At 69.3% G+C, this 56,230-nt stretch carries 54 protein-coding genes and 1 pseudogene (1 of these 55 cut by a window edge); 42 read left to right on the plus strand and 13 right to left on the minus strand.

Annotated elements, in window-relative coordinates:
- Nucleotides 1–99 precede the first annotated feature (99 nt).
- The 4 genes from BST14_RS06585 to BST14_RS06600 all read left to right on the plus strand — a co-directional run bounded on the left by BST14_RS06585 (nt 100) and on the right by BST14_RS06600 (nt 5,466).
- Nucleotides 100–1,563, plus strand: coding sequence for a flavin-containing monooxygenase (locus BST14_RS06585; protein ID WP_083063780.1), 1,464 nt, complete (start codon nt 100–102; stop codon nt 1,561–1,563).
- Between the two features lie 146 nt (nt 1,564–1,709).
- Nucleotides 1,710–2,621, plus strand: coding sequence for a metal-dependent hydrolase (locus BST14_RS06590; RefSeq protein WP_438502134.1), 912 nt, complete (start codon nt 1,710–1,712; stop codon nt 2,619–2,621).
- The gene (locus BST14_RS06595; RefSeq protein WP_083063781.1) at nt 2,621–4,378 is read left to right on the plus strand and encodes an SDR family oxidoreductase; all 1,758 of its coding nucleotides are present in this window, start codon (nt 2,621–2,623) and stop codon (nt 4,376–4,378) included. The genes BST14_RS06590 and BST14_RS06595 overlap by 1 nt, the downstream gene beginning before the upstream one ends.
- An 11-nt stretch (nt 4,379–4,389) precedes the next feature.
- Nucleotides 4,390–5,466: a PDR/VanB family oxidoreductase gene (locus tag BST14_RS06600; protein ID WP_083063782.1), complete on the plus strand. Its 1,077-nt coding sequence runs from the start codon at nt 4,390–4,392 to the stop codon at nt 5,464–5,466.
- Nucleotides 5,467–5,478: 12 nt separating this feature from the next.
- Here the strand turns inward: BST14_RS06600 and BST14_RS06605 are convergent, their stop codons facing one another.
- A complete protein-coding gene (locus tag BST14_RS06605) occupies nt 5,479–6,129 on the minus strand; it encodes a TetR/AcrR family transcriptional regulator (protein ID WP_083063783.1) in 651 nt (216 codons plus the stop codon).
- A 122-nt stretch (nt 6,130–6,251) separates the two neighbouring features.
- Between BST14_RS06605 and BST14_RS06610 the strand changes: the two genes are divergently transcribed.
- Nucleotides 6,252–7,271 (plus strand): aromatic ring-hydroxylating dioxygenase subunit alpha, encoded by a 1,020-nt coding sequence (locus tag BST14_RS06610; RefSeq protein ID WP_083063784.1) that lies wholly within the window; start codon nt 6,252–6,254, stop codon nt 7,269–7,271.
- A complete protein-coding gene (locus BST14_RS06615) occupies nt 7,268–8,350 on the plus strand; it encodes an NAD(P)H-dependent amine dehydrogenase family protein (protein WP_083063785.1) in 1,083 nt (360 codons plus the stop codon). The genes BST14_RS06610 and BST14_RS06615 overlap by 4 nt, the downstream gene beginning before the upstream one ends.
- Before the next feature lie 5 nt (nt 8,351–8,355).
- Here the strand turns inward: BST14_RS06615 and BST14_RS06620 are convergent, their stop codons facing one another.
- Nucleotides 8,356–9,714, minus strand: coding sequence for an HNH endonuclease signature motif containing protein (locus BST14_RS06620; protein WP_083063786.1), 1,359 nt, complete (start codon nt 9,712–9,714; stop codon nt 8,356–8,358).
- 150 nt (nt 9,715–9,864) lie between these two features.
- Between BST14_RS06620 and BST14_RS06625 the strand changes: the two genes are divergently transcribed.
- The 4 genes from BST14_RS06625 (at nt 9,865) to BST14_RS06640 (ending at nt 12,167) form a co-directional block, all read left to right on the plus strand.
- Nucleotides 9,865–10,425, plus strand: coding sequence for a hypothetical protein (locus BST14_RS06625; protein ID WP_083063787.1), 561 nt, complete (start codon nt 9,865–9,867; stop codon nt 10,423–10,425).
- Between the two features lie 36 nt (nt 10,426–10,461).
- Nucleotides 10,462–11,199 (plus strand): 4-hydroxy-tetrahydrodipicolinate reductase, encoded by a 738-nt coding sequence (gene dapB / locus BST14_RS06630; protein ID WP_083063884.1) that lies wholly within the window; start codon nt 10,462–10,464, stop codon nt 11,197–11,199.
- A 48-nt stretch (nt 11,200–11,247) separates the two neighbouring features.
- Nucleotides 11,248–11,703 (plus strand): hypothetical protein, encoded by a 456-nt coding sequence (locus BST14_RS06635; RefSeq protein WP_083063788.1) that lies wholly within the window; start codon nt 11,248–11,250, stop codon nt 11,701–11,703.
- Nucleotides 11,704–11,765: 62 nt separating this feature from the next.
- Nucleotides 11,766–12,167, plus strand: coding sequence for a flavodoxin family protein (locus BST14_RS06640; RefSeq protein WP_083063885.1), 402 nt, complete (start codon nt 11,766–11,768; stop codon nt 12,165–12,167).
- 7 nt (nt 12,168–12,174) lie between these two features.
- On the opposite strand, the gene BST14_RS06645 is transcribed toward BST14_RS06640, so the two are convergent.
- Entirely contained in the window at nt 12,175–13,008 is an 834-nt protein-coding gene (locus BST14_RS06645) for an acyl-CoA thioesterase domain-containing protein (protein WP_211280666.1), read from the minus strand.
- A gap of 38 nt (nt 13,009–13,046) precedes the next feature.
- On the opposite strand from BST14_RS06645, the gene BST14_RS06650 reads away from it, so the two are divergent.
- Both BST14_RS06650 and BST14_RS06655 read left to right on the plus strand, forming a co-directional pair.
- A complete protein-coding gene (locus BST14_RS06650; RefSeq protein WP_083063789.1) occupies nt 13,047–14,579 on the plus strand; it encodes a class I adenylate-forming enzyme family protein in 1,533 nt (510 codons plus the stop codon).
- Nucleotides 14,576–17,821, plus strand: a complete 3,246-nt coding sequence (locus BST14_RS06655) for an acetyl-CoA carboxylase family protein (RefSeq protein ID WP_083063790.1) — start codon at nt 14,576–14,578, stop codon at nt 17,819–17,821. Before BST14_RS06650 ends, BST14_RS06655 begins: the two co-directional genes overlap by 4 nt.
- Before the next feature lie 12 nt (nt 17,822–17,833).
- On the opposite strand, the gene BST14_RS06660 is transcribed toward BST14_RS06655, so the two are convergent.
- Nucleotides 17,834–18,157: a PE-PGRS family protein gene (locus BST14_RS06660; protein ID WP_083063791.1), complete on the minus strand. Its 324-nt coding sequence runs from the start codon at nt 18,155–18,157 to the stop codon at nt 17,834–17,836.
- Between the two features lie 134 nt (nt 18,158–18,291).
- On the opposite strand from BST14_RS06660, the gene BST14_RS06665 reads away from it, so the two are divergent.
- From BST14_RS06665 to BST14_RS06680, 4 genes and pseudogenes are all read left to right on the plus strand, one after another.
- Nucleotides 18,292–19,074, plus strand: coding sequence for an SDR family oxidoreductase (locus tag BST14_RS06665; RefSeq protein WP_083063792.1), 783 nt, complete (start codon nt 18,292–18,294; stop codon nt 19,072–19,074).
- Nucleotides 19,071–20,270: pseudogene (locus BST14_RS06670) on the plus strand (acyl-CoA dehydrogenase family protein). Before BST14_RS06665 ends, BST14_RS06670 begins: the two are co-directional and overlap by 4 nt.
- Nucleotides 20,267–21,370 carry an acyl-CoA dehydrogenase family protein gene (locus tag BST14_RS06675; protein WP_083063793.1) on the plus strand — a complete coding sequence of 368 codons (1,104 nt, stop codon included), beginning with the start codon at nt 20,267–20,269 and terminating at the stop codon, nt 21,368–21,370. The pseudogene BST14_RS06670 and the gene BST14_RS06675 overlap by 4 nt, the downstream one beginning before the upstream one ends.
- A gap of 91 nt (nt 21,371–21,461) precedes the next feature.
- The gene (locus BST14_RS06680) at nt 21,462–22,679 is read left to right on the plus strand and encodes a glycosyltransferase (RefSeq protein ID WP_083063794.1); all 1,218 of its coding nucleotides are present in this window, start codon (nt 21,462–21,464) and stop codon (nt 22,677–22,679) included.
- Here BST14_RS06680 and BST14_RS06685 read toward each other — a convergent pair.
- A complete protein-coding gene (locus tag BST14_RS06685; RefSeq protein WP_083063795.1) occupies nt 22,668–23,417 on the minus strand; it encodes a dienelactone hydrolase family protein in 750 nt (249 codons plus the stop codon). The two genes, BST14_RS06680 and BST14_RS06685, sit on opposite strands and share 12 nt — an antisense overlap.
- 152 nt (nt 23,418–23,569) lie before the next feature.
- Here BST14_RS06685 and BST14_RS06690 point away from each other — a divergent pair, with 152 nt between their 5' ends.
- From BST14_RS06690 to BST14_RS06720, 7 genes are all read left to right on the plus strand, one after another.
- Nucleotides 23,570–24,370, plus strand: coding sequence for a thymidylate synthase (locus BST14_RS06690; protein ID WP_083063887.1), 801 nt, complete (start codon nt 23,570–23,572; stop codon nt 24,368–24,370).
- 18 nt (nt 24,371–24,388) lie between these two features.
- Entirely contained in the window at nt 24,389–24,913 is a 525-nt protein-coding gene (locus BST14_RS06695) for a dihydrofolate reductase (protein WP_083063796.1), read from the plus strand.
- A 72-nt stretch (nt 24,914–24,985) separates the two neighbouring features.
- Nucleotides 24,986–25,720: a cell division protein DivIVA gene (locus BST14_RS06700; RefSeq protein ID WP_083063797.1), complete on the plus strand. Its 735-nt coding sequence runs from the start codon at nt 24,986–24,988 to the stop codon at nt 25,718–25,720.
- A gap of 54 nt (nt 25,721–25,774) precedes the next feature.
- On the plus strand, nt 25,775–26,998 hold the full coding sequence (locus BST14_RS06705) for a winged helix-turn-helix domain-containing protein (RefSeq protein WP_083063798.1): 1,224 nt from the start codon (nt 25,775–25,777) through the stop codon (nt 26,996–26,998).
- An 11-nt stretch (nt 26,999–27,009) separates the two neighbouring features.
- Nucleotides 27,010–27,762 (plus strand): FAD-dependent thymidylate synthase, encoded by a 753-nt coding sequence (gene thyX / locus BST14_RS06710; RefSeq protein ID WP_083063799.1) that lies wholly within the window; start codon nt 27,010–27,012, stop codon nt 27,760–27,762.
- Nucleotides 27,763–27,832: 70 nt separating this feature from the next.
- Complete coding sequence (gene dapA, locus BST14_RS06715; RefSeq protein WP_083063888.1) at nt 27,833–28,735, plus strand: 4-hydroxy-tetrahydrodipicolinate synthase; 903 nt, start codon at nt 27,833–27,835, stop codon at nt 28,733–28,735.
- Between the two features lie 20 nt (nt 28,736–28,755).
- The gene (locus tag BST14_RS06720; RefSeq protein WP_083063800.1) at nt 28,756–30,432 is read left to right on the plus strand and encodes a ribonuclease J; all 1,677 of its coding nucleotides are present in this window, start codon (nt 28,756–28,758) and stop codon (nt 30,430–30,432) included.
- Between the two features lie 96 nt (nt 30,433–30,528).
- Here the strand turns inward: BST14_RS06720 and BST14_RS06725 are convergent, their stop codons facing one another.
- From BST14_RS06725 to BST14_RS06735, 3 genes are read right to left on the minus strand one after another with little or no spacing between them, the layout of a single operon-like run.
- A complete protein-coding gene (locus BST14_RS06725; protein ID WP_083063801.1) occupies nt 30,529–31,401 on the minus strand; it encodes an SAM-dependent methyltransferase in 873 nt (290 codons plus the stop codon).
- A 5-nt stretch (nt 31,402–31,406) separates the two neighbouring features.
- The gene (locus BST14_RS06730; RefSeq protein WP_083063802.1) at nt 31,407–32,237 is read right to left on the minus strand and encodes a mycofactocin-coupled SDR family oxidoreductase; all 831 of its coding nucleotides are present in this window, start codon (nt 32,235–32,237) and stop codon (nt 31,407–31,409) included.
- On the minus strand, nt 32,237–32,551 hold the full coding sequence (locus BST14_RS06735; RefSeq protein ID WP_083063803.1) for a putative quinol monooxygenase: 315 nt from the start codon (nt 32,549–32,551) through the stop codon (nt 32,237–32,239). Before BST14_RS06735 ends, BST14_RS06730 begins: the two co-directional genes overlap by 1 nt.
- A gap of 168 nt (nt 32,552–32,719) precedes the next feature.
- Here BST14_RS06735 and BST14_RS06740 point away from each other — a divergent pair, with 168 nt between their 5' ends.
- Nucleotides 32,720–35,230, plus strand: a complete 2,511-nt coding sequence (locus BST14_RS06740) for an FtsK/SpoIIIE family DNA translocase (protein WP_211280667.1) — start codon at nt 32,720–32,722, stop codon at nt 35,228–35,230.
- 65 nt (nt 35,231–35,295) lie between these two features.
- Here the strand turns inward: BST14_RS06740 and BST14_RS06745 are convergent, their stop codons facing one another.
- Nucleotides 35,296–35,811 carry an amino-acid N-acetyltransferase gene (locus BST14_RS06745; RefSeq protein ID WP_083063804.1) on the minus strand — a complete coding sequence of 172 codons (516 nt, stop codon included), beginning with the start codon at nt 35,809–35,811 and terminating at the stop codon, nt 35,296–35,298.
- Between the two features lie 56 nt (nt 35,812–35,867).
- Between BST14_RS06745 and pgsA the strand changes: the two genes are divergently transcribed.
- From pgsA to pspM, 4 genes are all read left to right on the plus strand, one after another.
- A complete protein-coding gene (gene pgsA, locus BST14_RS06750) occupies nt 35,868–36,476 on the plus strand; it encodes a CDP-diacylglycerol--glycerol-3-phosphate 3-phosphatidyltransferase (RefSeq protein WP_083063890.1) in 609 nt (202 codons plus the stop codon).
- Between the two features lie 108 nt (nt 36,477–36,584).
- On the plus strand, nt 36,585–36,911 hold the full coding sequence (gene clgR, locus BST14_RS06755; protein ID WP_083063891.1) for a transcriptional regulator ClgR: 327 nt from the start codon (nt 36,585–36,587) through the stop codon (nt 36,909–36,911).
- Nucleotides 36,912–37,044: 133 nt separating this feature from the next.
- Nucleotides 37,045–37,863, plus strand: a complete 819-nt coding sequence (pspA, locus tag BST14_RS06760; protein WP_083063805.1) for a phage shock protein PspA — start codon at nt 37,045–37,047, stop codon at nt 37,861–37,863.
- A gap of 10 nt (nt 37,864–37,873) precedes the next feature.
- Entirely contained in the window at nt 37,874–38,683 is an 810-nt protein-coding gene (gene pspM / locus BST14_RS06765) for a phage shock envelope stress response protein PspM (RefSeq protein ID WP_083063806.1), read from the plus strand.
- A gap of 16 nt (nt 38,684–38,699) precedes the next feature.
- Here the strand turns inward: pspM and BST14_RS06770 are convergent, their stop codons facing one another.
- Complete coding sequence (locus tag BST14_RS06770) at nt 38,700–39,131, minus strand: limonene-1,2-epoxide hydrolase family protein (RefSeq protein ID WP_083063892.1); 432 nt, start codon at nt 39,129–39,131, stop codon at nt 38,700–38,702.
- Between the two features lie 51 nt (nt 39,132–39,182).
- Between BST14_RS06770 and BST14_RS06775 the strand changes: the two genes are divergently transcribed.
- From BST14_RS06775 to BST14_RS06785, 3 genes are read left to right on the plus strand one after another with little or no spacing between them, the layout of a single operon-like run.
- Nucleotides 39,183–40,349 (plus strand): glycosyltransferase, encoded by a 1,167-nt coding sequence (locus tag BST14_RS06775; protein WP_083063807.1) that lies wholly within the window; start codon nt 39,183–39,185, stop codon nt 40,347–40,349.
- Nucleotides 40,350–40,399: 50 nt separating this feature from the next.
- A complete protein-coding gene (locus BST14_RS06780) occupies nt 40,400–40,684 on the plus strand; it encodes a hypothetical protein (protein ID WP_169926056.1) in 285 nt (94 codons plus the stop codon).
- Between the two features lie 53 nt (nt 40,685–40,737).
- Nucleotides 40,738–40,932 (plus strand): DUF3046 domain-containing protein, encoded by a 195-nt coding sequence (locus BST14_RS06785; RefSeq protein ID WP_066860781.1) that lies wholly within the window; start codon nt 40,738–40,740, stop codon nt 40,930–40,932.
- Between the two features lie 25 nt (nt 40,933–40,957).
- On the opposite strand, the gene BST14_RS06790 is transcribed toward BST14_RS06785, so the two are convergent.
- Nucleotides 40,958–41,584 (minus strand): flavodoxin family protein, encoded by a 627-nt coding sequence (locus tag BST14_RS06790; protein ID WP_083063894.1) that lies wholly within the window; start codon nt 41,582–41,584, stop codon nt 40,958–40,960.
- A gap of 55 nt (nt 41,585–41,639) precedes the next feature.
- Complete coding sequence (locus tag BST14_RS06795) at nt 41,640–42,299, minus strand: (2Fe-2S)-binding protein (RefSeq protein WP_083063809.1); 660 nt, start codon at nt 42,297–42,299, stop codon at nt 41,640–41,642.
- 240 nt (nt 42,300–42,539) lie between these two features.
- Here BST14_RS06795 and recA point away from each other — a divergent pair, with 240 nt between their 5' ends.
- The 4 genes from recA to BST14_RS06815 are packed head-to-tail and all read left to right on the plus strand — an operon-like array spanning nt 42,540 to nt 46,234.
- Nucleotides 42,540–43,580, plus strand: a complete 1,041-nt coding sequence (recA, locus tag BST14_RS06800; RefSeq protein WP_083063810.1) for a recombinase RecA — start codon at nt 42,540–42,542, stop codon at nt 43,578–43,580.
- The gene (gene recX, locus BST14_RS06805; protein ID WP_083063811.1) at nt 43,546–44,067 is read left to right on the plus strand and encodes a recombination regulator RecX; all 522 of its coding nucleotides are present in this window, start codon (nt 43,546–43,548) and stop codon (nt 44,065–44,067) included. The genes recA and recX overlap by 35 nt, the downstream gene beginning before the upstream one ends.
- A gap of 59 nt (nt 44,068–44,126) precedes the next feature.
- Nucleotides 44,127–45,623 (plus strand): tRNA (N6-isopentenyl adenosine(37)-C2)-methylthiotransferase MiaB, encoded by a 1,497-nt coding sequence (gene miaB, locus BST14_RS06810; protein WP_211280669.1) that lies wholly within the window; start codon nt 44,127–44,129, stop codon nt 45,621–45,623.
- Nucleotides 45,620–46,234 (plus strand): Rv2732c family membrane protein, encoded by a 615-nt coding sequence (locus tag BST14_RS06815; RefSeq protein WP_083063812.1) that lies wholly within the window; start codon nt 45,620–45,622, stop codon nt 46,232–46,234. The genes miaB and BST14_RS06815 overlap by 4 nt, the downstream gene beginning before the upstream one ends.
- 6 nt (nt 46,235–46,240) lie before the next feature.
- On the opposite strand, the gene BST14_RS06820 is transcribed toward BST14_RS06815, so the two are convergent.
- Complete coding sequence (locus BST14_RS06820) at nt 46,241–47,569, minus strand: DUF349 domain-containing protein (protein ID WP_083063896.1); 1,329 nt, start codon at nt 47,567–47,569, stop codon at nt 46,241–46,243.
- Nucleotides 47,570–48,150: 581 nt separating this feature from the next.
- On the opposite strand from BST14_RS06820, the gene BST14_RS06825 reads away from it, so the two are divergent.
- From BST14_RS06825 to BST14_RS06855, 7 genes are all read left to right on the plus strand, one after another.
- Nucleotides 48,151–49,128, plus strand: coding sequence for a DMT family transporter (locus tag BST14_RS06825; RefSeq protein WP_083063813.1), 978 nt, complete (start codon nt 48,151–48,153; stop codon nt 49,126–49,128).
- A gap of 73 nt (nt 49,129–49,201) precedes the next feature.
- The gene (locus tag BST14_RS06830; protein ID WP_083063814.1) at nt 49,202–49,894 is read left to right on the plus strand and encodes a class III extradiol ring-cleavage dioxygenase family protein; all 693 of its coding nucleotides are present in this window, start codon (nt 49,202–49,204) and stop codon (nt 49,892–49,894) included.
- 5 nt (nt 49,895–49,899) lie between these two features.
- Complete coding sequence (gene miaA / locus BST14_RS06835) at nt 49,900–50,859, plus strand: tRNA (adenosine(37)-N6)-dimethylallyltransferase MiaA (protein ID WP_083063897.1); 960 nt, start codon at nt 49,900–49,902, stop codon at nt 50,857–50,859.
- Between the two features lie 4 nt (nt 50,860–50,863).
- On the plus strand, nt 50,864–51,736 hold the full coding sequence (gene dapF / locus BST14_RS06840; RefSeq protein WP_083063815.1) for a diaminopimelate epimerase: 873 nt from the start codon (nt 50,864–50,866) through the stop codon (nt 51,734–51,736).
- A 46-nt stretch (nt 51,737–51,782) separates the two neighbouring features.
- Nucleotides 51,783–53,222: a GTPase HflX gene (hflX, locus tag BST14_RS06845; RefSeq protein WP_083063819.1), complete on the plus strand. Its 1,440-nt coding sequence runs from the start codon at nt 51,783–51,785 to the stop codon at nt 53,220–53,222.
- A gap of 140 nt (nt 53,223–53,362) precedes the next feature.
- Nucleotides 53,363–54,523 (plus strand): acyl-CoA dehydrogenase family protein, encoded by a 1,161-nt coding sequence (locus tag BST14_RS06850; RefSeq protein WP_083063821.1) that lies wholly within the window; start codon nt 53,363–53,365, stop codon nt 54,521–54,523.
- A gap of 405 nt (nt 54,524–54,928) precedes the next feature.
- Nucleotides 54,929–56,230: the 5' portion of an LGFP repeat-containing protein gene (locus BST14_RS06855; RefSeq protein WP_083063823.1), read on the plus strand. Its footprint extends 900 nt past the window's final position; 1,302 of the gene's 2,202 nt are visible here — the first part of the coding sequence; it begins with the start codon at nt 54,929–54,931; the stop codon falls past the right edge of the window.

Raw genomic sequence — 56,230 nt, forward strand, 5'->3', positions numbered from 1 at the left:
GCCGTCGTCTACCGCGGCGCAGCAGTCCTACGCGCCATCACCCTCTGGCTACCCCATTTGTCAGACACGCCCTAGCCCTGCAACCACCGGAGTCTTTCGATGATGCGACGCGATCCGGCCGTAGCCGTCGTCGGAGCGGGCATGTCCGGGCTGTGTGTCGCAATCGCCTTGCTGCGCAACGGTATCAACGATGTGACCGTCTATGAGAAGGCCGAGGAGGTGGGCGGAACCTGGCGGGACAACACCTATCCGGGTCTGGTCTGCGACATCCCCTCGCGCATCTACCAATACAGCTTTGCCAGAAAGCCCGACTGGTCGCACCTGTTTTCGCCCGGTGGCGAAATCCAGGCCTATTTCCGCGACATCGCCGACCGTTACGGATTGCGGGAAAGGATACGGTTCGGCACCGAGATCACCCACGCGCGTTTCGACGACGGCAGGTGGGTTGTGCGCACCGAGGCAGGAGAGGAAACGACGGTCGACTTCTTGATCTCGGCCACCGGCGTGTTGCACCACCCGCGACTGCCCTCGATTCCGGGCTTGGATGAGTTCGGCGGCAACGTTTTTCACTCGGCGCGCTGGGACCACAACGTCGACGTGCGTGGGCGCCGGGTCGCGGTCGTCGGCAACGGGTCGACGGGCGTGCAGCTGGTGAGCGGGCTCGCCGGGGTGGCCGGCCACGTCACGCTGTTCCAGCGCACGGCGCAATGGGTGCTGCGGCTGGCCAATCCGCGCTACAGCGGCTTCACCGGGATCACCCGGCGCAAGATGCCGTGGCTCGACGGGTTGGCGTACCGCATCTACAGCCTGGGCTACGACTACTTCGCGGTCGGACTGACCAAGCCGGGCCTGCGTCGCAAGATCATGGCGGCGCTGTGCCGCGCCAGTCTCTTAGAAATTCGTGATCGGGAGTTGCGGCGAGCCCTGACCCCCGACTACACGCCGGCCTGCAAACGACTGGTGATGTCGAACGGCTTCTACCGGGCAATGCAGCGCGACGACGTCGAGCTGGTGACGGCGAGCATCGACCACGTAGAAGAACGCGGCATCGTCACCGGCGACGGGGTCCGCCATGAGGTGGACATCGTCGTGCTCGCAACCGGATTCGACACCCACGCGTTTTTCCGGCCGATGGAGCTGATCGGCCGCGACGGCATCCGCGCCAACGACGTCTGGCGCGACGGGCCGCGGGCCTACCAGACCGTGGCGCTGTCAGGCTTCCCCAACTTCTTCATGATGCTGGGCCCGCACAGCCCGGTGGGAAACCTGGCGCTGACGACAGTGGCCGAATCGCAGGCCGACCACATCGTGGGCTGGATCGAGCGCTGGCGCCGCCGCGAATTCGACACGGTCGAGCCGACGGCCGCGGCAACCGAGCGATTCAACGCGACGCTGCGCGCCGCGATGCCGGACACCGTGTGGACCACCGGTTGTAGCAGCTGGTACCTCAACAAGGACGGCGTGCCCGAGGCGTGGCCCCTCACGCCGGCCGAACACCGCCGGATGCTGGCGAACCCCGACCTCGGCGAGTACGACCTGCGTCGGCACGCCGCGGCCCACTGAAGACCCGCGCCAAAGAATCCAGTACCGGCGGTTTCGGATATCCGGGTCGCGTACTTATACTTGGGGCGCGTACTTGGGGCGCGCATGCAGGCGCGCGGCGTCCACCGCATGACCGTGATCGAGGGCTAAACGCCAAGGCAGGGGGCATGATGCTGACCGTCGACGACCAGGCAGCGGGTCCGCACGACACCTCGCTGGATCGCGAGCGACTGGTGCTCGAGGCGCGCGATGTGAACTTCGACTGGTCACAGCTGCCGTTCCACTACGTGCCGGGTGAGCCGTTCGCCACCCACGTCCTCAACGTGCTGCATCTGCTGTTGCCGGCCGGCGAAGAGTTCTTCGTCGAGGTGTTCAAGCAGACGCTGCCGCTGATCAAGGACGACCAGTTGCGGCTGGATGTGCAGGGCTTCATCGGCCAGGAGGCCGTGCATTCGCAGGCGCACGCGAACGTGCTCGCCCACTTCGCCGCGCGCGACATCGACGTGACGCCCTACACCGGCCAGATCAAGTGGCTGTTCGACAAGCTGCTGGGGCCCCGGCCCCGCTACAGCGAGCGCCGCCGGCAGAGCTGGCTGCTCGAGCAGGTGTCGCTCGTCTCGGCCATCGAGCACTACACCGCCATTCTGGGGGAGTGGATCCTCGACTCGCCCGCCCACGACGAGATCGGCACCGATCCGGTGATGCTGGACATGCTGCGCTGGCACGGCGCCGAAGAGGTCGAACACAAGGCGGTCGCCTTCGACACGATGAAGCACTTGCAGGCCGGTTATTGGCGGCGAGTGCGCGCCCAACTGGTCGTGACGCCCGCCATGCTGCTGTTGTGGATTCGCGGCGTGCGATTCATGTACTCGCTGGACCCCCAGCTGCCGGCGCGCACCAAGCCGCGGTGGCGGGACTACTTCGCCGCGGCGCGCCGTGGCCTGGTGCCGGGGCCGCTGCGCTTCGTCCGCGCCATCGGCAACTACTACCGGCCCGGCTTCCACCCCTCGCAGCTCGGTGGGCTGGAACGGGCCGTCGACTACCTGGCCGTCTCACCCGCCGCGCGCGCCTCGCACTGATGACCGTCACCTCAGCTGTCACCGCGAGTGACGGCGTCACGCTGGCCGTGCACCGGTACACTGACATCGACCCGGCGCGCCCAACCATCCTGGCAATTCACGGCTTTCCGGACAACCACCATGTCTGGGACGGCGTGGCCCACGAGCTGGCCGGCAAGCCCTACAACGTCGTGGCCTACGACGTGCGCGGGGCTGGCGAATCCACCCGTCCCGCAACGAGATCCGGTTATCTCTTCGCGCAACTGGTCTCCGACATCGGTGCGGTGATCGACAGCCTCGGCGTCGGGCCGGTGCACCTGCTGGCCCATGATTGGGGATCGATCCAAGCATGGGCGGCGGTCACCGACGACTCGGTAAGGGAAAAGGTCGCTTCCTTCACCTCGATCTCGGGGCCGCACCTGAACTATGCCGGCGCGTTCCTGCGCTCGGCGCGCACCCCGCGGGCGGTGGCCCGGGTCGTCCGGCAACTGATCTCGTCGGGCTACATCGGCTTCTTCTTGTGCCCGGGCGTGCCGGAACTGTTGTTTCGCTTCCGGGTCGGGGTGAAAGCCGTTGAGGCCCTTGAGCGCATCGGCCGGTCGAGCACGCGCAGCCGCCACTACGACACCATGCGTTCGATCACCGATTATGTGCACGGGCTCAACCTGTACCGGCAGAACATGCCGGCGCCGATGCTGGCGCCCGGTCGCCAACTCCCCAAGACCTCGGTCGCGGTCCAGACGTTGGTTCCGCGCCGGGACATCTTCGTCACTCCCGCGCTGCAACGGTTCACCGGCGCAATCCCCAACGGCGCCAGGGTGATCGAGATCGAGGGCGGGCACTGGGTGGTGACATCGCGGCCCGACGTCATCGCCCGGCTGACCGCCGAGTGGGTGGACCGCAAAGTTGCCGGCGCGCGCCTCACCGGCGCGGCCGAGGTGCGCGGCGATCGGCGCGAGGTGCGCGGCAAACTGGCCCTGGTCACCGGCGCCGGCGCCGGGATCGGCCGGGCCACGGCGGTGGAGCTGGCCCGCCACGGCGCCCGCAAGGTCGTGCTCGTCGATCGCGACCTGACCGCGGCCAACCAGACCGCCGACGCCGTGCGCGCCGCGTGCGCCGACGCCCCGGTATACCAGGTCGATGTCAGCGACGAGGCCGCCATGAACGACCTTGCGGCGCAGGTGCGCAACGAACACGGCGTGGTCGACATCCTGGCGAACAACGCCGGCATCGGCATGGCGGGCCGGTTCCTCGAGACGAGCTCGGCGAACTGGGAAGACATCATCGGCGTCAACCTCCGCGGCGTCATCTCGGGCAGCCGGGCGTTCGGGACGCAGATGGTCGAGCGTGGCGAGGGCGGAACGATCATCAACGTGGCATCGGCGGCGGCGTACCTGCCGTCGAAATCGATGGTCGCCTACAGCACCACCAAGGCAGCCGTGCTGGCGCTCAGCGAATCGCTGCGGGCCGACTTCGCCGACGAGGGGATCGGGGTCACGGCGGTGTGCCCAGGATTCGTCAACACCAACATCGCCAAGAACACGATCTACGCCGGGATGACCGCTGACCAGCAGGAGCGGGCGAGGGGGAAGGCCGATGCCGCCTACCGGCGTCGCAACTTCACCCCCGAGGCGACCGCCAAGGCGATCGTCAAAGCCATCAAGACCGGTCCGGCCGTGTTGCCGATCGCCGCGGAGTCGAGGATCGGCTATGCGATGCGGCGCATCAGCCCCGGGGCGATTCGGTTGTTCGCGCGCTTGGACATTCGGCAGAAGTGAGGATTGTTGCTGTGCCGGAAAGCATTTGGGCTAGCAGGCCCGCCGACCTGTACGGGCGGCGCGAGCACGACCGCTTCGGGTCGCTGCTGTGGGGCGTGCGGGCGGTGTTCGAAGGGTTCGCCTCGCTGTCCCGGTGGTCGCCGTCGCGGGTGCAGCCGGTGCGGCGCACGCTGACGGCGGTGGTGACCAAGCGCGAAGTCGCCGCGCCGGACGTCGTCGCGCTGACCCTGGCCGACCCCGACGGCGGGTTGCTCCCGTCCTGGACGCCCGGCGGACACATCGACGTTCTGCTGCCCTCGGGCCGGCGCCGGCAGTACTCGTTGTGCGGTCCTGCCGGCCGGCGCACCGATTACCGCATCGCCGTGCGCCGGATCGCCGACGGCGGGGGCGGATCCATCGAGATGCACGAGGCTTTCGACGTCGGCGACACGCTGTCTTTCGAAGGGCCGCGCAATGCGTTCTACCTCGGCACCGCCGAGAGCCAGGTGTTGTTCGTCATCGGCGGTATCGGGGTGACGCCCATCCTGCCGATGATTCAGGTGGTCGCGCATCGCGGAATCGATTGGCGAGCAGTCTATTCCGGACGAAGCCGTGAATACATGCCGCTGCTTGACGAGGTCGTGTCGATGGGGCCGGATCGCGTGACGGTGTGGGCCGACGACGAGCGCGGCCGCTTCGCCACCGTGGCGGAGCTGCTGGCCGGAGCGGGACCGGCGACCGCCGTCTACGTGTGCGGGCCGAGCGCCATGCTGGAGGCGGTTCGCATGGCCCGCAACGAGCATGCCGGTGCGCCACTGCATTACGAACGGTTCAGCCCCGCACCAGTCGTCGACGGGGCGCCGTTCGAATTGGAGCTTGCGCGATCGGGGCAGGTGCTCGCGGTGCCGGCGAATCGGACGGCACTTGACGTCATGCTGGATCGCGATCCGACGACGCCCTACTCGTGCCGGCAGGGGTTCTGCGGGACCTGCAGGGTCAAAGTGCTTGCCGGACAAGTGGATCACCGCGGTCGCGCCGCGGTGGGTGACGACGGCATGCTGGTGTGTATGTCGCGGGCCGACGGCGAGCGAATCGTCATCGACGCCTGACCCGGCGGTGCCTTACGGCCGGGACTGCTCGAGGTAGGCGGCCAGCGCGTTGGTCAGCCCCCGTCGCGCCATGTCGAGGTCGGCGTAGGAACCCAGCTGGCGCTCCGACACCAGGCCGCGCATGGCGCCGGGGATCAGGGCAGCCACCTCGCGGACCCGATCCGGTTCGACGGCGAGACCGGCGAACGCGTGCTGGCAAGTCTGAAGCCAGCTCTTGCCCCAGGAAAACAGCTCGGCGGCCGTGCGCGGGTAGAGCCGCTCGAGCTCGTCGGGATCACGCGGCAGCGCGGCCCGCAGGTTCTCGATCGCACGTGAATCCGGCGATGCCAGGCCGCGGTAAAGGGTCTCGATGATGGCGCCGACACGCTCGCGCAGCGGGGCGTCCGGCGAGATCGGTGTCGACAGGGTGGACAACGTCGCGGCGCGCCGTTCCGCGGTGCGGTGCAGCACCGCGGCCCAGAAGCCGTCGGTGTCGCCGAACTGATACTGCACCGCGCCCCAGGTGGCGCCGATGTCCTTGGCGATGCGGTTGGCCGATACCGAGCCGGGCTCACCGGAGGCCAGCGCGCGCAGCGCCGCCTCGAGCATGCTTTCGCGAGTCGCATGGCCCCGCCGATTCGGGCGCCGGCCCGCGACGCCGGCCGCGCTGCTCTGAGGGGTCATTCGCCGATCTTATCCACTGGCGCCGGGGCGGGCGGCAAGTTTCATAGAGGGTACTTTGATTTAGCGGACCGGCGCGGCTTATCATTCGTACGCGAGGAGGGCAACTGACATGGCAGGGCTCGATGGCTAAGCCACCGTTGTCGATGAAACCGACGGGCTGGTTCCAGGTCGCGTGGTCCGACGAGATCGGCGTCGGCGACGTGCACACAATGAAGTACTTCGACCAGGAGATGGTCGCCTGGCGCGCCGAATCCGGCGAGCTCACGGTGATGAACGCCTACTGCGAGCACCTGGGCGCGCACCTGGGGTATGGCGGCAAGGTCGTCGGCGAGGTGCTGCAGTGCCCGTTCCACGGGTGGCAGTGGAGCGCCGACGGCCGCAACGTCTGCATCCCGTACCAGTCCCGGCCCAACCGCGGCCGCCGCATTCGCACCTATCCGGTGGTGGAGCGCAACGCCTCGGTGTACATCTGGCACGACGTGGACCGCCGCGAACCCTACTTCGACGCACCGGACGTGTTCGCCGCGTTCGGCGACGGCAGCAGCGCGGACGACTACTACCCGCAGCAGCGGCTGTATCGCGAAGCCCTGGAACTGCACCCGCAGTACGTGCTGGAGAACGGGGTGGATTTCGCGCACTTCAAGTTCGTGCACCACACCCCGATCGTGCCGGTGTTCACCCGCCACGACTTCGCCGAGCCGGTGTCCTACGTCGACTTCACCATCACCTTCGAGGGCGACGACGGGCAGAAGATCGAGGACGTCAACAGCGGCGTGCAGGCCATCAACGGCGGGCTGGGCATCGCGGTGACCAAGAGCTGGGGCATGGTCGACAACCGCACCATCTCGGCGATCACGCCGATAGACGAGTTCACCTCGGATGTGCGCTTCATGGTCTACATCGGCCGCACGCCGGACAAGGAAGCCGCAGCGGGCGTGGAAAAGGCTCGAGCCAAGGCGACCGAATTCGGGCGCGAGGTCATCCGCCAGTTCACCCAGGACATCGAGATCTGGCGGCACCAGCGCTATTCGGATCCGCCCGCGCTCGCCGCCGACGAGTACGAGGGCTTCACCGCGATTCGCAGATGGGCCAAGCAGTTCTATCCCGAGGCGTTCGCAACGCAGGAAGGCTCCAGGCAATGAGCAGAGCACCGGTCCGCGTCTTTCAGGTCGGCAGCGGCAACGTCGGCACCGAGATGATCAAGCGGATCACCACCCAGCCCGACATCGAACTCATTGGCGTGCACTGCTATTCGCCGGAGAAGGTCGGCAAGGACACCGGCGAGTTCGCCGGTCTGGCGCCCAACGGGGTGGCCTTTACCGGGACGGTCGAGGAGATCATCGCCGCCAAGCCGGACGTGCTGACGTTCCACGGCGTGTTTCCCGACGAGGACCTCTACGTCAAGGTGCTCGAGGCCGGCATCAACATCGTCACCACCGCCGACTGGATCACCGGCTGGCACCGCGACAACAACCACCCGCACCCCTCGGGCAAGCCGGTGACGCAGCTGTTGGCGGAGGCCGCCCAGAAGGGCGGTGCGACTTTCTACGGCACCGGAATGAACCCCGGGATGAACCAGATCCTGGGCGTGGTGTGCTCGGCCGACGTCGCCGACATCGAGAACGTGACCACCATCGAGTCCGTCGACGTGTCATGCCACCACTCCAAGGACACGTGGATTGAGGTGGGTTACGGCCAGCCGGTCGACGACCCCGAAATCCCCTCGAAGCTCGAGAAGTACACCCGCGTCTTCGCCGACAGCGTGTACATGATGGCCGACTGTTTCGACCTGACCCTCGACGAGGTCACGTTCAGCTACGAGCTGGGCGCGTGCACCAAAGACGTGGACCTGGGCTGGTACACACTGCCCAAGGGTTCGCTGGGTGGTAACTACATCAAGTACCAGGGAATGGTCGACGGCGTGTCGCGGGTCGAGACGCACCTGGAATGGCAGATGACCCCGCACACCGACCCGAGCTGGAACATCAAGGGCTGCTACATCACTCAGATCAAGGGCGATCCCTGCATCTACAACAAGCACATGATCTTCCCCAAGCCCGGTGTCGACCTGTCCAACCCGGACAACTTCGCCTCGATCGGGATGACCGTCACCGGCATGCCCGCGCTGGCCTCGATCAATTCGGTGGTCGCGGCGCCGCCGGGGCTGATCACCAGCGCCGACCTGCCGCTGCGCGGTTTCGCCGGGCGGTTCAAGAAATAGGCCCGTCATGGCGACGCACCGTCTTCCGGGAAGCGTTCCGGATGGTGAAAGTCGTTGATGCGCGTGCCCCGGTCCAGCTGCGGCGGCGGGATCCACTGGGTACGGCCCCGGGGCGTTTTGCTTGTCCGCCAGCCTCTTCCGACCAGCTTGTGATGCGGCGCGCAGGCGAACGTGAGGTTGTTCGCGTCGGTCGCGCCGCCGGCGACCCACTCGTCGCAATGATGCACTTCGCACCAATAGCCGGGTGCGTCGCAGCCCGGGTGAGTGCAGCCGCGGTCGTGCGCGTACAAGACGATGCGCTGATCCGGTGTGGCGATGCGCCGCGACCGGCCGAGATACAGTGGGCGGCGGGAGTGCTCGTCGAAAACGGCGAGGTAATGGTAGGCGTGGCGGGCCATCCGGATCACGTCGCACATCGGTAGCAGAGTTCCGCCGCCGGTCACCGCGCGTCCGGCGGCCGACGTGAGTTCCTGCAGGGTGGTGGACACGATGACGGTCACCGGCAATCCGTTGTGCTGACCGAGTTTTGGATCACCCAGCTGGCCGCGCACCAGGGCGTTGAGTGCGTCGTGCTGGCGCTGCGCGGGACTGCGCACATCGCGCCGGGCGTGCTCGTCGTCGGGTTCACCTGCGACGCAAGGCGTTTCGTCGTCGGGGTTGCACATCCCGGGGGCCGCGAACCGGGACATCCAGGCGTCGAGGTTGGCCCGCAGCTCGGGCGAGGCGATCAGCTTCGCGACGCTCATCCCGTCGGGCCGTTGGCCGCACCAGGTGAAGCCACGCTGGCGCACGCGGTCGGCGTCGGAGAACTTCCCGTCGGGATTGATCCGCAGCGCGCACTGGTGTGCGATCTTCTGCAGTTGATCGGGCCGCAGCCGGATGGCCTGATCGGCCAGGAATCGTTCGGCGCTGTGCACCGTGGCAGCGGGGATGGAGTTCGGGAGATCCCGGACGAACGTTTGGATGACGCGGAGGTGCTGGCCGTCGAGCAGCCCGTCTCGCCACGCCGCGGCGGTGGCCGGCAGCTGCGGCGGCAGCTCCTGGCCGGTAAGGGTCAGGCGCGGCGACAACTCGGTGGCGTCGCGAAGCCGTCGGCACGCCTCGGCATAGCTGATCCGCAGCCAGTCGGCGAGCACTTTGTGCAGCGGGCCGCCGACGGCGGCGGGATCCTCTTTTGCCAACCCCGCGATCACGTCGTGGCTGAGCGCGATCTGTCGCCGGCGCGAGGCTTCCATTCGTTCGAGTACGCGCAGCCGAACGGCGGGGCTCAGCGCGTCGAAGTTCAGGCCGCGGATCGCCGCGTCGGCCGCGTCCTGGGCATCCAGCGCGGCGGACACCTCGGCCGGGACTTCGATCGAATGCATGTTCGAATGTTAGGCGGATCGCGGACCTTAAGCCACCTGCAAAGCGCCGCCTGTGGATGAACCGCGGACTGTGGACAACGCACCCCGGTGAGGCGGGCCTGACGACGGTCCCGCGTTTTGCGTGGCAGTGCTGCGGGGTAGCCACCAACGGTGCGCGCGAGATCTGTAGTTGCGGCCGCCGCGGTCGCCGTGGTCATCGCCGCATGCTCATGTCCCACCGGTTTGGCCGACACCATGCCGGACACTCCGCCGTTCCCGATCGGTCAGGTGGGTGTGCCCGTGCATGCGCGGGCGGCCAGCGGGGCGACGGCTGACATCACTGTCAACAGTGCAACGTGGTTTCCGCCGGGGTGCGCCTCTCATTTCGCGAATCCGACGCCTGACTCCGCATGCAACGTTGTAGAACTGACCATCACCGCGACGTCCCATCGATTCTTCAAGGTCGACCACTCCTACGTATTCGCCGGATACGGCGGCGGTAATCAGCCATGGACCCATCCCGACGATGCGCCCCAGCCCTCGACGCTAGCGGTCGACTACCGAAGGCTCGAGAAGATGCCGCCGCTGCAATCGGGCGGCCTTCACGACGGGCAGACTGCACACGGATTCGTCGGGTTCGTCATGCCGACCGCAGGCGAGGTGTACATCACGATCAACGATCCCGAGCAGCACGCCGCCTACACCGAAGCGGGCTTTATCGTCCACACCTGATCGGCCAGGTAAACGGCCCGGTCTAGGGTGAAGGCCATGCGGGTAGGAGTGCTGGGCGCCAAGGGCAAGGTGGGATCGGCGATGGTGGCCGGTGTGCAGGCCGCCGAGGATCTGAGCTTGTCCGCCGAAGTGGACGCCGGCGATCCGATGAGCCTGCTGACCGAGGGGGACACCGAGGTCGTCATCGACTTCACCCACCCCGACGTGGTGATGGACAACCTGAAGTTCGTCATCGACAACGGGATTCACGCCGTCGTGGGCACCACCGGCTTCACCGCCGAGCGGTTGGGACAGGTGCGGGATTGGCTGGCCGACAGCCCGGGCACGTCGGTGCTGATCGCGCCGAACTTCGCCATCGGGGCCGTGTTGTCGATGCACTTCGCCAAGCAGGCGGCGCGCTTCTTCGATTCGGCGGAGGTGATCGAGCTGCATCACCCGCACAAGGCCGACGCCCCGTCGGGAACCGCGACCCGCACCGCGAAACTGATCGCCGAATCGCGAAAAGGCTTGCCGCCCAACCCCGATGCCACCAGCACCAGCCTGCCCGGTGCGCGCGGCGCCGACGTCGACGGCATCCCGGTGCATTCGGTGCGGCTGGCCGGGCTCATCGCCCACCAGGAGATCCTGTTCGGCACCGAGGGAGAGACGCTGAGCATCCGCCACGACAGCATCGACCGGACCTCGTTCGTGCCGGGTGTGCTGCTGGCGGTGCGGCGGGTCAGGGACCACCCGGGCCTCACGGTGGGTCTCGAGGCCCTGCTCGATTTGCATTGATTCTCGAGTTGCAATGACCCCCGGATCTGCAATGACCCCCGATCTGCAATGACCAAAGCGCTGCGCACCCAATTGCTCGTCGCCTTCATGTGCGTCGCGCTGTTGGTGTACTTCGTGCTGTTGGGGCGGGTGGCCGTCGCGATGATCGGCTCCGGCCGGGCCGCCGCAGTCGGCCTCGGACTGGCGGTGTTGATCCTGCCCGCGATCGGGCTGTGGGCGATGGTCGCCACCCTGCGCGCGGGATTCGCGCACCAGAAGCTGGCCCGGCTGATCGCGGCCGACGGAATGGAACTGGACACCAGCGCGCTGCCGCGCCGGCCGTCGGGCCGCATCCGGCGCGACGCGGCCGACGAACTGTTCGCCGCGGTGCGCTGCGAAGTGCAGGACCATCCCGAGGACTGGCGACGCTGGTATCGGCTGGCCCGCGCCTACGACTACGCCGGGGATCGCCGCCGCGCGCGCGAGGCGATGAGGACCGCGGTCGACCTGCAGGGCCGCCAGTGAACGAAACACCGCGCAAGACGCTGCTGATCGTGCACCACACGCCGTCGCCGCACACCCACGAGATGTTCGAGGCGGTGGTCTCCGGTGCCACCGACCCCGACATCGAGGGCGTGGAGGTGTTGCGCCGCCCGGCGCTGACGGTCTCGCCGGCCGAGATGCTGGCCGCCGACGGTTACCTGCTGGGCACGCCCGCGAACCTGGGCTACATTTCGGGCGCGCTGAAGCACGCGTTCGACTGCGCCTACTATCAGCTGCTCGACTCCACTCGCGGGCGACCGTTCGGGCTCTACCTGCACGGCAACGAGGGCACCGAGGGCGCCGAGCGTGCCGTCGACACCATCACCACCGGGCTGGGCTGGTCCAAAGCCGCTGCGAACGTGGTGGTTTCGGGCAAGCCGAGCAAGGATGAGCTGCAAGCGTGCTGGGAGCTCGGGGCGACGGTCGCCGCGCAGTTGATGGAGTGAGGGTCGCCTAGGCGTGGGTTCCCTTGAACGCGCCGGCGGGCTGGGCCACCGCCAGTGCGGAGCTGGTGCCGAGCGGGCCGTGCTGGTCGAACAGCGTCGCGGCGCCGGTGGCGACCCCGGCCGTACCGTAGTGGCTCTGCGCGGCCAGGCCGACGAATTCGCCGTCGGGCAGCCGGCTCGCGGTGACGGTGTAGTCGGCGTTGATGTAACGCAATCCGCTTGTGCCCCAATGCGTGAGCGAGCTGGTGATGTCCCCGACGAACGCCAGGCGGGTGAACGGCGTCAGGGCGTAGTCGTGCACCATCGGGCGAAACACCCGCGCCCATGCGAACTTCTGGGCATGACACTGCTCCCACTCGCCGGCGGCGATGCCGGGGCTGCCCTCGCGCGTCGCCCCGTATCCCCAGATATGGAACGGCATGTCGGTCGGAAAACCGTCCTGGGAAGCGGGCAGCGGCGGCATCTCGACCGGAAGCGACCACACCTGGCCCTCGGGATGCTCACCGCGGCGCAAGAACAGCGCGCTGGCACGCGCGACGATGGTGTCGCGCTGCATCAAGGCGGCGTCGACCAGCCTGATCCGCCGGCCTTCCCGCTGGACCGAAGTCCGGATCTGCACCGGCAGCAGCAGGGCCGGCCGGATCAGGTCGACGGTCAGACGGGCGGGCTGAAAGTCGGGATCGATGCCCGATTGCTCTATTCCCCAAGCCAACAGCCCGCCGACGATCTGGCCGCCCATCGCCGCCCCCCACGGGCCTTGGGTCATCGCGCCCGGAACAAAGGAGTCGCCGTCTACCGTGAAAAACGCCTCGGGCATGATGGCGGAATCCTCGATCGTCACCGCTATCACGATAGGGCAGCGGGATAGTAAGGACCGGCATGCCTGTAGTCATCGAAATTCCGCGCGGCGCCAACCCGTTCCCGACGACCGGTGTGTCCCGCGGCCCCGACGGCATACCGCGCTACGACGAGCTCCCGGTCACCCTGCTCGACATGCTCGCCGAACACGTCGACGCCCGCCCGGACGCCGAAGCCCTGGTCGAGCTGGGCGGCGGCCGGCTGACGTACCGGCAGCTCTGGGACCGCGCGGCGCGAGTCGCCGGCGGCCTGCGCGCCGGCGGCCTGCGGCGGGGTGACCGCGTCGCGGTGCGTTACCCCGCCGGCATCGACTGGGCCCTGGCGTTCTGGGGCATCGTGATGGCCGGTGGCGTTGCGGTGGCGGTCAATACGCGCTCGGCGGGCCCGGAGGTCGAGTTCGTCCTTTCCGACTCCTGCGCGCGGGTGGACCTGGTGCCCGACGCGCCGCTGCCCGACGGCCGGCCGTACGTCACCGAGCAGCTTGGCCGCGCCGACACGGCCGCGCTGTTCTACACCTCGGGGACCACCGGCCACCCCAAGGGTGTGCCGACCACGCATGAGGCGTTCTTGACCAACACCGAGAACGCGATCCGCTGTCTGCAACAGCCGCGGGACCTTGGCGAGGCGATGCGCACGCTGATCTCGGTGCCGCTGTTTCACGTGACCGGTTGCAACACCCAGCTGCTGGCCGCGGCCCGGCTCGGGGGAGCGTCGGTGATCATGCCCGCGCTCAACCTGGACGCGCTGCTCGCCACGCTGACCGCCGAGCGCATCTCGGTCATGGTCACCGTTCCGGCGGTCTATTCATTGTTGTTGCGCGACAAGGGTTTTGCCGCACTCGACACGTCGGGAGTGCGGTGGGTGGGCTACGGCGGGGCCCCGATAGCCCCGTCGCTCGTGCGGTCGGTGAAGAACGCATTCGGCCACGCCACGGTGTTCAACGGCTACGGGATGACGGAGACGGCATCACTGATGACCGTGCTCCCCGACGCCGAGGCAATCGAGCACGCCGACTCCGTCGGGTACGCGGTGCCGTCGGTGGACCTGGGGGTGATCCCGCTCGGCCACGATCCCGGCGTGGGCGAGCTGGTGGCGCGGGGCGCCAACGTGACCGCCGGCTATTGGAACCGGCCCGAAGCCACCGCCACCACCTTCGCGGACGGCTGGCTGCACACGGGCGACGTGGTGCGCGTCGACGATGCGGGCCGGGTGCACATCGTCGACCGGCTCAAGGACATCATCAACCGCGGCGGCGAAAACGTCTCCAGCGTCGAGGTGGAGGCGGTGCTGCTGGCGGCGCCCCACGTGGCGGACGCTTGCGTGCTAGGGGTTTCCGACGAGGTCATGGGGGAGAAGGTGGGGGCGGTGCTGTTCGGCGGCGGCGAGGAGATCGACGTGCGGGCGGTACTCGACCACTGCCGCGGCCAGCTGGCCGATTTCAAAGTGCCGCAATACGTCACGGTGGTCGACACCGCGCTGCCGCGCAATGCCGGCGGCAAACTGCTCAAGGGCAAGCTCCGCGAGCAGGTGCAGTGGGGCGAGCCGCTGCGATGAGCGTGAGCGTGCTGGTCGCCAATCGCGGCGAGATCGCGCTGCGCATCATCCGCACCGCAACCGAATTGGGCATGCGCACCATCGCGGTCTATGCGCAAGACGATGCCGAGAGCCCGCACGTGCACGCGGCCGACGAGGCGATCGGCCTGCCGGGCACCGGCCCGCGAGCGTATCTGGACTCCTCCGCCATGCTGGCGGCGGCGAAGAGCTCCGGTGCAGAACTGATTCATCCCGGTTACGGATTCTTCAGTGAGAACGCCGAATTCGCCAACGCCTGCGCGGCCGGTGGCTACGCGTTTGTCGGTCCCGACGCCCGGGTGCTCGAGCTGCTCGGCAACAAGACCGCCGCCCGCGGCGCGGCCATCGCCGCCGGGGTGCCGGTGCTGCCCGCGACCGACGGCCCGAGCGGCGTCGAGGACATCAGGGCATTCTTCGCCACTCAAGGCGGTGGCATCATGATCAAGGCCCTCGCCGGCGGCGGAGGCCGCGGGATGCGCACGGTGCACAGCGCCGATCAGATCGACGACGCCTACCGGCGCTGCGCCGCCGAAGCGCAGCTGGGATTCGGCGATCCCGCGCTGTACGCCGAGGCGCTGCTCGCCGACGCCCGCCACATCGAGGTGCAGGTGGTCGCGGCGCCGGGGCGACACCAGACGCACGCACACGCGGTCGGCGACCGCGACTGCAGCATTCAGCGGCGCTATCAGAAGCTGGTCGAAATCGGCCCGGCCCAAGGGCTTTCGGATGACCTGCGCCGGGGCCTGCACCGGGCGGCGGTGCGGTTGTGCGCGCGCGTGGGGCTGCGCGGGCTGGCCACCGTCGAGTTCCTGGTCACCGGCGAAGGCTTCGTGTTTCTGGAGGTCAACCCGCGAATCCAGGTCGAGCACACGGTCACCGAGGAAACCACCGGGCTCGACCTGGTGGCCGTTCAACTTGCCATCGCGCAGGGCGCGTCCTTCTACCAGCTGGGGCTGCCAGCCGGAATCGCCTCCGACGGCCTGGAAGTGATCGGCGAGCCGGCCGCCCGCCACGGCATCGCCCTTCAGCTCAGGGTCAACACGGAGACCTTCGGGCCCGACTTCTCCGTCGTGCCCTCGGCGGGCACGCTCACGGTGTTCTGTCCGCCCAGCGGTCCCGGCGTGCGCGTCGACACCTATGGCCGGGCGGGATTGGCGATAGGCCCCCAATACGACTCGCTGTTGGCCAAGGTCATCGTCTCTGTGCATGGATCGTCCACAGTGCACGGGTCATCGTGGCGGGCCGCGGTGCGCAAGGCCCGCACCGCCCTGGCCGAGTTCAGCATCGAGGGTGTCCACACGAACATCGCCTTCCTGCGCGAGCTGTTGAGCGACGATCGCCTCGAATCCGGTTGGGTGAGCACCGGTTTCCTCGACGAGAAGCTTCCCGAGCTGGCCCACGCCGCACTGTCGCGCCAGCAAGAACCCAGAGCGGCGGCGATCGAGCTTTATCCCGGCGAGGACGTGCTGCGCGCTCAGCTGGCCGGCACCGTGGTCGAAGTGGCGTCCGAGGGTGCCGAGTACGCCGCGGGCAGCCAACTGGTTGTCCTGGAAGCGATGAAGATGCAGCACGTGCTTCCCGCGCCGGACGCGCTGCGGACCGTCCGGATCCTGGTGACACCCGGTCAGGTGGTCGGGACCGGAGATCCGCTGTTGGTCTTCACCCGCACCGCGAACGCCGATGACGGCGAATCTATCTCGGCGGCAATGGATCTCGACCGCCCGCGCGCGGACCTCGATGAGGTTGCGCACCGGCATTCGCTGACCCTCGACGCGGGCCGCGAGGCCGTCGTCGCCGAACGGCACCGGCGGGGCCGCCGCACCGCGCGGGAGAACATCGCCGATCTCATCGATCCCGACAGCTTCGTCGAATACGGTGCACTGACCATCGCGGCCCAGCGCAGCCGCCGCTCGGAAGAAGACCTGATCGTCAACACCCCGGCCGACGGGCTGGTCGCCGGGCTGGCCACCATCGGCGCGGACCGGTTCGGGCGCGCCGCGGCGCAGGCCGTCGTGGTGTCCTACGACTACACCGTGCTGGCCGGCACGCAGGGCATGCGCAATCACGCCAAAACCGACCGCGTGTTCGATCTCGCCGCGCGAAAGCGGTTGCCCGTCGTGCTGTTCGCCGAGGGCGGCGGCGGCCGGCCGGGCGACACCGACGTCGGCGGCGCCGCCGGTCTGGACGTGCCGACCTTCCGGATGCTCGCGGCGTTGAGTGGCAAGGTGCCGCTGGTCTCGATCGTCTCGGGCCGTTGCTTCGCCGGCAATGCGGCGCTGGCCGGGCTCTGCGACGTGATCATCGCGACCCCGGACGCGAATATCGGGATGGGCGGCCCGGCGATGATCGAGGGCGGCGGGCTGGGCGCGTATCCGCCCGAGGCGATCGGGCCGATCGGGGTGCAGCGCCGCAACGGAGTGGTCAGCCTGGTGGCTCGCGACGAATCTCACGCGGTCGCGCTGGCCAAGCAATACCTGTCGTACTTCCAGGGCGCGCTGAGCGACTGGACAGCACCCGATCCGCGGCTGGCCCGGCATGTGGTGCCGCAGAACCGGTTACGCGCGTACGACGTGCACCGCGCGATCGAATCGATCGTCGACGCCGGCTCGGTGCTTGCGCTGCGAACAGATGACGGCGTGGGAATTGTCACCGCCCTGGTTCGGGTCGAGGGAGTGCCCTACGGGTTGATCGCCAACAGCACCCACCACCTCGGTGGCGCAATCGATGCCGAGGCGGCCGACAAGGCCGGCGACTTCCTGGCTCTCTGCGAATCGTTTGGGTTGCCGGTGATCTCGCTGTGCGACACGCCCGGCTTCATGGTGGGGCCGGACGCGGAAAAGGACGCGGCGGTCCGCCGCTTCGGCCGGATGTTCGTCCTGGGCGCCCGGCTGACGGTGCCGCTGGGAATGATCATCCTGCGCAAGGGTTACGGGCTCGGTGCGATGGCGATGGCCGGCGGTTCGTTCCGGGCGCCGCAGTTCACCGTCGCCTGGCCGACCGGCGAAATCGGCGGCATGGGTCTGGAAGGCGCCGTGCGCCTCGGGTTCAGCAAGGAGCTGGCGGCCGCAGCCGATCCCACCGAGCGCCAAGCGCTGTTCGATCGGCTGGTGGCCGCGGCCTACGAGCACGGCAAGGCGCTGCGGGCGGCCACCACGTTCGAGTTGGACGACGTCATAGACCCGGCAACCTCCCGGGCCTGGATCACCAGGCTCCCGGGAGGCTGAGGGGTCAATCGATCAGGCGTGGCCGGAACCGCAGCCGACGCCCGGCAGGCATCCTTGCCCGCCGGGAATGCCGCCCGGGCCCGCGTTCTGCCCGCCCGAGCCGCAGCCGACGCCCGGGACGCAGCCCTGACCGCCCGGACCGCCACCCGGACCGTTGAACTGGCCGCCCGAGCCGCAGTTTCCGTTGGCGTCGCAGCCGCCGCCGCCCGGGTCGTCCTTGAAGGTGACGTGGGTCGGTGCGGGGGAGTTCGATCCGAAGATGTACACGTCAGCAGCCGCCGCGGGCGCGGCGGCGATGGCCGCAGCGACAGCACCGGCAATGACCAGCGGTTTCATCAGTGTCAATTTCGATAGCATGCGGCTGGCATACCACCTCAACACATCTCCAAAACATCGCGAATTAAATTCGACGGCAAACGAAGATTCTGCTGCCACCCGGCGGCGCCCACCGCGACGGAAGGCCCGACCACATGACCTTGCAAGATCTGACCGGCCGCACCGCCATCATCACCGGCGCGTCGCGTGGAATCGGGCTGTCGATCGCCCAGCAGCTGGCCGCCGCGGGGGCCAATGTGGTGCTCACCGCGCGCAAGCAGGGGGCCGCCGACGAGGCCGCCGCCCAGGTCGGGCAGGAGGCCCTCGGCGTCGGCGCGCACGCGGTGGACGAGGACACCGCGCGCCGCTGCGTGGAGCTCACGCTGGAGCGCTTCGGCAGTGTCGACATCCTGATCAACAACGCTGGAACCAACCCGGCCTACGGTCCGCTGATCGACCAGGATCACGCCCGCTTCACCAAGATCTTCGACGTCAACCTGTGGGCCCCGCTGTTGTGGACCTCGCTCGTCGTCAAGTCGTGGATGGGCGAGCACGGTGGGGCGATCGTCAACACCGCCTCCATCGGCGGCCTGCATCAATCGCCGGCGATGGGCATGTACAACGCCACCAAGGCGGCGCTGATCCATGTCACCAAGCAGCTGGCGCTGGAGCTCTCGCCGCGCGTCCGGGTCAACGCCATCGCGCCCGGAGTGGTGCGCACCCGGCTCGCCGAGGCCCTGTGGAAGGACCACGAGGACCCGCTGGCCGCGTCGATCGCGCTCGGGCGCATCGGTGAGCCCATAGACGTGGCCGCCGCGGTCGCCTTCCTGGTGTCCGACGCGGCGAGCTGGATCACCGGCGAGACCATGGTGATCGACGGCGGCCTGCTGCTCGGTGCCGCGCAGGGCTTCCAGTCCGCGCCGGGCGGCGGTCAATGACCCCCGCCGATACGGCAAACCTGGACGCACGGGTTCGGGCACTGCTCGACGAGCACGATCCGGCGGCCAGTGACCCGCGGGAATTCCTTGGCGCGCAATACGATGCGGGCCTGGCCTGGGTGTATCTGCCCGAGGGCTTCGGCGGGCTGGGCCTGCCGCGCACGGCTCAGGAGCGCGTCGACGCCCGGCTGGCCGCCGCCGGTGCGCCGGTGGGCGGCACCCCTAAGAATTACATCGGGATGGGCATGGCCGCGCCGACCATCGCCGCGTTCGGCACCGACGAACAGAAACGAAAGTTCCTGCGCCCCTTGTTCACCGGTGAACAAATCTACTGCCAACTGTTCAGCGAGCCGGGCGCGGGATCGGACCTCGCCGGGGTGTCCACTCGGGCGGTGCGCGACCCGCATAACCCCGAAGACTGGATTGTCAACGGGCAGAAGGTGTGGACGTCGCAGGCGCAGCACGCGCAGATGGCCATCCTGGTGGCCCGCACCGATCCGGACGTGCCCAAACACGCCGGCCTGACCTACTTCCTCTGCGACATGACGCAGCCCGGGGTCGAGATCCGGCCGTTGCGCCAGATCACCGGCGAGGCGGAATTCAACGAGGTGTTCCTCACCGACGTCCGGGTGCCCGACGCGAACCGGCTGGGCCCGGAGGGCGGCGGCTGGCGGGTCGCGACCACCACGCTCAACAACGAACGGGTGGCGATCGGCTCCCGCGCCGGGGCGCCGCGGGAAGGCGGCCACATCGGCAAGGTCACCGCCGCCTGGCGCGACGAGCCCGCCCTACGCAACCCCGCCATGCACGATTAGCTGATGCGGCTGTGGGTCGAGGCGGAGGTCCTTCGGCTCGCGGGCGAACGGCTGCGGCAGCAGGCCGCCACCGGTCAGCCGGGCCCGGAGGGCGCGGGCATGAAGGTGGCGTTCGCCAAGCTGGCGCAGGCGATTTCGGGTTTCGAGATCGAGCTGCATGGCGAATCCGGCCTCTACTACGACGACTGGACCATGCGCAGGCCCGAGACGGTCGACCTGACCGGTCGCGGGCCCGGATACCGCTACCTGCGGGCGCGCGGCAACTCGATCGAGGGCGGCACCTCAGAAATCCTGCGCAACACCATTTCCGAGCGGATCCTGGGCCTGCCGGGTGAACATCGCGTCGACAAGGACGTCGCCTGGAAGGACCTGCCCCGATGAGCGCGCACACCGCCGACCTGCTGTACTCCGACACCGAGGAGGCGTTGCGGACCGGCGTGCGCCAGCTGTTCGCGCAGCGGTGTCCGGCCGAAGAAGTGGTGCGCCTGTATGACGCAGAACCACAAGACTTTTCGAGTGTCTGGCGCACGCTGGCGACCGAACTGGGTGTGGCCGGCCTGCTGGTTCCGGAGTCGCTGGGCGGTGCCGGTGCGAGCGCCCGCGAGGCCGCCGTCGTCATGGAGGAGATCGGCCGGGCCGTCGCGCCGGTGCCGTATTTGTCCAGCGCGGTCCTGGCCACGATCGCGCTGCTGCGGGCCGGTGACACCGAGACGGTGTCGTCGCTGGCGCAGGGTGAGCTGACGGCGGCGCTGGTGGTGCCGCTGTCGAGCGCGCCGGGCGATCCGGTCCCGCTGGTCGGTGGCGACGCCGACGGCCTGAGCGGATCGGTCACCGGCGTGGCGGGCGCCGACGCCGCCGACGTGCTGGTGGTCCCGGTCGCAGCGCCCGGCGGGCTCGAGCTGCACACCGTCGCCCGCGCCGCGGCGGGCCTGCGGGTTTCCCCGCTGCTCGCGCTGGATATGACCAGGCCCCTTGCCACGGTGTCGTTTTCGGACACGCCGTCGTCGCGCGCCGGGGCGGGCGACGAGCCCGTCACCGACGCCATCCGGGCCGGGGCGGCGTTGCTGGCGTCCGAGCAGCTCGGGGTCGCCCAGTGGTGCTTCGAGACCACGCTGGAATACGTCCGGCAACGCCGGCAGTTCGGCCGCACGATCGGCTCCTACCAGGCGATCAAGCACCGGTTGGCGGACCTGTGGTTCGAGATCGGCGCGGCGACCGCCGCGGCCCGCTACGCCGCCGACACCACCGCCCGGGGCGGCGCGGACGCGGACGCCGCGGCCGCCATCGCCCAGGCCTACTGCAGCGACATCGCCGTGCATGCCGCCGAGGAGTGCATCCAGTTGCACGGCGGCATCGGCATGACCTGGGAATATCCCGCACACCTGTACCTCAAGCGAGCCAAGAGCGACCAGTTGGCCTTCGGCACCGCATACCGGCACCGCGCTCGCCTGGCCGAATTGGTGGACCTGCCGGCGTTCTGACGTTCAACCGTCACCCACGGCGCAGGCGCAACCGGACGGCCCGCCGAGGATAGAGTTTTGCGACCACCCGTGCGGAAGTGGGAACGGTGCGATGCGAGTGTTGCTGTCGGCGTACGACTCACGCGGAGGTGTCGAGCCGCTAGCCGCGCTCGCGGTGCAGCTGCGGGCGCTCGGCGTCGACGCGCGGGTGAGCGCCCCGCCGGACACGGAATTCGTCGAACTGCTGGCCCGGGCGGGCGTGCCGTTGCTGCCCTTCGGTGAATCACTGCGGGCGATGAAGACCGGGGCGCTGCCGTCGGAGGCGGACCTCCACCGGCACCTGAATGGGTTGATCGCCGTGCAATTCGACACCGTGGCCGCCGCGGCCGAAGGGTGCGATGCGCTTGTGGTGGCCGGTTTCCCGCCCGCCGCGGCCGCCGCCCGATCGGTGGCCGAAAGACTGGGGATCCACTACGTCTACGTCAGCTACCAACCCACCATTCTGCCGTCGCCGCACCACCCGCCGCCGACCTACAGCAACGGGCCCTTCCCGCCGGGCGTGGTCGACAACCGGGTGCTCTGGCAGCTGGATGGCCGGCACATGCAGGAGCTGTTCGGCGCGACGCTCAACGCGCACCGGGCGTCCATCGGACTGGCGCCGCTGGACAACCTGCGCGACTACGGGCTGACCGCGTCCCCATGGCTGGCCACGGATCCGGTTCTGGACCCCTGGCAACAGCCCAGCGACCTCGACGTGGTCCAAACCGGCGCGTGGCTGCTGCTCGACGAACGGCCCCTGCCGGCCGAGGTGGTGGCCTTCCTGGACGCGGGTGCGCCGCCGGTCTATGTGGGCTTCGGCAGCATGCCCATGCGCGCCTCACACGATGTCGCCCGGGTCGCCATCGAGGCGGTCCGCGCGCAGGGCCACCGCGTCCTGGTGTCCCGCGGCTGGGCCGAGCTGGGCCCGATCGACGGCGGGGACGATTGCCGTGCCGTCGGCGAGGTCAACCACCAGGCGCTGTTCGCGCGGGTCGCCGCCGTCGTGCACCACGGCGGGGCGGGAACCACCACGACGGCCGCGCGGGCCGGCGCGCCGCAGGTGGTGGTGCCGCAGGGGGCCGATCAGTCCTACTGGGCTCACCGGGTGCGCGACCTGGCCATCGGCGCCGCCCACGACGGTCCGGTTCCGACCATCGAGTCGCTGTCGACCGCGCTCAAGACGGTGCTGACCGACCGGACCCGCGCGCGGGCGCGCTCCGTGGCGGCGACGATCCGCACGAACGGGGCCGCCGTGGCCGCGACCGTGCTGCGGGCGGCGCTAACGGGGTAGCGCCGCGGCGAACACCGCCGTCATCGCGTCCCAATGCCGCTGGGCCGCGGCGGCGTCATAGGGCGCGTTGTCCGGGACCGCGAATCCGTGGCCGGCCGAATACCACTCGATGGTGTGCTCGACGCCGGCCGCCGTCAGCGCCTTATCGAGCCGCTCGGCGTGATCGGCGGTGAACGACGCGTCGTCCTGGGCGCCACCCACGTAGACGGTGGCGGTCATCCGGTCGGCGAGCAGGTGTGGGCTGTCCTCGGTGTCGGTCACCAGGCCGCCGCCGTGGAACGACGCCGCCGCCGCCACCCGCTCGGGCACGCGGCCGGCCACCACCAGCGACGTCCGGCCGCCCATGCAGTAGCCGCACACCCCGAACCGCTCGCCGAGCACCTCGGGGCGGGCGGACAGATAGTCGAAGAACGCGCTCGCGTCGGCGGTCGCCCGGTCCGGGGTGACGCTGCCGATCATCGAGAACAGGCGCCCCCGTTCCTCCTTGTCGCTGAAGACCGTCGCCATGTCGAACGGTGCCCAGTCCGCGGTGCGGTAGTAGACATCCGGCAGAAGCACGGCGTAACCGAACCCGGCCAGCTTGGCGGCCATCTGCTGGAACGTGTCGCGCACGCCGCCCGCGTCGGGATACATGACCACCCCGGGCCAGGGCACTTGCGATTCGGGGCCGTCGGGGGTGAACAGGTGCACCGTGCAGGTGCCATCGGGTGTGGTGACGACGTCGATGATGTTCGGCATGGCACCCGTTCTACTCCGCGTTGCGAAACCGAAAACATCCGCGTCGACCCGCCGCGCCCGGCTTCGCCGCGCTCGCGATCGCCGCGAAAACATCCGCGTCGACCCGCCGCGCCCGGCTTCGCCGCGCTCGCGATCGCCGCTATTCTGACGGCGTGCCGATCCCGACCCCCTACGAGGACTTGCTCCGCCTGGTGCTCGAGCGGGGAACGGCCAAATCCGACCGCACCGGCACCGGGACCCGCAGCCTGTTCGGTCAGCAGCTGCGCTACGACCTGTCGGCCGGCTTCCCGCTGCTCACCACCAAGAAGGTGCACCTGAAGTCGGTGGTCTACGAACTGCTGTGGTTCCTGCGCGGCGATTCCAACGTCGGCTGGCTACACGAGCACGGGGTCACCATCTGGGACGAATGGGCAAGCGACACAGGTGACCTCGGGCCGATCTACGGCGTGCAGTGGCGATCCTGGCCGACGCCCTCGGGTGAGCACATCGACCAGATCAGCGCCGCCCTGGATCTGCTGCGCACCGACCCGAACTCGCGGCGCAACATCGTCTCGGCGTGGAACGTCGGCGACATCCCGCAGATGGCGCTGCCGCCGTGTCACGCGTTCTTCCAGTTCTACGTGGCCGACGGGCGGTTGAGCTGCCAGCTCTACCAGCGCAGCGCCGACCTGTTCTTGGGCGTGCCGTTCAACATCGCCAGCTACGCGCTGTTGACGCACATGATGGCCGCCCAGGCCGGCCTGGCCGTCGGCGAGTTCGTGTGGACGGGCGGGGATTGCCACATCTACGACAACCATGTCGAACAGGTGCGCCTGCAGCTCGGCCGCGACCCTCGGCCCTACCCGGAACTTGTTCTGGCACAACGCGACTCGATCTTCGACTATGTCTACGAGGACGTCGTCGTCAAGAATTACGACCCGCACCCGGCGATCAAAGCTCCCGTCGCCGTATGACCGCCGTATGACCGCCGCATGACTGAAGTGGGTCTGGTGTGGGCTCAGTCGACCTCCGGCGTCATCGGGCGCGGTGGTGATATCCCCTGGGACGTGCCGGAAGACCTGCTGCGGTTCAAAGAGGTGACCATGGGTCACCCGGTGATCATGGGCCGGCGGACGTGGGAGTCGTTGCCGGCGAAGGTGCGCCCCCTGCCCGGGCGCCGCAACGTCGTCCTGTCCCGCGACGCCGGCTTCGTCGCCGACGGGGCGCGGGTGGTCGGGTCGCTGGAGGCGGCGCTGGCCCAGGGCGAGGGGGCGCCGCAGACGTGGGTCATCGGTGGCGAGCAGATCTACTTGCTGGCGCTGCCGCACGCCACCCGCTGCGAGGTCACCGAGATCGAAATCGATTTGCGCCGCGATGACGACGACGCCCTGGCGCCGACGCTGGACGACACCTGGGTCGGTCAGACGGGGGAGTGGCTGGCCAGCCGCTCGGGGCTGCGGTATCGCTTCCACAGCTACCGGCGGCCCGCCGCGCACCCGGTCGCGCCCGCGGGCTGACCTGACATACTCGACGGGGGGTCGGTCGCACAGGGTCAATTAGGCGTTCGAAGCGAGAAGGGGGAATTGGCAGTGATAACCGAACCCGTGAAGACGTTCTCTCGAAAATTCATGGGCTACGACGGGGCCGCGGTTGATGCCCACATCGAGATGCTGACTACCAAGCAGCAGCTGCTGCTCGACGACGTCGAGAGCCTACGAGCCCGGCTGCAGGAATCCGCCGACCAGACGGCCGCGCTGCGCAAGGAGGTGGCGGCGCTCACGGATACCTCGCCCGCGCCGCATGCGGTGCAGCAGCGGATGGCGAAAATGCTGAGCCGCGCGGTCGACGAGGTGGCCGAGATGCAGGCCGAGGCGCGGGCCGAAGCGGACGCGCTGATCGCGGCGGCCGAGGTCGAGGCCGAAGCGGCGGAGCGAAAGCGCGACGAGGTGCTCGCCGACCTGGCCGCGCAGCAAAAAACCCTGGAAGCCGAATACGCGGAGACCAAAAAGAAGCTCGACGCCGAACTGGCCGACATGCGCGCCGAGGCCGAATCGGCGATCAAGAAGGCGCGCCAGGAGGCCGAACGGGAGTGCGAGCAGCTCCTGGGCGACGCGAAGAAGGGCGCCGACCATTACCGGGAGAAGGCGCAGCGCGCGGTCAACGAGGCGGCGGAAAGGCGAATCAAGATCCTCGAGCAGCTGATGGGCGTGTACCGCGACCTCGACGGTGTGCCGAAGGCTCTCGAGGCGGCCTACGCCGAACAAAACGATTCGGGCGACGAAGCCGTCCTGAAACCGCTGGACCGCAAGGTTCGCGCGGGCTGAGTTCGCGCCCGCCTCGCCGTCAAGAGCCGCCGGACGGGCGGTAATGTCGGCGCCGTGTCGACCCGCAGGCTATCGGCCGCCCAAGCCCGCCGGATAGCCGTTGCGGCCCAAGGTTTTACCGAGCCCCGGCCCGGCGGTGAGATCACCCGGGCGCACCTGAAGCGGCTGATCTCCAGGATTCAGGTGCTGCAACTGGATTCGGTCTCGGTGGCGGTGCGGGCGCATTACGCGCCGGTGTTCAGCCGGCTCGGCCCCTACGACCGTGACGTGCTCGACCGCGCCGCCTGGGGCCCGCGTTCGTCGCGGCTGCTGGCGGAATACTGGGCCCACGAGGCCGCGCTGATGGCCGTCGAGGACTGGCCGCTGCTGCGCTGGCGGATGCGTCAGTACACACACGGCCGGTGGGGCACCCACATCGTCAAGGCCAACCCGCGGCTGGCCGATGAGATCGTCGCCGCCATCGCCGAGCTCGGGCCCAGCACGGCGGGGCAGATCGAGGAGCACCTGGCCGCCAAGTTACTGGCGCCGCGCCGGAAAAAGGGCACCTGGTGGACGCGCAGCGACACCAAATGGGTGGCCGAGGCGCTGTTCTCCGCCGGGGTGCTCACCACCGCCACCCGGGTGGGGTTCGCGCGCCACTACGACCTGGTAGAGCGGGTGCTGCCGGCCCGCGTGCTGGCCCGTGAGGTCGACGACGACGAGGCGATCCGCGAGCTCGCGCTGCGGGCCGCCACCGCGCTGGGCGTGGGCACCGAGGCCGACATCCGCGACTACTTCCGGCTGTCGGCCGCCCAGGTCAGGCCGGCGATCGCCGCGCTGGTGGCCGCCGGTGAGCTCGAGCCCGTCGACGTCGACGGCTGGTCGGCGCCGGCCTATCTGCGGGCGGGCCGCACGGTGCCCCGCACCGACCGCGGCACCGCGCTGCTGTGTCCGTTCGACCCGCTCATCTTCTTCCGACCGCGCGTCGAGCGCCTGTTCGAATTCCATTACCGCATAGAGATTTACACCCCGGCCGCCAAGCGCCAGTACGGCTATTACGTGTGGCCGCTGCTCATGGACGGGCGGTTGGTGGCGCGCGTCGACCTCAAGGCCGACCGGGCCGCCAACACGTTGCGGGTCCTCGGCGCATTCGGCGAGCCCGACGCGCCCAGGGCCCGCGTGGCCGCGGCACTGGCCGGCGAGCTTCGGTCGATGGCGTCCTGGCTGGGCCTGGGTGGGTTCAGCGTCGCCGGTAACGGTGATCTGTCCGGCGAGCTGCGCGCATCGTCGCCGGGCTAAGGTGATTGCCCGTGGCCGAGATCGCCCCGCTGCGCGTACAACTGATCGCCAAGACCGACTTCTTGGCGCCCCCGGACGTGCCGTGGGACACCGACGCCGACGGCGGGGCCGCGCTGACCGAATTCGCCGGCCGGGCCTGCTACCAGAGCTGGTCGAAACCCAACCCCAAGACCGCGACGAACGCCGGCTACATCAAGCACATCATCGACGTCGGGCACTTTTCGGTGCTCGAACACGCGAGCGTGTCCTTCTACGTCACCGGCATCTCGCGGTCGTGCACCCATGAGCTGATCCGGCACCGGCACTTCTCCTATTCGCAGTTGTCGCAGCGCTATGTCCCCGAGAAGGACTCGCGCGTCGTCGTCCCCCCTGGCCTCGAAGACGATCCGGAGCTGCAGCAGATCCTGGCCGCAGCCGCCGACGCCAGCCGGGCCACCTACGCCGATCTGCTGGCCAAGCTGGAGGCCAAGTTCGCGGATCAACCCAACGCGGTGTTGCGGCGCAAACAGGCCCGCCAGGCCGCCCGCGCCGTGCTGCCCAACGCGACCGAAACCCGCATCGTCGTGACCGGCAACTACCGGGCGTGGCGCCACTTCATCGCGATGCGCGCCAGCGAGCACGCCGACGTCGAGATTCGGCGGCTGGCCATCGAATGCCTGCGCCAACTGTCGGGCGTGGCGCCCGCGGTGTTCGCCGACTTCGAGATCTCCACCCTGGCCGACGGCACGGAGGTCGCAACCAGCCCACTGGCGACCGAGGCCTGACGCGAACTCGCTCGACGGCGCGTCTACGCGGGTGCTAAATACCTTGCCGGCGCCAGGTAACCTGAACACCGTGAGCACCGCCGGATTCGACGCCCCAGCGCGGTTGGGAACCGTGCTGACCGCGATGGTCACACCGTTTCGACCCGACGGCTCCGTCGACACCGCCACGGCCGCCCAACTGGCCAACCACCTGATCGATGCGGGCTGTGACGGCCTGGTGATCTCCGGAACCACCGGCGAGTCCCCGACCACCACCGACGACGAGAAGCGCGAGCTGTTGCGCGTCGTGCTCGAGGCCGTCGGCGACCGGGCCCGTGTCATCGCCGGCGCGGGCACCTACGACACCGCCCACAGCGTGCGGCTGGCCAAGGCCTGCGCGGCCGAGGGCGCCCACGGACTGCTGGTGGTCACGCCGTACTACTCCAAGCCACCCCAGAGCGGGTTGATCGCCCACTTCACCACCGTGGCCGACGCGACCGACCTGCCCGTGCTGCTCTACGACATTCCGCCACGCTCGGTGATCCCCATCCAGCCCGACACCATCTGCGCGCTGGCCGCCCACCCGAACATCGTCGGAATCAAGGACGCCAAGGCCGACCTGCACAGCGGGGGCCAGATCATCGCCGAGACCGGGCTGGCCTACTACTCCGGCGACGATGCGCTGAACCTGCCGTGGCTGGCCATGGGCGCCACCGGCTTCATCAGCGTGATCTCGCACGTGGCCGCGGGACAGCTGCGAGAAATGTTGTCCGCCTTCAACTCCGGCGATATCGCCACCGCCCGCAAGATCAACGCCACCGTCGCCCCGCTGTGCGACGCGATGGCCCGCCTGGGCGGGGTGACCATGTCCAAGGCCGGCCTGCGCCTGCAGGGCATCGACGTCGGCGATCCGCGGTTGCCCCAAATGCCCGCGACGCCAGAACAACTCGACGCGTTGGCCGCGGATATGCGTGCGGCGTCAGCGCTGCGGTGACCCGAGGAGTCTTAAGAGAAGTGGACGTAGACCTCGCCCCGCCAGGCCCCTTGGCCACGGGAGGGTTGCGGGTCACCGCTCTGGGCGGCATCAGCGAAATCGGTCGCAACATGACGGTTTTCGAGCACCTGGGCCGGCTGTTGATCATCGACTGCGGGGTGATGTTCCCCACGCACGACGAGCCTGGGGTGGATCTGATCCTGCCCGATCTGCGCCACATCGAAGACCGGCTCGACGACATCGAGGCGCTGGTGCTCACCCACGCCCACGAGGACCACATCGGCGGCATTCCGTTCCTGCTCAAGCTGCGGCCCGACATCCCGGTCGTCGGGTCGAAGTTCACGCTGGCGCTGGTCGCCGCGAAGTGCCGCGAACATCGCCTTAAGCCCGTGTTCGTCGAGGTGGCCGAGGGCCAAAAAAGCAGTCACGGCGTGTTCGAATGCCAATACTTCGCCGTCAACCACTCCATCCCCGACGCGCTGGCGATCGCCGTACACACCGGTGCCGGAACGGTTCTGCACACCGGCGACATCAAGCTCGACCAGCTTCCGCTGGACGGCCGACCGACCGACCTGCCCGGCATGTCCCGGCTCGGTGACGCCGGGGTGGACCTGTTCCTCTGTGATTCAACCAATGCCGAGCACCCCGGCGTCGGGCCCTCGGAAAGCGAAGTCGGTCCGACGCTGCACCGGCTGATCCGCGGCGCCGAAGGCCGCGTCATCGTGGCGTGCTTCGCCTCCAACGTCGACCGCGTGCAGCAAATCATCGACGCCGCAGTCGCATTGGGCCGTCGGGTATCGTTCGTCGGCCGATCCATGGTGCGCAACATGGGCATCGCCCGCGAACTCGGATTCCTGCGGGTCGCCGATTCGGACGTGATCGACATCGGCGCCGCCGAGATGATGCCGCCCGAGAAGGTGGTGCTGATCACCACCGGCACCCAGGGCGAACCGATGTCGGCGTTGTCGCGGATGTCACGCGGCGAGCACCGCAGCATCACCCTGACCGCCGGAGACCTGGTGGTGCTGGCGTCATCGCTGATCCCGGGCAACGAGGAAGCGGTCTACGGCGTCATCGACGAGCTCGCCAAGATCGGTGCCCGTGTGGTCACTAATGCCCAAGCGCGGGTGCATGTTTCGGGACATGCCTACGCCGGGGAACTGTTGTTCCTGTACAACGGGATTCGGCCGCGCCACGTCATGCCCGTGCACGGGACATGGCGCATGCTGCGCGCCAACTCCAAACTCGCGGCTCGCACCGGCGTGCCGGAGGAGTCGATCCTGCTGGCCGAGAACGGGGTGAGTGTCGATTTGGTTTCGGGCAAGGCGGCAATCGCCGGCGCGGTGCCGGTGGGCAAGATGTTCGTCGACGGCCTGATCAACGGCGACGTCGGCGACATCACCCTGGGCGAGCGGCTCATTCTGTCGTCGGGCTTCGTGGCGGTGACCGTGGTGGTCACCCGCGGCACCGGGCGTCCGGTCGCCCCGCCGCACCTGCATTCGCGCGGATTCTCCGAGGATCCCAAGGCGCTCGAGCCCGCCGTGCGCAGGGTCGAGGCCGAACTGGAAGCGCTGGCGGCCGAGAACATCACCGATCCGGGCCGCATCGCGCAGGGTGTGCGGCGCACCGTCGGCAAGTGGGTGGGCGAGACCTACCGCCGGCAGCCCATGATCGTGCCGACCGTCATCGAGGTCTGACTAGATCTTCTCGGCTCTGGCGCCGCGAAACTTAACCATTGCGGTGCTGACCGGCGTGTCGTCGCAGACGTTTACGTGTCGCGCAGGACCATGCAGTCAGATCTTCTCGGCGTAGGCCGACCACTCCAGTTGCGAGGCCTTGAGCTTGCGGCCGGTGGGCTCGACATAGCGCTGCACCAGCTCGTCGGGACCGGCCTGCTCCACCAGCCGCCAGCCGTACTCGCCGAGGAACTCGGCGACCTCGTCGGGCTGCAGACCGAAATGCCACAATTGCCGTCGCTGGCGCACGGTCCGGTACAGCGTGCGGGTGCCGTACCGATTGGTGCCGTCGATGAAATCCTTACGCACATAGGTGAACACCAAACGGCTGCCGGGCGCGGTCGCGCGCAAGCCGTCCAGGGTGCGCCGCACTGTCGCCTCGGTGAGGTATTGGGTGACGCCCTCGCAGATGAAGAACACCCGGTAGTCGGTGCGATAACCGTGCTCGGCGAGCGACGTGAGCAGGTCGTCATGCTCGAGGTTCAACGCCACCAACCGAACTGACAGCGGCAGCTCCCCGAGCACCCGACGGACGGTCTTGAACTTCCTCGCGACGTTGACGGGCAAATCGACCTCGAACACCGGCATGCGGACTCGCCGCGTCAGCAGGTAGGCCCGGGTGTCCAGGCCCGCGCCGAGGATGACGACGGCGTTGATGTCGTCCAACGACTCCGTGAGCTTGTCGGCGATGAATCGCTTGCGGCAGGCCAGGTTCGCCCACAGTCCCGGGCCGGTGAACTCCGAGCCGCGGATCAGCAGCCGGCGCACGGGTGCGAAGCGGGTGGCGCTGACGAGCCACCGCAGCGGGGCGGGCAAAAAGAGCTCGGCGAAATCGTCGTCGACCAGGCGGTGTCCGGGCTCCTCGTTCTGCTCGACGGCGGCCAGCACCATCGGGCCAAATGCCGTCTGCGCAACCGGGTTTCGGGCCATGGTGACTACTTGTTCAAAAATCCCGCGTCGACGGGCAGGGTCACGCCGGTGATGTAGCGAGCCTGGTCGGACACCAGCCACGCCACCGCGTTGGCGACGTCCTCGACGTCGAGCACCTCCACGGGCATGGCGTTGCCCATGGCTCCCGGCGTGTCGGTCGCGGCGGCCATCTTCGCCAGCCACTCGCGGGTGAACTCGTTGTTGATCATCGGCGTCTCGACCCCGGACGGATGGATCGAATTAACCCGAATCATCTGTCCCGCAAGCAGATTCGCGTATACCCGCATCAACCCGACCACCCCGTGTTTGGCGGCGGCATAGCCGACGGAACCGGCGTCGGGGCTGCCGACCCCGGCCAGCCCCGCGCTCGAGCTGATCAGCACGATCGACCCGCCGGTGCCCTGCTTGACCATCGTGGGTATCGCCACCTTGATGGTGTTATAGACGCCGGTCAGGTTGACGTCGATGACGTCGCGCCACCCGTCGTCACCGGATTGCATGGGCGCGATCCCGGCGTTGGCCACCACGATGTCCAGCCGGCCGAACTCGTCCAGGCCGGCCTGCAGCGCCGCCGCCAGCGATTCGCGGTCACGGACGTCGCCACGAGAGGCCACGATGCGGGAGCCGGTGTCTTCCACCAGCTTCACGGTGGCCGCCAGGTCTTCAGGCGTGGAAAGCGCGTAGGGCACGCTCGCGATCTGGTCGCACAGGTCGACGGCAATGATGTCCGCGCCGTCGGTGGCCAGCCGCGCCGCGTGCGCTCGGCCCTGCCCGCGCGCCGCGCCGGTGATGAATGCGACCTTGCCCTTCAGGGGCCCTTCCGACGACCGAGTCATCAGGGCCGCAACTGTCCTTTGGCCGGATCGCCCGCCGGCACCGGCTGCAGCATCTTGATGTCGGGCGCCCCGTCCAGGTGCTCGCCGGCCGCGGTGAACATCTTGGTGACCGCCGGCGCGGTGCTGTGCGCCTTGAGCGCCTCGGCGTCGGCCCACTGCTCGACGAAGACAAAGGTCTCACCCGACTGGTGCAGTGAATACACCTGGCAGCCCGGCTCGTCGTGCACTTCTTCGACCGCCCGCGTGAGGATGTCGCGAACGGTGTCGACCGACTCGGGTTTGACAGTCATGGTGGCGACGACAACAACGGGCATTGATGGCCTCCTGGGCGCTCCGGGGGTGGGTGACGAGCACAACTTTTCGCAACCGGATGTCACCCTACTCACGCGATCCGGCGTCGATTCGGGCCATGCCCGACAAGCCGGGCCGTTACCAGTGTGGCGGGTGGTGTAGATGATGCCCTTGCGACTAGGCTTGCTGACATGCCCAGTAAGACCGCCGCCCGCTCCGGAAGCCGAACGAGCAGGTCAAAGGCCGCATCGCGGCCCAGCGGGTCCCGGGGAGGGCGCCCCGCGGCGCCCCGCAAGAGGATCGGTAAGCCCGCCAGGCGCCGCAGCCAGTCGCCGTTGGTTTCCGCCGGGCTGACCTGCGGTCGCGCCATGCGTGCCATCTGGTTGATGGCGGCGCGGGGGACCGGCGGCGCGGCCCGGTCGATCGGGCGGGCCCATGACATCGACCCCGGGCATCGCCGCGATGGCATCGCGCTGCTGCTGCTGGGCTTTTCCGTGGTGGTCGCCGCCAGTTCGTGGTTTCACGCCGCCGGGCCGGTGGGGGCCTGGGTCGACACGGCGCTGCGGACCTTCCTCGGCGCGGGCGTGCTGGCGCTGCCGGTCGCCACCGCCGCGGTGGCGGTGACCCTGATGCGCACCGAGCCGAACCCCGACGTGCGGCCCCGGCTGATCCTGGGCGCCAGCCTGGTCACCCTGTCGGTGCTCGGGTTGCGCCACCTGTGGTCCGGTTCGCCGGGCGACCCGGAAGCGCGCCGCCGCGCGGCCGGTTTCATCGGCTTCGCCATCGGTGGGCCGCTCTCGGACGGGCTCACCCCGTGGATCGCCGCGCCGCTGTTGTTCATCGGCTTCATGTTCGGGTTGTTGCTGCTGACCGGCACCACCATCCGCGAGGTGCCCGTGGTGATGCGCAACCTCTTCCACACCCGGTTCGTCGACGAGGACTACGACGACGAGCCCTACGACTACGCGGACGAGTTCGACGACGACGGCGCGGACGACCGCTACCACGACGAGGGTCCTCCCGCCCCGGACGAGGCGCCGCCGCCGGCGTGGTCGCCGGACGACGACGCCCAGGCCGCGCTGCAGGACGACATTCCCACCGTGCCCGAGCCCGCCGTCCAGGCGTCGTCGCGGGGCCGCAAGCGCGGACGGTCGGCGGACAAGCACGACACCGTCGAGCTGGACCGGGTCGTCGAGGGCCCCTACACGCTGCCGTCGCTGAACCTGCTGGTCGCCGGGGACCCGCCCAAGAAGCGCAGCGCCGCGAACAACGTCATGGCCGACGCCATCACGGAGGTGCTGACCCAGTTCAAGGTGGACGCCGCCGTCACCGGGTGCACCCGCGGGCCGACCGTCACCCGCTACGAGGTCGAGCTGGGGCCGGGCGTGAAGGTCGAGAAGATCACCGCCCTGCAGAAGAACATCGCTTATGCGGTGGCCACCGAGAGCGTGCGCATGCTGGCCCCGATCCCGGGCAAGTCGGCCGTCGGCATCGAGGTGCCCAACACCGACCGGGAAATGGTGCGGCTGGCCGACGTGCTCACCGCGCCGTCCACCCGGCGCGACCACCACCCGCTGGTGATCGGGCTGGGCAAGGACATCGAGGGCGACTTCATCTCGGCCAACCTGGCCAAGATGCCGCACCTGCTGGTGGCCGGCTCCACGGGATCCGGTAAGTCCAGCTTCGTCAACTCGATGCTGATCTCGCTGCTGGCGCGCGCCACCCCCGAAGAGGTCAGGATGATCCTGATCGACCCCAAGATGGTGGAACTCACGCCGTACGAAGGCATTCCGCACCTGATCACCCCGATCATCACCCAGCCCAAGAAGGCGGCGGCCGCGCTGGCGTGGCTGGTCGAGGAGATGGAGCAGCGCTACCAGGACATGCAGGCCTCCCGGGTGCGCCACATCGACGACTTCAACGAAAAGGTGCGCTCGGGTGCCATCACCGCGCCGCTGGGCAGCCAGCGCGAGTACCGGCCCTACCCGTATGTGGTGGCGATCGTCGACGAGCTGGCCGACCTGATGATGACCGCCCCCCGCGACGTCGAGGACGCGATCGTGCGGATCACCCAAAAGGCCCGCGCCGCCGGCATCCACCTGGTGCTGGCCACCCAGCGTCCGTCGGTGGACGTGGTCACCGGTCTGATCAAGACGAACGTGCCGTCCCGGCTGGCGTTCGCCACGTCGTCGCTGACCGACAGCCGCGTCATCCTGGACCAGGCCGGCGCGGAGAAGCTGATCGGCATGGGCGATGGCCTGTTCCTGCCGATGGGCGCGAGCAAGCCGATCCGGCTGCAGGGCGCGTTCATCACCGACGAGGAGATCCACGCCGTCGTCACGGCCTGCAAGGACCAGGCCGAACCCGAGTACACCGAGGGCGTCACCACCGCCAAGCCCACCGGGGAACGCACCGACGTCGACCCCGACATCGGGGACGACATGGACGTGTTCCTGCAGGCCGTCGAGCTGGTGGTGTCCAGCCAGTTCGGCTCGACGTCGATGCTGCAGCGCAAGCTGCGCGTCGGCTTCGCCAAGGCCGGCCGGCTGATGGACCTGATGGAGACCCGCGGCATCGTCGGGCCGTCGGAGGGCTCCAAGGCGCGCGAGGTGCTGATCAAGCCCGACGAGCTGGCCGGAACGCTGGCGCTCATCCGCGGCGGTGCCGACGCCAACGGCGGCGATTCCGACGGAGTCGATTAACGCGAGCAGACACAAAAGCACCCAAATTACCGGCGTGTCGGAGGCTTTTGCGTCTGCTCGGCCAGTTAAAGCACCAACAGCATCCGCGAGTTGCCGAGAATGTTCGGCTTGACGTAGCTGAGGTCCAGGAACTCGGCGACACCGATGTCGTAGGAGCGGCACATCTCCTCGAACACCTCGGCGGTCACCGGCGTGCCCTCGATCTCGGTGAACCCGTGCCGGGCGAAGAACTCGGTCTCGAACGTCAAGACGAACAGCCGCTTCAGCGCCAGCTCGCGGGCGACCTCGAGCAGCCGGTCGACGATCGCGTGGCCGATTCCGTGGCCGGTCATCGCCGGATCGACCGCGACGGTGCGGATCTCGCCGAGGTCGGACCACATCACGTGCAGCGCACCGCAACCGACCACGCGGCCCTGGTGCTCGGCCACCCAGAACTCCTGCACGGCCTCGTACAGCGTCACCAGATTCTTCTCGAGCAGGATCTTTCCGGCGTAGGTGTCGACCAGGTGCTTGATGGCCGGAACGTCGGACGTTCGCGCGCGCCGAACCGGCGGCCGATAGCGCTGTGGACTTCTGCTCACGGCTAACAGTATCGACGTCTCGGACGGCCGTGCTGGTCAACCGTTATTCTGTTGCCGTGTCGGGGCAGCCGCAGACGGGTCCGCTAACCGGACCGCCGGGCCGCGTAAACATCGCCAATCTCGCCAATACGCTGACCCTGTTGCGGCTGGTGCTGGTGCCGGTCTTCCTGCTCGCACTGTTCGCCGGTGACGGCCGCGAAACCGGCTTCCGCGTCGTCGCTTTCGTCATCTTCGCGGTCGCCTGCATCACCGATCGGCTGGACGGCCTGCTGGCCCGCAACTACGGCATGGCGACCGAATTCGGCGCGTTCGTCGATCCGATCGCCGACAAGACACTGGTGGGGTCGGCGCTGATCGGGCTCTCGATGCTCGGCGAGCTGCCGTGGTGGGTCACGGTGCTGATCCTGACGCGCGAATTCGGGGTGACGGTGCTGCGGTTGGCCGTCATTCGTCGCGGCGTCATCCCGGCCAGCTGGGGCGGCAAACTCAAGACGGTGGTGCAGGTGCTCGCCATCGGATTGTTCGTGCTGCCCTGGACGGGCGCGCCGGGGCCCTTCCGGACGGTTGCGGCGGTGGTGCTGGGTGCGGCGATCGTGCTGACCGTGATCACCGGGGTGGACTACGTCGTGTCGACGGTTCGGGAAGTCCGCCGCACGGCCGGTTGATATACCGGCGCCGACCGGGAACCAGACCACCGCCCTCGGCGTTCACCTAAATGAGCACCTGCGCAGCAGTACGTGCAGCGCGGGGCCGACCTGACGAAGGAGGGCGGGATGGCGCCATTGGTGCGCGAGGTCATCGGCGACGTGTTGCGCGAGGCCCGCACGACACAGGGTCGCACGCTGCGCGAGGTCTCCGATTCGGCGCGGGTGAGCCTCGGCTACCTGTCCGAGGTGGAGCGCGGCCGCAAGGAGCCCTCCAGCGAGCTGTTGAACGCGATCTGCGACGCGCTGGACGTCCCGTTGTCGTCGGTGCTGATCTACGCCGGCGAGCGGATGGCTGGCCAGGAGCGCACGGGCGTCGGCGCGCCGACGGACGGGGCGAGCGGCACCAGCATCAAGGTCGTCATCCCGCCGGTGGCCTCGCTGGCGCTGGCCTGAGCGCGGGCGGCCGATCCCGCGTAAGGGGTGGGGCGATCGGCGCCGACCCACTAAATTGAGCGACAGGCGCAGAGCCCCTCAGGCCCGTCCGGGGACCATCCGGATCCTCAAGAAGCGAAGGTGGAGCTAACTCATGGCCAATCCGTTCGTCAAGGCGTGGAAGTACCTCACGGCGCTGTTCAACGCCAAGATCGACGAGCATGCCGACCCGAAAGTGCAGATCCAACAGGCCATCGAGGAAGCGCAACGCACGCATCAGGCGCTCACCCAGCAGGCCGCGCAGGTCATCGGCAACCAGCGGCAGCTGGAGATGCGGCTCAACCGTCAGCTGGCGGACGTGGAGAAGCTGCAGGTCAACATCCGGCAGGCCCTGACCCTGGCCGACCAGGCCGCCGCGGCCGGTGACACCGCCAAGGCGACCGAGTACAACAACGCCGCCGAGGCGTTCGCCGCCCAGCTGGTGACCGCCGAGCAGAGCGTCGAAGACCTCAAAACGCTGCACGACCAGGCGCTGGGCGCGGCCGCGCAGGCCAAGAAGGCCGTCGAGCAGAACGCCATGGTGCTCCAGCAGAAGATCGCCGAGCGCACCAAGCTGCTCAGTCAGCTCGAGCAGGCCAAGATGCAAGAGCAGGTGAGCGCCTCGCTGCGATCGATGAGCGATCTCGCCGCCCCCGGCAACGTCCCCAGCCTCGACGAGGTGCGCGACAAGATCGAGCGACGGTACGCCAACGCGATCGGGGCCGCCGAGCTCGCGCAGGGTTCGGTGCAGGGCCGAATGCTCGAGGTCGAGCAGGCCGGGGTGCAGATGGCCGGTCATTCCCGGCTGGAGCAGATTCGCGCGTCGATGCGCGGTGAGGCCCTGCCGACCGGCGGCACGCAGGCCGCGGGGACGACGCCCGCGCCCGCGGAGAGCGCCGGCGGCTCGGTCACCGAGAAGCCACTTGGCCAGTAGTCGAAGCGTCATGGCGGTGAACGCGTCGCAGCCCGGTCCGTGGCGCGCGCTCCTGCACCGCGGACTGGCCACCGCCGCCGACCTTTCCGGCTTGGTGGCCCGCAAGCTGAGCGCCGCCGCGGACCCGCGCGCACGCCAGCTGCGTCGCCGCCGGCGCGCGCTGCGCTGGGGCCTGGTGTTCAGCGCCGGATGTGTGTTCTGGGCCGCGGTGACGACGCTGCTGGCGGCCTGGGGCTGGTTCGCGCTGCTGCTCGAAATCACCGGTGGCGTCGCGGTTCTCATGGCGATTCCGGCCACGCTGTTGCTGCTTCGCTATCGCTGGCTGCGGTCCGAGCCGCTGCCGGTGCCGCGGGCCCCCACGGCGCGCCGGCTACCGCCGCCGGGTTCGGCGGCACGCCCGGCGATGTACGCGCTGGGCGCCTCCGAGCGCGGATTTTCCTCCCTCGTGGCGGTGATCGAGCGGGGCGCGATGTTGCCGACCGCCGAGATCCGCGAGCTGACCGCCGCCGCCACCAGGACCTCGGCCGCCATGGCGTCCACCGCCGCGCAGGTGATCTCAATGGAGCGGGCGGCGCAGGCGAGCGAACAATCGCGGACCTATCTGGTGCCCACCATCAACGCGTTCACCGCGCAGCTGTCCGCCGGCGTTCGTCAATACAACGAAATGGTCACCGCGGCAGCGCAATTGGTGTCCTCGGCGAACGGCGACGGGTCGGCCGAGTCGCAGCGCTACCGCGCGGAGCTGGCCGACGCGACGGACCGGCTGCTCGGTTGGGCGCAGGCCTTCGGCGAACTCGGCGGACTGCGCGGAACCGGCTAGCCACCGAGGCGCGGTGTCAGAACGTCGCTTTCAGCGACGGCACCACCAGCGCCGCCAGGCCGCGCGCGGTGGCCTTGAGCATGTCGAAGAAGTCAAAGTAATCGCGCCACAACGTGATTCGCCCGTTCTGGACCTCGAACACGCCGCACACCCAGAACTGCAGGCGCAGCGGGCCGAAGATCAGCGCGTCGGTGCGTTCGGTCAGCACCGCGCCGCCGTCGGCCGCGATGCGGTGAATCTTCACCTCGAAGGCCGCGCGGCCCTCCATCTGGCGAAACAGCTTGATGGCTCTGGCACGGCCATGGATGGTGGGCAGGCCGACGTTCTGGTAGACGAGGTCGTCGGCCAGCGCGGCGCCCGCGGCGTCGTAATCCGCCTCCTGCAGCGCGTTCAGGAATCTTTCGACCGTGCGGGTGTTCGCAACGGTTGTCCCAGTCAGCTCGGTCATCTTCCTCAGCGTAGGCGCGTGGCCGCGGGGCGCTGTGGCAGGGTGAGCACGATGCGCGTCGCCGTGGTCGCCGGGCCGGATCCCGGGCATTCGTTCCCCGCGATTGCGCTGTGCCAACGCTTCGCCGAAGCCGGCGACGAGCCCACCATCTTCACCGGCGCCGAATGGCTCGAGGCCGCCCGCGGCGCGGGCATCGACGCCGCCGCGCTGGACGGGCTGGCCGCCACCGACGACGACGTTGACGCCGGGGCCAGGATCCACCGGCGCGCCGCGCGGATGGCCGTGCTCAATGCGCCCGCGCTGCGCGAACTGGCGCCCGACCTGGTGGTGTCCGATGTCATCACCGCCGGCGGCGGCATGGCCGCCGAACTGCTGGGCATCCCGTGGATCGAACTCAATCCACACCCGCTGTATCTGCCTTCGAAAGGACTGCCGCCGGTAGGCAGCGGGCTGGCGCCGGGCACCGGCATCCGGGGCCGGCTGCGCGACGCCACGATGCGCGCGTTGACCGCGCGATCCTGGCGGGCCGGGCTGCGGCAACGGTCGGCTTCCCGCGTCGGGATCGGCCTGCCCGCCCGCGATCCCGGGCCGCTGCGGCGGCTGATCGCCACGCTGCCCGCGCTGGAGGTTCCCCGCCCGGACTGGCCGGCCGAGGCCGTCCTGGTCGGGCCGCTGCACTTCGAACCGACCGATCGGGTCCTCGAGGTCCCGGCCGGCTCGGGGCCGGTGGTGGTCATTGCGCCGTCGACCGCATTGATCGGGACCGAAGGCCTGGCCGAGGTCGCGCTGGGGTGCCTGACGCCGGGCGAGACCATGCCGGCGGGCTCGCGCCTGCTGGTGTCGCGGCTGGACGGACCGGAACTGACGGTGCCGCCATGGGCGGCCGTCGGGCTGGGACGCCAGGACGAGCTGCTCGCCCACGCCGACGTGGTGATCTGCGGCGGTGGCCACGGCATGGTGGCCAAGACGCTGCTGGCCGGCGTGCCGCTGGTGGTGGTGCCCGGCGGCGGCGACCAGTGGGAGATCGCCAACCGGGTGCTGCGCCAGGGCAGCGCTCGCCTGATCCGGCCGCTGACCGCCGACGCGTTGGTGGCCGCGGTCAACGAGGTGCTGTCGTCGCCGGCCTACCGCGCGGCGGCGCAGGCGGCGGCCGCCGGCATCGCCGACGTCGCCGACCCGGTCCGGGTGTGCCGCGACGCGCTGGCGGTGGCCGGATGATCCGCGGCGCGCCGCCCGGGGCCGCCTTATGCTTCGGCGAGAGGCAATCGATGAGGATCATCACGACAATCACCACCGGCGCCCTGCTGGCCGGCTCGTTGAGCGGCTCATTGGGCCTCGCCGCCGTCGCGCATGCCGACAGTCCCGAGGAACAGCAGGCCTGCCGGCTGATGGACGATCCGGCCGCCGCGCAGCAGGGACTCGCACCGGCCGAATACGCCTTCATGCAGTTGCGCGCCACCATGTCGGCCCAACGCGCTCGCGACGTGATGTCGATTGCGGCCCAGGAAGACTGCCCGAACCACATCATCGACCTGCCGGCCAGCTGGCGATAGGCGGGCCGCACGCTCAGGTGTCCGATCCGCGCGGGCTGGGTATGTTGGCTGGCGTGCGGCTAACGGAGTTTCACGAACGGGTGGTGCTGCGCTTCGGCACCACGTACGGGTCCTCGGTCCTGGTGGATCACGTGCTGAGCGGCTTCGGCGGGCGCACGGCCGCCCAGGCCATCGAGGCGGGCATCGAGCCGCGCGACGTGTGGCGGGCGCTGTGCGTCGACTTCGACGTGCCCCGGGAACAGTGGTGATCGCCGCGGCTTATTCCGGCCCGGGTTATGCGTACGCCGGGTACCCGTTCTGCCGCAGCACGGTGGCGAGGTGCACGGCGTTGCGCGCCGCATTCGCGGTGGCCGACGCGACCGCCTCCGGAACGTCGTCGAGGTCGGTGTAGTCAGTGCCCTGCATGGCCTCGCCGTTCCAGTAGGTGCAGCCCTGCGCGGCGATCGAGAACCCGATGTCGTTGAGGGACTGAAACAAGTCGGCCACGATCTTGTGCGCCCCGTCCTCGTTGCCCACCACCGCGGCCAGCGCCACCTTGCCCACCATCGCCGGTCGCCCCGCGGCGTCGGTGTCGGACAGCTCGGCATCGAGGCGCTCCAGGACGCGCTGGGCGACGCTGGACATGTGGCCGACCCAGGTGGGTGTCGAGACGATGACGATGTCCGCCGCTTTGATCTTGTCCAACAGCGCCGGCCACTCATCGCCGGGCCCCATGTCCGCCTCGACCCCGGGCAGCAGCGCCAGGTCGACGCAGCGCACCTTCTCACCCTCGACGCCCGCACCGCGCAGCTGATCGAGCACCTGGTCGGCGATCAGTTCGCTGCTCGACGGCGCCGGGCTCTTCTTCAACGAGCAGACCAACGCGATGGCGCGCAGGGACGGTGTTGCGGCTGAGGACATGGTGGCCAGATACCCCGGCCGGGCAACGACAAACGACACCGGCGTCCGATCGGCACTATCCCGGTGCGCGGTGCAGCACGCAATCGCCGCACAGCGAACCCCCGGGCAGCCGATAGAAGAGGCAGCAGCTGCGGCGCCGGAAGCCCAGCGGCGGGGCGGTGATGACACCGGATCCGGCCAGCACGCCGGTGCCCAGCAGCGACTCGGTCATACCGGCGATCGCGGGGCGCAGGTCGGGCCGCGCCGCCACCAGGGCCCGCGCGGCGCCCACCAGCGCGGAGGCGACGTTGCCCGCGAGCAGGGCGGGCGCCAGGTTGACCCGCAGGCCGGCGGCCAGCGGTTGCAGGTGCTCTTCGACGACGGCCCGGTACAGCGTGTCCGTCGAATCGACCGGTTTCCCGACGGGCCCGGGCAGGCGTAGCCGGGCGTCGTCGTCGGCGCGTTGCAGGTCGTCGAGGTCCGGGATGACGCCGTGGCCGACCGCGCAGGCGAGCACTGGTGACCACAGCCGGGTGGCGTGGCCGAGGTGAACCAGCGACGCTGCGATCCGCAGGTCCGTCGTGTGGTAGCGGCGGGCGGTGGCGTCGACCAGGTCGGCGCAGCCGTCGGCGTAGGAACGCGCGGCCGGATGCCATCCCGCCGCGTCACCACCCACGGTTAGAGCGAAAAAGCCTCCGTAGGAAGCCGCTTCGGCCAATTGGCCAGAGATGTCCATAGATTCGTGACCGCTTGTCGCCGGAGATCCGCCCCGAAAGGCCCGTCGGCCGTTCGATCGCCGTTCGAGCGCCGATGTTGCCACACGTGCCGGTGCGCAGCGGCGTGTCAAACTTGAATCGAACACCTGTTCGGCTAGTGTGGTGAGCGTTCGGCCAGTCAACTTGTCGGTGGCCTTCTCTAGTGTCACCGCCAACCGACCGATACCGGTCAGACGAACACCGACTATAGGAGAGGCATCATGGCGCAAGCCCCCGACCGCGAGAAGGCTCTCGAACTGGCGATGGCCCAGATCGAAAAGAGCTACGGCAAAGGCTCGGTGATGCGTCTCGGCGACGAGACGCGTCAGCCGATTTCGATCATCCCCACCGGATCCATCGCACTGGACGTGGCCCTGGGCATCGGCGGGCTGCCCCGCGGCCGGGTCGTGGAGATCTACGGCCCGGAATCCTCGGGTAAGACCACCGTCGCCCTGCACGCGGTGGCCAACGCCCAGGCCGCCGGCGGCGTCGCCGCCTTCATCGACGCCGAGCACGCGCTGGACCCGGAGTACGCCAAGAAGCTCGGCGTGGACACCGATTCCCTGCTGGTCAGCCAGCCCGACACGGGGGAGCAGGCCCTCGAGATCGCCGACATGCTGATCCGCTCCGGCGCGCTGGACATCCTGGTCATCGACTCGGTGGCCGCGCTGGTGCCGCGCGCCGAGCTCGAAGGCGAGATGGGCGACAGCCACGTCGGGCTGCAGGCCCGGCTGATGAGCCAGGCGCTGCGGAAAATGACTGGCGCGCTGAACAATTCGGGTACCACCGCGATCTTCATCAACCAGCTGCGCGAGAAGATCGGGGTGATGTTCGGCAGCCCCGAAACCACCACGGGTGGAAAGGCTTTGAAGTTCTATGCGTCGGTGCGCATGGACGTACGCCGGATCGAGACGCTCAAGGACGGCACCAGCGCGGTCGGTAACCGCACCCGGGTCAAGATCGTCAAGAACAAGGTGGCGCCGCCCTTCAAGCAGGCCGAGTTCGACATCCTCTACGGCCAGGGGATCAGCCGGGAAGGCTCGCTGATCGACATGGGCGTGGAGCAGGGCTTCATCCGCAAGTCCGGTTCCTGGTTCACCTATGAGGGTGAGCAGCTCGGCCAGGGCAAGGAAAACGCCCGCACCTTCTTGATGGAGAACGACGAAGTCGCCAACGAGATCGAGAAGAAGATCAAGGAAAAGCTCGGCATTGGCGCGGTCGTGACCGATGACGACGTCCTGCCCGCCCCCGTCGACTTCTGAGCCCTCCCGCGAGGAGCAGGCGCGAGCGCTGTGCCTGCGCCTGCTCACCGCGAGAGCGCGCACCCGCGCCGAGCTGTACGGCCGGCTGGCCAGGCGCGGCTATCCCGACGACGTCAGTGAGCGGGTGCTCGACCGGCTGGCCTCCGTCGGTCTGATCGACGACGCCGACTTCGCCCAGCAGTGGGTGCAGTCCCGCCGGACACACGCCGGAAAAAGCAAGCGTGCCTTGGCCGCCGAACTGCACACCAAGGGTGTCGACGACGACGTGATCACCGCGGCGCTCGCCGGGATCGACTCCGGCGCCGAGCGGGACCGGGCGGAACAACTGGTCCGGTCCAAGCTGCGCCGGGAAACGCTGAACGACGACGATGCGCGGGTGACCCGACGGCTGGTGGGGATGCTGGCGCGCCGTGGCTACAGCCAGAACATGGCGTGCGAGGTCGTCTTCGCCGAGCTGGCCGCCGAGCGGGAGCGGCGCCGGGTCTAACCCTGACGTGCGGTTTCTCGCGCGCCGACCGGTCGCCGTACCATGGCCCCGTGACTTCGATGGTGCACGAGACCGTTGCGGCGGACGCCGCACCGGCGCGCACTTACCAAGTCCGAACCTATGGCTGCCAGATGAACGTCCACGACTCGGAGCGGCTGGCCGGCCTGCTGGAAGCGGCCGGATACCGGCGGGCGGCCGAGGGTGCCGACGCCGACGTGGTCGTGTTCAACACCTGCGCCGTCCGGGAGAACGCCGACAACAAGCTGTACGGCAACCTCAGCCATCTGGCGCCGCGCAAGCGCGGCAATCCCGAGATGCAGATCGCCGTCGGCGGCTGCCTGGCCCAGAAGGACCGCGACGCGTTGCTGCGCAAGGCGCCCTGGGTCGACGTCATCTTCGGCACACACAACATCGGATCGCTGCCCACCCTGCTGGAGCGGGCCCGGCACAACAAGGTCGCCCAGGTGGAAATCGCCGAGGCGCTGCAGGAGTTCCCGTCGTCACTGCCCAGCGCGCGCGAATCCGCCTATGCCGCCTGGGTTTCCATTTCGGTAGGGTGCAACAACGGCTGCACGTTCTGCATCGTCCCGTCGCTGCGGGGCAAGGAGGTCGACCGCAGCCCGGACGACATCCTGGCCGAAGTACGGTCGCTGGTGGCCGACGGCGTGCTCGAGGTCACGCTGCTGGGCCAGAACGTCAACGCCTACGGAGTGTCCTTCGCCGACCCGGCGCTGCCCCGCGACCGCGGCGCCTTCGCCCGGCTGCTGCGGGCCTGCGGCGAGATCGACGGGCTGGAGCGGGTGCGGTTCACCTCGCCGCATCCGGCCGAATTCACCGACGACGTCATCGAGGCCATGGCTCAGACGCCGAACGTCTGCCCCGCCCTGCACATGCCGCTGCAGTCCGGGTCCGACCGGGTGCTGCGCGCGATGCGGCGCTCGTACCGCGCCGAGCGCTACCTCGGCATCATCGACCGGGTCCGGGCCGCTATGCCGCACGCCGCCATCACCACCGACCTGATCGTCGGGTTCCCCGGTGAGACCGAGGCGGACTTCGCCGCCACGCTGGACGTGGTGCGGGCGGCCCGGTTCTCGGCCGCGTTCACCTTCCAGTACTCCAAGCGGCCCGGCACCCCGGCCGCTGAACTCGACGGGCAAATCCCGAAAGCCGTTGTGCAGGAACGCTATGACCGGCTGATCGAGCTGCAGGAGGCGATCTCGCTGGAGGGCAACCAGGCGTTGATCGGCCAGACCGTCGAATTGTTGGTCGCCACCGGCGAAGGGCGCAAGGACAGTCGCACCGCCCGCATGAGCGGGCGGGCCCGCGATGGCCGGCTGGTGCACTTCGCCGTCGACACACCGGGCGACATCCGGCCCGGCGACATCGTCACCACGGTGATCACCGGGGCGGCACCCCACCACCTCATCGCCGACGCGGGCGTCGTCACGCATCGCCGCACCCGCGCGGGTGATGCGCAGGCCGCCGGGCAGCGCCCGCGCGGCATCGGCCTCGGCATGCCGGCCGTCGGGCCGCCCGAACCCCTTGGATGTGCATGATGAAAGACGAGACGAACAACGAAGACCTACAGCTCGGCGCCCTGCGCACCGAGATCGAGGCCGCCGAACGCCGGGTGGCCCGCGGAATCGACCCGGGTCCGCGGGCCTTTTTCGTGTCGATCCTGGTGTTCGTGCTGCTGGCGTCGTTTGTCCTGCCGCACACCGGCGACGTGCGCGGCTGGGACGTTCTGTTCGGTAGCCACCACGCCGGTGCCGCGGCCGTGGCCCTGCCGTCGCGGGTCTTCGCCTGGCTGGCGCTGGTGTTCGGGGTGGGCTTTTCGATGCTGGCGCTGGTGACACGGCGCTGGGCGCTGGCCTGGGTCGCGTTGGCGGGGACGGCCATCGCGGGCGCCGTGGGCATGCTGGCGATCTGGTCGCGTCAGACCGTGGCCGTGGGTCACCCGGGGCCGGGCTGGGGCTTGATCGTCGCCTGGCTGACCGTGCTCGTGCTCACCTACCACTGGGCCCGGGTGGTCTGGTCGCGCACCATCGTGCAGCTGGCCGCCGAGCAGCAGCGCCGCCGCCTTGCGGCGGCCCAGCAGTCGACCTCGCTGCTGGACGGTCTGGACAACCCGGCCACCGACGACCCCGGAACGACCCAGGGCGCCTGACTTCCGCTAGGGCTTACGGGTGAGGGCCTCGACGGCCGCCTGCGCCCATTGCCGCCACTGCTCGGCGTTGGCCCGGGCCTCGTCGGCTTCCTTTGTCCGGCCCGCCGCGGCCGCCTTTCGGGCCTGTTGTTCGTATTGCTCGGCACGGGCCTGGAATTGCTCGGCGCGGGCCTGGGCCTGCGGATCGGACCAGCCCATGTCGCCGGCGTCGCGCACCTTCTTCTCGACCGCGCGCAGCCGCCGCTCCAACTCGGCGGACCGCTCGCGCGGGACCTTACCGATCGCATCCCATTTCTCGGTGATCGCGCGCAGCGCCGCCCGGGCGGCGTCGTGGTTGCTGATGTCCAGCTTCTCCGCCTCGGCCAGCAGCGCCTCCTTGGCGGTCGCGTTGGCCCGGAACTCCGCGTCCTTTTCCGCCGTCACCGCGTTGCGGGCGGTGAAGAACACGTCCTGGGCGGCCTTGAAACGCCGCCACAGGGCGTCGTCGACCTCCCGGTTCGCCCGCCCGGCCGCCTTCCACTCGGTGAGCAGCTTGCGAAATTCCGCGCTGGTCGCGCTCCAGTCGGTCGAGTCGGATAGCTCCTCGGCCCGCTCGCACAGGCGTTCCTTGGCCTGGCGGATCCCCGAACGCTCCCGGTCCAGTTCGGCGAAATGCGAGCCCCGCCGCCGATTGAAGGCCTCACGCGCCGCGGAGTAGCGCTTCCACAATGCGTCGTCGACCTTGCGGTCCACGCCCGTGATCGTCTTCCACTCGTCGAGGATCGCGCGCAACCGGTCGCCGGCGGCCTTCCACTGCGTCGAGTTGACGGCCAGCTCCTCGGCCTCAGCCGCCAGCGCCTCCTTGCGGGCGGTCTGCGTGGCCCGATGTTCCTCACGCCGGGAGCGCTCCGCGGCGACCGTCGCCTCGGCCAGCTCGGCGATGGTGGCCAACCGGGCCGCCAGGGCGTCGATGTCCCCCAGCACGGCCGCCGTCGGCAGCGTCTCGGCCAGCTCGGCCGCGTGCGCTTTGATTTTGCGTGCGTCACCGCTTCCCGACGCCAGGCGCTCCTCCATGAGGGTGACCTCGGTGGCCAGGTCATCGAAGCGGCGGCCGAAGTGGGCGAACGCCGCCTCCCGATCGCCGGCCTGCCAGGAGCCGACGACGCGCTCGCCGGCGGCGCTGATCAGCCACACCGTGCCGTCGCCATCCACGCGCCCGAACTGGTGCGGGTCGCTGGGCGGCGGCATCACCAGCGGGTGTGCGGTGGTGGGTCGCGGTGTCGGGCGGGGTCCGGGGCGCGGTCCCGGACGGGGAACTGGCCGAGCTGAGTCGTCGCGAGGCTCGTTAGACGTCATGCGCTCGTCACTACCTTTCGCAACCTTCCGCGCGGTCCCCATGTCCCGCGCACCTGCCGCGCGTAGCGGCACCGTTTCCCGCAGCTGCCGGATGCCCGAGGTGGGTTCGCCCAACAGCCGCTTAACGATATTCAAGCAGCTTGCTCTGTCCCATGCCGCCACCTTGACATTCCTGATCGGGCCGCCGCCAGGCGCGGCGCCGACGCGGGCTGGATGCTCGAGTGGCGGTGGTGGGAGACGGGACCGCCGCCCGGCCGCGCGCACAGCCGCTCGACCAGCGTGGCCGCCGGCTCGCCGGGCGAGCGGGGCGAAAGTTGTGACACAAACCACCGCGCGGGGCCCGAAACCGCTGGCAGCGGAGGGACTCGGTCAGGCGCTCGCAGCTACCTGTGTACTCCTCTTAGAGTTATCCCACGAGTTGCATAGATTGCTGAAGTATTAGTTGAACGGTTACCTGCGGCGCAGTTAGCAACGTGTGGAACGTCATAAATTTGTAGTTGAACTGAACGCGAATTGTGCGTGTATTCGCCTGCGCCTCGGGGAAAGCTGGGTCGAACGGTCTAGGGGCGAAGGGGTCGAAAATGTCGAAGGTTGATGTCGCGGCGTTGCTCGCGTTGTGCGCGGCGCTGGCATCCGCGGTCGGCGACGTGATCCGTCAGCGCTCCGCGCACGAGATCACCGACAAGCCGGTCGGCCACCTGGAATTGTTCCGCATGTCGCTGCGGGACACCCGCTGGTGGCTGGGCGGACTGGCCGCGATCACCAACTACAGCCTGCAGGCCGCCGCGCTGGCCTGGGGCTCGGTGGTTTTGGTGACCGCCCTGCAGGTGACCGCGCTGCTGTTCGCGCTGCCCATTTACGCGCGGCTCGCCCGACACCGGGTGCAGCCGCGGGAGTGGATGTGGGCGCTCATCCTGGCCGCCGCGCTGGCGGTGGTCATCATCGTCGGCGACCCCGCGGCCGGGCACCAGCGCGGGCTGCTGCGGACCTGGCTGATCGTGGCCGTGGTGATGATCCCGCTGCTGGTGGCCTGCGTGGTGGCGGCGCGGCGCTGGTCGGGCAACCCGTTCTCCGCGGTGCTGCTCGCGGTGGTGGCGGGCTCGTCGCTGGCGCTGTTCGCGGTGCTGACCAAGGGCGTCGTCGAGATGTCCGAAAACGGCCCGATGGCCGTGCTGACGTCGCCGGAATTCGTGCCCTGGCTGCTGGTGGCGCTGTGCGGAATGATCTTCCAGCAATCGGCGTTCCGGGCCGGCGCGCTGACCGCGTCGTTGCCGACGATGACGGTGGCCAAGCCGGTGGTCGCCGGCCTGCTCGGCGTGCTGGTGCTGGGCGAGACGCTGAACGCCCACGGGTCCAAGGCGTTCGTGCTGGTGGGCGCGGTCGCCGTCGTCATCGGCGCCACGATCGCCCTGGCCCGCGGTGAGGCCGCCAGCATCGGTCGATCGGATTCCCGCGGGGACGGCGCCCCGCGAAAAGCGCCGGCCGCGAAGGCGTCAGCCGAAGACGACTTCGGCCCCTTCAGTGATCGCCTGGTGGTGGCCGACACCTCCGGGTGGTGACCTCCGGGGCTCGGTCTGCCGCCGCAGCCGAACTCGTGCCCGGTCGTCGGCGCGGCCACGTTAGTTTGGTGGCGTGCTCAGCGCGATCGCGATCGTCCCGTCGGCGCCCGTCCTCGTGCCCGAATTGGCCGGAGCGGCCGCCGCCGAGGTGGCCGACCTGGTCGCCGCGACGCTCGCCGCGGCGGCGCTGTTGCCCGACCGCTGGGTGGTGATCGGGACCGGCCCGAACGACGTCGATTTCGGTCCCGGCACCGTGGGCACGTTCGCCGGTTTCGGCGTCGACGTGCCCGTTCAGTTGTCTCCGAAGCCCGACGACACCGCGACGCCGGTGTCGCTTCCCGTGTGCGCGTTGCTGGGGGCCTGGGTGCGTGGTCAGGCGCAGCCGCAGGCCAGCGCCGTAGTCCGGGTGTACCGCGCCGACCACGACGACGCCACTGCGCGCAAGCTCGGCACCCGCATGCGCGCACAGATCGACCGCTCACCCGAGCCGGTCGGGGTGCTGGTGGTGGCCGACGGCGCGAACACGCTGACACCGCGCGCACCCGGCGGATACGACCCCGGCAACGCCCCCGCGCAGGAGGCCCTGGACGACGCGCTGGCCAGCGGCGACGTCACCGCGCTGGGCCGGCTGCCGGACCAGATCCTGGGACGGGTCGCGTTTCAGGTGCTGGCCGGCCTGGCCGGGCCCGGGCCCCGATCGGCCAAGGAGCTGTACCGCGGAGCGCCCTACGGGGTGGGCTACTTCGCCGGCGCCTGGCAGTGGTGACGGCCGTGCGCCCCCTGGCGATCATCGGCCCCACCGGCACCGGCAAGTCGCAGCTCGCCCTCGAATTCGCCGAACGGGTCGAGCGGCTCGGTGTGAGCGCAGAGATCGTCAACGCCGACGCCATGCAGCTCTATCGCGGCATGGACATCGGCACCGCGAAGCTGCCCGTCGAGGCCCGCCGCGGCATCCCGCATCACCAGCTCGACGTCCTCGACGTCACCGAGACCGCGACCGTCGCCCGCTATCAGGGCGCCGCCGCGGCCGACGTCGAAGCTATCGCGGCCCGGGGCGCGCTGCCGGTCATCGTGGGCGGCTCGATGCTCTACGTCCAGTCGCTGCTCGACGACTGGTCGTTCCCCGCCACCGATCCGGCGGTGCGCGCCCGCTGGGAGCAGCGGCTGGCCGAGGTGGGGGTGGGCGAGCTGCACGCCGAGCTGGCCCGCCGCGATCCCGCCGCGGCCGCATCGATCCTGCCCTCCGACGCCCGGCGCACCGTGCGCGCCCTGGAGGTGATCGAGCTGACCGGTCAGCCGTTCGCCGCCTCCGCGCCGCAGATCGGCGCGCCGCGCTGGGACACCGCCATCGTCGGGTTGGACTGCGACACAACGATTCTCGACGACCGGCTGGCGCGGCGCACCGACGCGATGTTCGACCAGGGTCTGGTCGGCGAGGTGATCGCCCTGCTGGAGCGGGGCTTGCGCGACGGGGTCACCGCGTCGCGCGCGCTGGGCTACGCGCAGGTGCTCGCCGCCCTGGACGCGGGCGGTCCGGCGGGACCCGACCCGGACCGGCTGCGGGAGGCGCGCGAGCAGACCTTCGTCGGCACCCGGCGCTACGTGCGGCGCCAGCGATCCTGGTTCCGCCGGGACCACCGGGTGCGGTGGCTCGACGTGGGCGCGGCGACCCCGCAGCAGCGCGCCGCGGTGGTCGACGCCGCCATGCGGGCCTGGCGCCACGTATCCTGAGCAGGTGAAATTCACCAAGGGCCACGGCACCCAGAACGACTTCGTCGTGCTGCCGGACCCGCAGGCCCGGGTGAGCCTGACCGGGCAGCGGGTGGCCGCGCTGTGCGACCGGCGCCGCGGCCTGGGCGCCGACGGCGTGCTGCGGGTCACCACCGCCGGCGCGGCGCTGGCGGCCGGCGTGCTCGACCGGGTGCCCGACGGTGTGGCCGCCGGCGACTGGTACATGGACTACCGCAACGCCGACGGATCCATCGCCCAGATGTGCGGCAACGGCGTGCGGGTCTTCGCGCACTACCTGCGCGCCAGCGGCATGGAATCCCGCGACGAATTCGTGGTCGGCTCGCTGGCCGGTCCGCGGCCGGTCGTCGTGCATCGCGCCGATGCGACCACCGCCGACGTCAGCGTCGACATGGGCAAGGCCAACACGCTGGGCAGCGGCGACGCTGTCGTGGGCGGCCGGCGGTTCTCCGGCCTGGCGGTCGACGTCGGCAATCCGCACCTTGCCTGCGTCGACCCGGATTTGACCCCCGAGGCGTTGGCGGCCCTGGACGTGGCCGCGCCGGTGAGCTTCGACGCCGCCCAGTTCCCGGACGGGGTGAACGTCGAGATCGTCACCGCACCCGCCGACGGGGCGGTGCACATGCGCGTGCACGAGCGGGGGGTCGGCGAGACGCGCTCGTGCGGCACCGGAACGGTTGCGGCCGCCGTCGCCGCGCTGGCCGGTGCCGGTGCGGCCACTGGCACCCTGACCGTGCGGGTGCCCGGGGGCGAGGTCGTCGTCACCGTCACCGACGCCACCAGCTTCCTGCGCGGACCGTCGGTGCTGGTGGCCCAAGGAGAACTCAGCGAGGAATGGTGGCGCGAACAGCGGCGTTAAATCACATGCGCGAAACCTTTTTCGCGTGCATCATCTTGTATTGCCTATGACACATCCCGAATTTCGCGATCACTCTCCGGGCGCACCGGAGCCCAGCACGGGCGAACTCGCCCTCGAAGATCGGTCGGCGCTGCGCCGCGTCGCCGGCCTGTCCACCGAACTCACCGACATCTCCGAGGTCGAGTACCGCCAGCTTCGGCTCGAGCGGGTCGTCCTGGTGGGCGTGTGGACCGACGGCACCGCCGCCGACAGCGAGGCCAGCATGGCCGAGCTCGCCGCCCTGGCCGAGACCGCCGGATCCCAGGTGCTCGAAGGGCTGATCCAGCGCCGCGACAAGCCCGACCCGTCGACCTACATCGGCTCCGGCAAGGCCGCCGAGCTCCGCGAAGTGGTGCTGGCGACCGGCGCCGACACCGTCATCTGCGACGGTGAGCTGTCCCCGGCGCAGCTGACCGCCCTGGAAAAGGCCGTGAAGGTCAAGGTCATCGACCGCACCGCGCTGATCCTCGACATCTTCGCCCAGCACGCCACCAGCCGGGAGGGCAAGGCGCAGGTCACGCTGGCCCAGATGGAATACATGCTGCCGCGGTTGCGCGGCTGGGGCGAGTCGATGTCGCGGCAGGCCGGTGGCCGCGCCGGCGGCAGCGGGGGAGGCGTGGGCCTGCGCGGTCCGGGTGAAACCAAGATCGAGACCGACCGGCGGCGCATCCGCGAGCGGATGGCCAAGCTGCGCCGCGAGATCAAAGACATGAAGCAGGTCCGCGACACCCAGCGCAGCCGGCGGGTGCGCAGCGACCTGCCGTCCATCGCCATCGTCGGCTACACCAACGCCGGCAAGTCGAGCCTGCTCAACGCGCTGACCGGGGCCGGGGTGCTGGTACAGGACGCTTTGTTCGCCACGCTGGAGCCCCTCACCCGCCGCTCCGAATTCGATGACGGGCGGCCGTTCGTGCTCACCGACACCGTCGGCTTCGTCCGGCACCTGCCCACCCAATTGGTCGAGGCGTTCCGCTCCACGCTGGAAGAGGTCGTCGACGCCGACCTGCTGGTGCACGTCGTCGACGGCTCCGACGTCAACCCCCTGGCGCAGATCAACGCCGTGCGCCAGGTGGTCTCCGACGTCGTCGCCGACTACGGGGCCGACCACGACGGCGCCGCGCCGCAGGAGCTGGTGGTGGTGAACAAGGTCGACGCCGCAAGCGATTTGGCGCTGGCCAAGCTGCGCCACGCCCTGCCCGACGCGATGTTCGTCTCCGCGCGAACCGGCGACGGGATCGACGCCCTGCGCCGCCGCATCGCCGAGCTCGCCGTTCCCGCCGACACCGCCGTGGACGTGGTGATCCCCTACCACCGGGGCGACCTGGTGGCCCGCCTGCACGCTGATGGGCGCGTCCAGCAGGAGGAACACGACGCCACCGGCACCCGGATCAGGGCGCGGGTCCCGGTCGCCCTGGCCGGCCGGCTGCGCGAGTTCTCGGCCGACTGAGCGGCGATTGCCCCGGTGACCGGGCGATTTGCGGCGCGCAGATCCCAGACGCCGACTCCGGGCGACCCCCGCCAGCTGCCGACCAACCGTCCGGTTGGTATATGTTGGGCTGCAGAAATTCCAGTCGCCGGAGGTCTTCCATGAGCAGCGCCATCAAATACCAGCGCACTCTTTTCGAGTCAGAGCACGACCTGTTCCGTGAGTCCTACCGGGGCTTCCTCGAGCGCCACGTCGCGCCCTACCACGACGAGTGGGAGAAGGCGAAGATCGTCGACCGCGGCGTATGGCTCGAGGCCGGCAAGCAGGGCTTCCTCGGCATGGCGGTGCCCGAGGAGTACGGCGGCGGCGGCAACCCCGACTTCCGGTACAACACGATCATCACCGAGGAGACCACCGCGGGTCGCTACAGCGGCATCGGTTTCAGCCTGCACAACGACATCGTGGCGCCGTACCTGTTGGCCCTGGCCACCGAGGAGCAGAAGCAGCGCTGGCTGCCGAAATTCTGCACCGGAGAGCTGATTACGGCGATCGCCATGACCGAGCCGGGCACCGGCAGCGATCTGCAGGGCATCAAGACCCGCGCGGTCAAGCAGGGCGACCACTACGTGCTCAACGGGTCAAAGACGTTCATCACCAACGGAATCAACTCCGACCTGGTGATCGTGGTCGCGCAGACCGACCCGGAAAAGGGGGCGCAGGGCTTCTCGCTGCTCGCCGTCGAGCGTGGCATGGAGGGCTTCGAGCGCGGCCGGCACCTGGACAAGATCGGCTTGGATGCCCAGGACACGGCCGAGCTGTCGTTTACCGACGTGCATGTGCCGGTCGAAAACCTGCTGGGCCAGGAGGGCATGGGATTCATCTACCTGATGCAGAACCTGCCGCAGGAACGCATCTCGATCGCCATCATGGCGGCCGCGGCCATGGAGCAGGTGCTGGAACAGACCCTTGAATACACCAAGGAGCGCAAAGCATTTGGCAAGCCGATCGGCAGCTTCCAGAACAGCCGTTTCGTTCTCGCCGAGCTGGCGACGGAGGCGACCGTGGTCCGCATGATGGTCGACGAATTCGTCCGCCTGCACCTGGACCACAAACTGACCGCCGAACAGGCCGCGATGGCCAAGTGGTATTGCACCGAAAAGCAGGTGCACCTGATCGACCGCTGCCTGCAGCTGCACGGCGGCTACGGCTACATGCGCGAATACCCCATTGCCCGTGCCTATCTGGACGCGCGGGTGCAAACCATCTACGGCGGCACGACCGAGATCATGAAGGAGATCATCGGCCGCAGCCTCGGCGTATAGCGTTTCGTTTGCTCTGGTAATTTGCGCCGACAACGGGAAGCTTCGGCATCCGCGCACAACGTTCGTGGGCCGGCGGCCGGCCGCCGGCGCAAGTGTTTCGGTTGTTCCGGCCGCTTCCCGTGCGCCATGGCACGGCGCGAACGGCGGTCCGGCACGTCGCGATTGGGCCATGGGCACGCATCATTTGATATCGGTGGGGTATCCGTTTTTGTAAAATCTGTGATTTGACTTCGCATTTCTTGCTGGCTGGAGCAAAGTAATGCGAGCCCGGCGGTAAGGCTGATCGTGCGCGGGTCGGTTTTCCGCGCGAGCACGGCCCGCTCGCCGGTATGCAGGTAAGGGCATAGCCGCAGATAGATACGTATCCGCCGGCTGGGAGGCTTGGTGAAGGTGCAGAGAGGTCACATGCGCAAGCTGATCGGAAGTGCGTTGGTCAGCTTGACGACCACCGCACTGGCCGCCGTCCTGCTGACCCCCACCGCGGTAGCGAGTCCGATCGGCGACGCCGAAGCCGCGATCATGGCCGCTTGGGACAAGGCCGGCGGTGACACTTCGCCCCTGGGCGCCCGCAAGGGCGACGTGTATCCCGTCGGGGACGGCTTCGCCCTGGACTTCGACCGCGGCAAGATGTTTTTCACCCCGGCCACCGGAGCCAAGTTCGCCTATGGGCCCGTCCTGGACAAATACGAGCAGCTCGGCGGGCCGGCCGGCAGCGATCTGGGCTTTCCGACCATCAACGAAGTGCCCGGTCTGTCCGGGCCCGACAGCCGGGTGATCACCTTCTCGGCCGGCGACAAGCCGGTCATCTTCTGGACGCCCGAGCACGGCGCGTTCGTGGTGCGCGGCGCCCTCAACACCGCGTGGGACAAGCTGGGCAGTTCGGGCGGGGTTCTCGGTGTGCCGGTCGGCGACGAGACCCATAGCGGCGGCGAGGTGTCCTCCCAGAAATTCAGCGGCGGCCAGGTCTCGTGGAACCGGCAGACCAAGCAGTTCACCACCGAGCCCCCGGCGCTGGCCGACCAGTTGAAGGGCCTGCAGGTGGCGATCGATCCCACCGCGGCGATCAACACGGCGTGGCGCGCGGCCGGCGGACCCACCGGGCCGTTGGGCGCCAAACAGGGCGGCCAATATCCCGTCGGCGGTGACGGGATCGCCCAGGACTTCGCCGGCGGCAAAGTCTTCTTCACCCCGGCGACCGGAGCGAACGCCGTCGAGAGCGACATCCTGGCCAAATACGAGTCGCTGGGCGGCCCGGTCGGCAGCGACCTCGGTTTCCCCACCACCAACGAAACCGACGGCGGCATAGGGCCTTCCAGCAAGATCTGCACCTTCTCCGCCGCCGACAAGCCCGTCATCTTCTGGACGTCGGACCACGGCGCGTTCGTCATACGCGGCGCGATGAGGCCGGCGTGGGACAAGCTGCGCGCCCCCGCGGGCAAGCTGGGCGCGCCGGTGGCCGACCAGGCCGTGACCGGCGACGTGATTTCGCAGCAGTTCACCGGCGGCAAGATCTCGTGGAACCGGGCCACGAACACGTTCAGCACTGAACCCTCCAACCTGGCGCCCCTGCTGTCCGGCCTGCAGGTGTCGGGTCAGAACCAGCCGAGCAATTCGGCCATGCCGGCGCACGCCAAGAAGTTCACCTGGCACTGGTGGTGGTTGATGGCCGCCATTCCGGTGCTGGTGCTGCTCGCGCTGCTGGTCTGG

The organism is Mycobacterium arosiense ATCC BAA-1401 = DSM 45069, assembly GCF_002086125.1.
GTDB classification, from domain to species: Bacteria; Actinomycetota; Actinomycetes; order Mycobacteriales; family Mycobacteriaceae; genus Mycobacterium; species Mycobacterium arosiense.

Excerpts from the sequence above, each read along its gene's own strand:
- BST14_RS06585 (WP_083063780.1), top strand. The coding sequence starts at position 100 with ATGATGCGACGCGATCCGGCCGTAGCCGTCGTCGGAGCGGGCATGTCC.
- BST14_RS06590 (WP_438502134.1), top strand. The coding sequence starts at position 1,710 with ATGATGCTGACCGTCGACGACCAGGCAGCGGGTCCGCACGACACCTCG.
- BST14_RS06595 (WP_083063781.1), top strand. The coding sequence starts at position 2,621 with ATGACCGTCACCTCAGCTGTCACCGCGAGTGACGGCGTCACGCTGGCC.
- BST14_RS06605 (WP_083063783.1), bottom strand. The coding sequence starts at position 6,129 with ATGACCCCTCAGAGCAGCGCGGCCGGCGTCGCGGGCCGGCGCCCGAAT.
- BST14_RS06610 (WP_083063784.1), top strand. The coding sequence starts at position 6,252 with ATGGCTAAGCCACCGTTGTCGATGAAACCGACGGGCTGGTTCCAGGTC.
- BST14_RS06615 (WP_083063785.1), top strand. The coding sequence starts at position 7,268 with ATGAGCAGAGCACCGGTCCGCGTCTTTCAGGTCGGCAGCGGCAACGTC.
- BST14_RS06620 (WP_083063786.1), bottom strand. The coding sequence starts at position 9,714 with ATGCATTCGATCGAAGTCCCGGCCGAGGTGTCCGCCGCGCTGGATGCC.
- dapB (WP_083063884.1), top strand. The coding sequence starts at position 10,462 with ATGCGGGTAGGAGTGCTGGGCGCCAAGGGCAAGGTGGGATCGGCGATG.
- BST14_RS06635 (WP_083063788.1), top strand. The coding sequence starts at position 11,248 with ATGACCAAAGCGCTGCGCACCCAATTGCTCGTCGCCTTCATGTGCGTC.
- BST14_RS06640 (WP_083063885.1), top strand. The coding sequence starts at position 11,766 with ATGTTCGAGGCGGTGGTCTCCGGTGCCACCGACCCCGACATCGAGGGC.
- BST14_RS06650 (WP_083063789.1), top strand. The coding sequence starts at position 13,047 with ATGCCTGTAGTCATCGAAATTCCGCGCGGCGCCAACCCGTTCCCGACG.
- BST14_RS06655 (WP_083063790.1), top strand. The coding sequence starts at position 14,576 with ATGAGCGTGAGCGTGCTGGTCGCCAATCGCGGCGAGATCGCGCTGCGC.
- BST14_RS06660 (WP_083063791.1), bottom strand. The coding sequence starts at position 18,157 with ATGAAACCGCTGGTCATTGCCGGTGCTGTCGCTGCGGCCATCGCCGCC.
- BST14_RS06665 (WP_083063792.1), top strand. The coding sequence starts at position 18,292 with ATGACCTTGCAAGATCTGACCGGCCGCACCGCCATCATCACCGGCGCG.
- BST14_RS06675 (WP_083063793.1), top strand. The coding sequence starts at position 20,267 with ATGAGCGCGCACACCGCCGACCTGCTGTACTCCGACACCGAGGAGGCG.
- BST14_RS06680 (WP_083063794.1), top strand. The coding sequence starts at position 21,462 with ATGCGAGTGTTGCTGTCGGCGTACGACTCACGCGGAGGTGTCGAGCCG.
- BST14_RS06685 (WP_083063795.1), bottom strand. The coding sequence starts at position 23,417 with ATGCCGAACATCATCGACGTCGTCACCACACCCGATGGCACCTGCACG.
- BST14_RS06695 (WP_083063796.1), top strand. The coding sequence starts at position 24,389 with ATGACTGAAGTGGGTCTGGTGTGGGCTCAGTCGACCTCCGGCGTCATC.
- BST14_RS06725 (WP_083063801.1), bottom strand. The coding sequence starts at position 31,401 with ATGGCCCGAAACCCGGTTGCGCAGACGGCATTTGGCCCGATGGTGCTG.
- BST14_RS06730 (WP_083063802.1), bottom strand. The coding sequence starts at position 32,237 with ATGACTCGGTCGTCGGAAGGGCCCCTGAAGGGCAAGGTCGCATTCATC.
- BST14_RS06735 (WP_083063803.1), bottom strand. The coding sequence starts at position 32,551 with ATGCCCGTTGTTGTCGTCGCCACCATGACTGTCAAACCCGAGTCGGTC.
- BST14_RS06740 (WP_211280667.1), top strand. The coding sequence starts at position 32,720 with ATGCCCAGTAAGACCGCCGCCCGCTCCGGAAGCCGAACGAGCAGGTCA.
- clgR (WP_083063891.1), top strand. The coding sequence starts at position 36,585 with ATGGCGCCATTGGTGCGCGAGGTCATCGGCGACGTGTTGCGCGAGGCC.
- pspA (WP_083063805.1), top strand. The coding sequence starts at position 37,045 with ATGGCCAATCCGTTCGTCAAGGCGTGGAAGTACCTCACGGCGCTGTTC.
- pspM (WP_083063806.1), top strand. The coding sequence starts at position 37,874 with ATGGCGGTGAACGCGTCGCAGCCCGGTCCGTGGCGCGCGCTCCTGCAC.
- BST14_RS06770 (WP_083063892.1), bottom strand. The coding sequence starts at position 39,131 with ATGACCGAGCTGACTGGGACAACCGTTGCGAACACCCGCACGGTCGAA.
- BST14_RS06775 (WP_083063807.1), top strand. The coding sequence starts at position 39,183 with ATGCGCGTCGCCGTGGTCGCCGGGCCGGATCCCGGGCATTCGTTCCCC.
- BST14_RS06780 (WP_169926056.1), top strand. The coding sequence starts at position 40,400 with ATGAGGATCATCACGACAATCACCACCGGCGCCCTGCTGGCCGGCTCG.
- BST14_RS06790 (WP_083063894.1), bottom strand. The coding sequence starts at position 41,584 with ATGTCCTCAGCCGCAACACCGTCCCTGCGCGCCATCGCGTTGGTCTGC.
- BST14_RS06795 (WP_083063809.1), bottom strand. The coding sequence starts at position 42,299 with ATGGACATCTCTGGCCAATTGGCCGAAGCGGCTTCCTACGGAGGCTTT.
- recA (WP_083063810.1), top strand. The coding sequence starts at position 42,540 with ATGGCGCAAGCCCCCGACCGCGAGAAGGCTCTCGAACTGGCGATGGCC.
- recX (WP_083063811.1), top strand. The coding sequence starts at position 43,546 with ATGACGACGTCCTGCCCGCCCCCGTCGACTTCTGAGCCCTCCCGCGAG.
- miaB (WP_211280669.1), top strand. The coding sequence starts at position 44,127 with ATGGTGCACGAGACCGTTGCGGCGGACGCCGCACCGGCGCGCACTTAC.
- BST14_RS06815 (WP_083063812.1), top strand. The coding sequence starts at position 45,620 with ATGATGAAAGACGAGACGAACAACGAAGACCTACAGCTCGGCGCCCTG.
- BST14_RS06820 (WP_083063896.1), bottom strand. The coding sequence starts at position 47,569 with ATGACGTCTAACGAGCCTCGCGACGACTCAGCTCGGCCAGTTCCCCGT.
- BST14_RS06825 (WP_083063813.1), top strand. The coding sequence starts at position 48,151 with ATGTCGAAGGTTGATGTCGCGGCGTTGCTCGCGTTGTGCGCGGCGCTG.
- hflX (WP_083063819.1), top strand. The coding sequence starts at position 51,783 with ATGACACATCCCGAATTTCGCGATCACTCTCCGGGCGCACCGGAGCCC.
- BST14_RS06850 (WP_083063821.1), top strand. The coding sequence starts at position 53,363 with ATGAGCAGCGCCATCAAATACCAGCGCACTCTTTTCGAGTCAGAGCAC.